Here is a 57671-nt window from a genome sequence, read left to right on the forward strand (position 1 = left end):
CAAATAGAATGGATTGCCAGGGTCTTGTTGCAGCAGTTTTTTCAGAAGTGGCTCAGCTTCACTCAAACGTTTGTTGTCTAGGTGAACGAGCGCTCGACCGTAATCAAAAGACGGGATGATTTCAGGAGAGGCTTTCTTTTGAGTTCGATTAAACCAACTCATTGCCGCTTGTCCATCGATACCCGCATAACGTGCAACGATTCGAGCACGAGTCAAATGGTAATCAATCGAAGGCATGATACGCATTGGCGGGTAAGCTCGTGCACGCGCTCGGCTATCGGTAATACGGTCTTCAGGTAATGGGTGAGTCAGCAACATTGGTGGCGGCTTACTCGCGTAACGGTATTCATCCGCTAGGCGGCCAAAGAAGCGCGGCATTGCTTGTACGTCAAAGCCTGCTTTCGCCAAGGTTGCAATACCAAAGCGGTCGGCTTCTTTCTCGTTTGAACGAGTGTAGTTGATTTGGCTCTGCATGTTACCGGCTGTTGCTGCCGTCACGGCTGCCATCCCGGCTTCTGGAGATGCAATGGCGAGTAGCAATGCACCAGCGAGTGCTGCCATAGTCGCTGGCGAGCGACGAGCTTGTTCTTCCATGCTTCGTGCAAGGTGGCGCTGTGTTACGTGGGCAATTTCGTGCGCTACAACAGAGGCAAGCTCACTTTCAGTACGAGCGTGCAAAAACAGACCCGAGTGCAATGCAACGTAACCGCCAAAGAAGGCGAATGCGTTGATGTTGCGGTCACGGATCATAAAGAAGTGGAACGGAGTTTTTACGTCATTCGCATTGGCAACCAAGCGGTGTCCAAGTGTGTCAATATATTCATTGATGACGGGATCGCTAACAATAGGGCTGCTGGCTCTGAGCATACGCATGTAAGCGTCGCCATAAATCAACTCCTGATCTATCGTCAGAGTACCTCCAGCTGCAGTACCAATATCAGGGAGATCAAGGCTATTGGCGTAAATAGGTGTTGGTGTACTCAATGCAGCAGCAAGGCATAAACAAACTAGCGAGCGAGTGCGTTTTAACATACGGTTTAAAGATTCTCCAAAATACCGAAACATGGGTTGGGTGCCGAGTTCCTCTCAGCATGACCACCATGCATTATGGTCATCCTTATGGGATGAATATGCTAGCTATAAGACCGAAAATAAACGGATTGGTTTCGTAGATACTTCTTACAAGATGTTAAAATTTTGAATTATAAAGTCTTTGTCGTCTACGCTTAAATCACTAGCACCAGCTCAAAAAGCCGTTACAATACAACCCTATCACAAGTGCAGAGCAATACAATGGAATCCATGTTACTCGATTTGCGCGAGCAACGCTGCCCTATGGCACTGTTACTTGCTAAGCGTCACGCTGCAGATGTGTTTCAGGGAGAAACGCGGAAATATCATCAGCTTGTCATTCAAGTGGTGGATAAAAGCTCTAAACACGATATCGTGAAGTATTTACTTAACCAAGGGTATGCGGTGGAATGCCAAACTTCGCCGGAACACTTCACGTTGACAGTATTCAATAAGGAATCTTCATAAGATGCTTGAAATGGTAAGTCGTTGGTATAAGCGACGCTTTTCAGACCCACATGCAGTAAGCCTAGTGGCGATCTTGCTGTTCGGCTTTATCACAATTTACTTTTTCGGGCATTTGATTGCGCCATTGCTGGTGGCGATCGTTCTTGCATACTTACTTGAATGGCCAGTGACACAAATGTGCCGTTTGGGTATTCCGCGTACTTTCTCCGTCATTACCGTCATTCTAATCTTTATCGGTTTGATGCTGATTGCCGTCTTTGGTCTCGTGCCAACGATTTGGACGCAGGTGGGGAATTTAATAAACGATATTCCGAACATGTATGCAGGGTTGCAAAAGTTCATTGCTACACTGCCACAGCGTTATCCTGAGCTGGCAAATCTAGAGATCGTAGAAACCGTGGTTACCAACGCGAAAAACCAAGCCATTGGTTTGGGTGAGAGTGTGGTAAAAGGCTCTTTGGCATCTTTGGTAAGCTTAGCGACACTGGCGGTTTATCTGATTCTTGTTCCGCTGTTGGTGTTCTTCTTGCTCAAAGACAAAGAAGAAATGCTGCGCATGGCGAGTGGCATTTTGCCGAAAAACCGTAAGCTAGCGAACAAAGTTTGGCACGAGATGAACGAGCAAATCTCGAACTACATTCGCGGTAAAGTTTTAGAAATCCTTATCGTGGGTGGCGTAAGTTACGTGACGTTCGCGATTCTTGACCTGCGCTATTCTGCATTGCTCGCTGTAGCGGTGGGTTTGTCAGTGCTTATCCCGTACATCGGTGCGGCTGCAGTGACTGTGCCTGTCGCGATTGTTGGTTTGTTCCAATGGGGCTTAACACCACAGTTCTACTGGTTATTGGTCGCTTACGGCATCATTCAGGCACTAGACGGCAATGTATTAGTCCCTGTGCTTTTCTCTGAAGCGGTAAACCTTCACCCCGTGGCGATTATCGTTGCCGTGTTGGTCTTCGGTGGTTTGTGGGGCTTCTGGGGCGTCTTCTTCGCAATTCCGTTGGCGACACTAGTAAAAGCGGTATGGAACGCACTGCCAAGTACTGAAGAAAACGAACCGATACAAGAATAGAAATCGAATCCAATAAAAAGCCCAGCGATTGCTGCAATGTAGATCAGATAAGGATCGGTTGACCGATCCTTCTGCTGAGAGATAATCGGAAGCCTGTTTCTAGGCTTCCGATTTTTTATGTCTATCCAAAACTGTTTTGCCGATTTCCTCGAAGAAAATCCTGTTGATGTAGCTCAACTCACCACTTTCTCTGAACATATCCCAGATGAATGGGTTGTTAAGGCAGCTAGTCTTTCTGATAAGGCGACTATTCGCCGACGTCGGCTACCAAGTGACATGGTCTTGTGGTTAATTGTCGGCATGGCCTTCTTCCGTAATGAACCTATTGCCGAAGTTGCACGAAGAATGAATGTCTGTGCGGATGGCTTAGCCGATGAAGAGTTATTAGCAAAAAGTGCTTTAACTCAGGCAAGACAACGTTTAGGTAGAGCTGCACCAGAGTGTTTGTTTAAACAATGTGGGCGGACGTGGGGTCTTGAACGATACCGTGATGATACGTGGCAAGGATTACAAGTTTTTGCTGTAGACGGTGCTCTTTTTCGAACCGCAGATACCCCCGAACTTAGAGAGCACTTTGGCTCGGGTAATACCTCCAGCAACAGACAGACACCGCATCCAGTGCTAAGAGTTGTGACTATCATGAATGTCCGCTCTCATGTCATCGTTGACGCCGCTATAAGCCCCTATCGGCGTGGTGAAATCCCGCTTGCTATGCCCTTCATCGACTCCTTGCCAGATAACTCTGTGACGTTACTGGATAAAGGGTTTTACGGTGCAGACTTACTTCTCTCTCTTCAAAATAGCGGTATCAATAGGCATTGGTTGATACCAGCAAGGAAGGGGCTGAAATACACACTTCTAGATGAAGAAGAAAGTAATGACATGCTCATAGAAATGAAAGTCTCTCCGCAAGCTCGCAAAAAGAACCCTAGCTTACCTGAGAAATGGCAAGTCAGAGCGGTGACCTACGAAGTACAAGGTAAGCAGAAAACCGTTTTTACCTCCCTTCCTAGAACAAACTACGACGCGAAGGCAGTAGCCAAACTCTACCACGAGCGTTGGGAAATCGAATTGGGTTATCGTGATATCAAAAGCTCAATGCAACACAATACCTTAGTATTACGCAGCAAAACAGTAGACCTTGTTTATCAAGAACTCTGGGGGCTGTTGCTTGGTTATAACTTAGTAAGACGTGAAGCGAGTCAGGCCGCGGTTGAGCATGGAAGAATGCCGAATGAAATTAGCTTTAAATATGCTTGTCAGTTTATAGCGAGCCAACTGAAGGTGATGAGTAAAGCGATATCGCCAGGCAATACACCTAAGCGTTTAAAGAGTCTCAGGGGAGATCTATCCATCCTCTTTATAGACAAACGCCCTAAGCCTAATCGGCCTAGGGCGGTAAAAATATCAAAGACCCGATATCCTGTTAATCGCAAAGCAACTCCGCTTAAGTGAACTACATTGCAGCGATTGCTGGGCTTTTTGGTATTTGGATGAAAGCTAAGCTTACGCGTTTTCTTTCAAGTAGTTCACAACCACTTCGTGGTGATCTTTGGTTTTGAACTTGTTGAACACGTGCTCAATCACGCCTTCTTCGTTGATCAGGAAGCTAATACGGTGAAGACCATCGTACACTTTACCCATGAACTTCTTCTCGCCCCATACACCGAACTGGTCAGCAACCGCATGGTCTTCGTCTGAAAGTAGTGTGAAGTTTAGCTCATCACGTTCGATGAATTTACCAAGGCGTTTCACTGGATCGATACTTACGCCCAATACCACAACATTGTGTGCATCTAGCTCTGCTTTTACATCACGCAGGCCTTTTGCTTGGGTGGTACAACCCGGAGTCATTGCTTTCGGGTAGAAGTAAAACAGAACTTTTTTACCTTTGAAGTCACCGAGAGAAACGGTGTTGCCATCTTGGTCGAGCAAAGAGAAGGCTGGCGCTGGCGAGCCTGCTGTCAGCGTATTCATTGTTATATCCTTTACTTTATAGATTGTTTTTAATGAAATTCAGAGAACCTTGTACGTTGAGCGTATTACAAAGTTCATCGAAATCTTCTTGTAATTGCATCAGATTACAGTCAGAACTCACTGAGGCGGTGATCGCGATGTGGAACTGATCGGCATCTAATTGGATTTTCGATTTACTGATTGTTTGCGCACTAAGGGAATCTAGACCAATCTGTTTATCGGCGAAGAATTGTGTGAACTTCTCAGTGAGGCCGATACGGTCTTCTGATTCAATGAACACTTCCATGGTGTAGCTGTTGTCGAGCAACTCATGTGCTGACGTGCGTTTCATGATAGTGATAAGGTCGTGTTCTTGACCTAGTAGTGGCAACTGCGTTTCGACGCGGGTGACATTACTGGCGTTACCAGTAAGCAGCATGATAAGAGTGAATTCATTACCAAAGATAGCAATACGGCTATCGACAATGTTACAGCCAGCTTGTGTGACGAGCTTAACCACTTGGTTACATATGCCCGGACGATCCGTTCCAACCGCTGTAAGTACCAGATGTTGCTTCATAAATGAGCTTCTTGTCCTTTCTTCAATAGAGAGATGTTAGCACAGATACGGCACAGAAATGTCGAGTCAGTTCTTTTTTTAAACTTGTTAAAACGCTTTGTTGATTAAGTGAACAGTTTGATTGTTGAGTACTCTATTAATTCACTCAACGCTGACTTGAGCCTCATGACGAGAGAGTATATTCCGCGCCTAATTAAAAGCGGCGGCCTAGGCTTATTCACGGCATGTCGCCACCAAACACAATTATCAGAATGGCTAGGATTGAGAACAAAATTCACATTTTAGTTGCGAGACCTCTAACAACTGATAATTATTCATTCATTTGTACTTTGTAAGCGAGTTTACGCTCTTGTGTTTTTCAATCGCATTACAGTACCATGCAGAAAGAGTAAAATGAGGGAGATAAACATGTTTTCAGGAAGTATCGTAGCGCTGATTACACCACTAAAATCAGATGGTGAAGTAGATTTTGATAGTCTACAAAAGCTTGTTGAGTACCATGTTGAAGCAGGTACAGACGGTATTGTTGCGGTTGGCACCACTGGTGAGTCAGCGACTCTAACCATTGAAGAGCATGTAAAGGTCGTAAATAAAACCGTTGAGTTTGCAAACGGTCGTATCCCAGTGATTGCTGGTACGGGTGCAAACGCAACCCACGAAGCAGTGACATTTAGCAAATTATTGGCTGATTCTGGTATTACGGGTTTCCTGAGCGTAACGCCTTACTACAACAAACCAACTCAAGAAGGTTTGTACCAACACTACAAAGCAATTGCTGAAGCGAGTGACGTACCTCTAATTTTGTACAATGTACCGGGTCGTACTGCGGTAGATATGTTGCCTGAGACAGTGGCACGCTTGTCAAAGCTTGATAATATCGTGGCTCTAAAAGACGCGACAGGCGATTTAAGCCGAATTGCACTTCACCGTGAACTTTGTGGCGAAGATTTTATCTTACTAAGTGGTGATGATGCGACTGGCCTAGAATTTGTTAAACTTGGCGGTCATGGCGTTATCTCGGTAACGAACAATATCGCGGCTAAGGACATGGCAGACATGTTCCATTTGGCAAGTGAAGGAAAATACGACGAAGCAGAAGCGATCAATGAACGTTTGATGACTCTGCACAAGAACCTATTCGTTGAATCAAGCCCTATCCCAGTAAAATGGGCTGCACATAAGCTTGGTTTGATTGAAGAAGGTGAACTGCGTCTTCCTTTGACCCCACTTTCTGAAAAATCGCAGCCAGTCGTTGAACAGGCGCTAACCGACGCCGGTATTTATTAAGATTGAGTTGCTAGGATTGAAGTTCATGCTGGGGGCAAATTAGCCCTCAGTGTTTTAGGAGTATAAATGAAGCTTTCAAGCCAGTTAGTGTTAAGTTCACTAGCTGTATTCGTATTGACTGCCTGTTCAGGTGGTGCAAACCAGCGTCGTCAAGCAAAAGACGACTTCGAGTACTTGAACACCCCACCTCTTGAAGAGTGGAGTGTTCCCGCAGGTGCTGTTCCTCAGTTTTACCCTAACTACCGCATCCCACAAGGTGAGTACGCTGGTGGTATTGGTAAAGAAGTGGATATTCGTCCGCCGCAGCAAGTATTGGAATTGATCCCTGGTGCTCGCCTAGATCGCAGCAATGACGGTGAAGTAACACTGTGGCTGCTTCGCAAGGATGAATTGGATAAAGTTTGGCAAACCGTTCAAGACATGGTTGCTGAAAACAAGATCCCAGTAGAAAACCAAACCGACAATCGTATCGAAACGGGTTGGGTAACTTGGAACTCACCAGATGAAGACATGGAAATCGGCAGCCGCTACGAAATTACTCGTGGTGAGATGAACGGTCGCCATGGCTTTAAAGTGAGCTTGATTGATTGGCGTGAAGGCAATCAAGTTAAAGAGGTAACACGTACTAACCGTGAGCGTTACAACGTGTTTATGACTAACTTGGTTACTGCTCGTTATGACCAGCACGTTCGTGAAGAAGCACAGCGTAAAGCACAAGAGTTAGTGAAGCACATCCCTATTACCATGGGTAAAGACCGCAGCGGTCTACCAGTGATCATCGCTCGTGCTCAATACAACGTAGTGTGGAACCGCCTACCAGACATCATGCCGAAGATGGGCTTCACTATCGAAGAGCGCAGCCAATCTCAAGGTACGGTGACAGCGAAATACGCATCACCTGATGATGCTTTCTGGAATGACATCGGTGTGAAACCAGTAGACCTAGCAGCAGGTAAATACACTTTCCTATTGGGTGATCTGGGTAACCGTACTTCTATCAACATTACCGACTCTTCTGGTAAGCCAGTAGAAGAAGAATTCTTGAAGTCACTTGCGCCAGTATTGGCTGCGGTAGTGAAAGATTAATTGCTTAAGACAGCTAAGTAGTTAGACACAGATAAACAAAAGGGACCTTCTTGGCTGTCTCTTGATCACAAGTCTAGTGATCAAGAGACATTGCGAGCTCGTAGCCTTCAAGGATGGTTTGCAGTTTAAACCATCCTTCCCATAGTGCCTTTATTGAAGCTCTGCCCGTCCTCTTGGTATCTTTCCAACCGCCTAATTTAGCAAGATTTCTGTACGCCCAGCTCATATCGGGTACTTCTTTAGGTAATGTCTTGCTTTCTAGTTTCAACCACAGCAGCTTCCAAGCTTTTGTGCCCAAGGCCTTTTCACAACTTTCTGTTGATAGCTCATCAACTTCTTTAATGAAACGTAACGCCAATAAACGAGTCGCAACAAAGGCATAGATGACACTTAACCTCTCTAAGTTACCTTTACTTTGGAGTCTTAGTGACTCCACATCCGTACCTTCACTTTTCCAGACTTTATGGAAGTCTTCAATCAGCCATCGACGCTCGTAATAACCGATAATTCTCATGGCGTCTTCAGCGTTGTTTATTGGCTCCGACGTCAAGAGGTGCCATGCTAACTTGTCTTTTGATGCCCCTTGCTCAAGGCAACCAACATAATAAACAGGTATGCCTGCGTGCTCTTTTTTGTTTGCCGGAGCCTTTAATGTCACCTGACCATATTTAACGTCAAGCTTTACATCTCTCGCTTTTCTCCCTCCTTTTTGGGGGATGGTAAGCTCCTTTGTCTCGACACTTGGTAACGCTTGCGCATAGTCGTAAAGCTTTTGAGCGTGTTCTTCTAGACAACGACTTTGCATTGAGCGAACGACAAAGCGCTGCTGATGTTGACGTTTATAAGTTAAGTATTCGAATAGGTCTGCTTCTCGGTCACAGACCGAGATAACATCTAACATCTTATCCCCTAGGCGCTCAACGACACGGCGAGAAGCTTGCTCCCATTTGTAACTCTCTTTCTCCTCGTAAGGACGAGTCGCGTGTTGGTGCTTTTGCCCACGCTTAGTAATATCTCGGCTCCATCGTTGTTGCTCGATAAGACCAACAATGGTCTGACTTTGTGGTGCAAAAAGTAACGTCGAATGTACATGGAGAGCTCGGGTTCTATTGCCTTGATTCGTGTGCCCGAGCTCTTCTTTTATACTTCGATGAGGAAAACTGAGCGTTGTTGTATCTTCAAGCGCAAGTAATTCTTCATGCTCTTTAGCTCGGGATACGGTTGATTGAAAGCCAGCTTCAGCGATGTCTTTTGCATCGATGTTTTCATTACGGATAAAGCGATATGCGCCTTCCATATCGGCGGGAGAAAAAGGAAGTTTAGCCACGGAGACTCCTGGTTGATTAGCAATGGAAGTCGCTAAACTGATGAGGCGTTGTGTTCTTCGAGGATCTTTAAGTTGTGCTTGTCCAAATTGTTCTTGCGCCCAAAGTTTAGCGTCTGAGTGTGTCATCTTAGTGTTTCAGTAAGGATTCTTAAGTGATCAGATCGCACACACTTGAAAGAGTTCAAAAAAAAATCCCTAAGCTACAAGCTTAGGGATTTGTGTATAAGAGACAGCCTTCTTGGTCCCTTTTTAGTATTTGTTTTAATGGAAAGTACTCAGTACCTTGGTTTGAGTTCGGAGTAAGCTCAAATGAGATATTAACGAGAGTCGTCTTTCTTCTCACCATTTTCGCCGTAGCGTTCTTTATCCAGCTCGTTCAGCTTATCTAAATCGTTCTTACGACCTTTATCCATCTGACCAAACTTCATTTTTGCGGTGTACTTGAGCGCAGCAATATTTCCCACCACGATACTGACCACTATGATGATAATGACCCAAGGGTTGGTTAAGAGTTCGATCATAGAGCCTCCGGCGGCGTGATATTGTGAATGAATTTGGTAACGACCTTATCCAAATTATTCAATATGACGTCAATCCCTGCAATGTTATCGATCTGATTTTGCTCAATGAGCTGATTTCTCAGAACTTCGGGCGTCAAATGGGTTAGGCATTGCTGCCCTATAAAGCGATGGCTGATGTGCCAGGGTTCAATGGCAACGCCACCCAGATCTTGCTGATAAGGGAAGAAGAAACCAAAGCGCTCTAAATTGGCTGCTAACCATTGATAGAAAGGTAACTGGTGACCTTCTAAGTATTCCCACGGCTCTAACTGCAATTGTGTGTCTGACGGTAGCAAGTTACGCGCGTAGACATCAAAATCACAACCCCAATGATGTCGGCTTCCGCCCGGTAAGGCAGACCAACGAAGAATGGCCATCAGCTTTTCTTCATCACTGAGTTTCGCCTTGTCTAGAGGCTGGGAGTGAGAATCTAAGATCGTTAAGTCACCAGCAAACTTACCGTTCCAGATCGCTTTTTGGCGGTTGAAATCGCGAAAGCCGCTGGCGATTTCCATCTTAAAGCCCGCTTTGTTTGCCGCATCAATCATCTGCAACAAATCATCTGCGACCTCTGGATGAAGCATAAAGGCTTTTTGACCCACTAAAGTGGATTGCAGATGCGAGTCAGTGATTCCGGTAAGTTGCTCTGGTGTCATGGTGTTCTCGTTAAATACTACTTGCTACACACGTAGGCGCTATTTTGCTAACAGATGCTTTAACGTGTTCTCGTACATGTCAGTCAACTTTTCTAGATCGTCCACTTTCACGCACTCGTTCACTTTATGAATCGTCGCATTAACAGGGCCAAGTTCAACTACCTGACCACCCATGCGGGCGATAAAGCGACCATCAGATGTACCGCCTGTTGTCAGAAGCGCTGGTTTAGTGCTGTTTACTTCATCAACTGCTGCTACCACTGCGTCTAGCAATGCGCCAGTGTCAGTTAAGAACGGGTCGCCGTTGAAGGTCCATTTTAGATCGTAGTCTAGCTCGTGTTTATCCAGCGTCTCAGTGATGCGTTGAACGATCACTTCATTGCTCAGCTCAGTGCTAAAGCGCAGGTTGAATTGAACGTTGAACTCGCCAGGAATGACGTTAGATGCGCCAGTCCCTGCTGAAACATTCGGGATCTGGAAACTAGTCGGAGGGAAGTAGTCGTTACCTTGGTCCCACTCTGTGGTGGCAAGCTCATGGATAGCCATTAGAGACTGGTGAACTGGGTTGTTTGCAAGGTGAGGGTAGGCCACGTGACCTTGTGTACCTTTTACGGTTAGGTCACCAGTGATTGAGCCGCGACGGCCATTTTTCACTACATCACCAACCACTTCTGTACTTGAAGGTTCGCCAACGATGCACATGTCGATGTTCTCGCCGCGTTCCATTAGCGTTTCAACAACGCGAACGGTACCGTTGATGAATGGGCCTTCTTCGTCTGAAGTGATCAAGAAGCCGATCGAGCCTTTGTGGTCTGGGTTTTCAGCAATAAAGCGTTCAACCGCAACCACCATACAAGCCAGTGAGCCCTTCATATCAGCCGCACCGCGACCGTGAAGGTAACCATCAATAATGGTCGGCTCAAATGGTGGTGTATCCCACTGTTCTAACTTACCCGCTGGCACAACGTCTGTGTGGCCGGCAAAAGCAAACAGTGGCGCTTCTGTACCACGGCGAGCCCAGAAGTTAGTGGTGTCTTCAAATACCATGACTTCGATTTCAAAACCAAGCGCTTTCAATCGCTCGATCATTACTTCCTGGCAGCCTGCATCTTCAGGCGTTACGGACTGGCGGCTAATCAGGTCTTTAGCAAGTGCCAGTACTGGACTGTCTGTCATCCTTGAGTGTTCCTTAAATTAAGAGTTAAAAATGGTCGCGTATTGGTCTGCTTTGAAACCGATATGAAGTTGGTCTTCAACTTTCAAGATTGGGCGCTTAATCATCGCTGGGTTTTCTACCAACAGCGCTATTGCGTTTTCTTCGTTAAGAGAATCTTTTTGCTCTTGAGTCAGTTGACGGAAAGTCGTGCCACGCTTGTTCAGAACTTGCTCCCAACCTAGTGCGTTACAAAATTCAGTTACCATTGCCGCATCGATACCTTGTTTGCGGTAGTCGTGAAAATCAAAAGCAACGTTTTCCGCTTCTAGCCATTTCTTGGCTTTTTTAATCGTGTCGCAGTTTGGGATGCCGAACATAGTGATCGTCATATTATTTCCTTTTCTCTTTGTACTTTACTTATCGGTTTGCGCTATGGAACGCCCGATTTTGCATTGTTTTTGGCTGTTCAAGCATCCTATCAAGAAGCAACCAATGTGACAAAATCATGCGGCGAATATTTCACAGGTCAGTGCTCTATTCAGGCTTATTTTGTAGCTCATTCCTCCACCAAATGGTGATCAGATTGATAAAAAACTCGGCTAAATAGCACGGAAAAGTCGAGTTATTGATCAAACGCAACATCTCGCCGAGCAAAAAAGAAATAATGAATCAGCACAATTTTAGGAGGTGTCAATGGAATTGAGTCCTGTTTTTGCAAGGCGGCTATATTTGGCCTTGTTGGTGGAAAACCTAGAAAGGCCAAATGTACCAAAATTGATCGAAAGAACGGGGTGGCCTCGTCGTACTATTCAAGATGTACTCAAGGCATTACCGGGGATCGGCATCGAACTCATCTTCGTTCAAGATGGTCGACGTCATAACGACGGCTATTACCAACTTTCGGATTGGGGACCTTTTGACAGTCAATGGGTTCTTGAGCGAGAGGGAGATATCGCTAGCAGTCTTGGATTTCGTGCATAAGCCAGCAATTGCTGGCTTTTTTTACGTCTGGAAAACGCTTATTGGCAGCGGTAGGCAGTACCTAGCACGCTGAAAGAAGTCACAAAGTCTTGAGGTGAGACCATGTAAACGGTGTCGGCCTCGAGCAAAGCGGCGTTGTTTTTCAAATCGGCCATCGCACCATGCATCATGGCATCGTTGGTGTAGAACAAGTAATTATACCAATGTCCTTCGCTGCCAGTGACTTCACCTAGGTACTCGCATTGCTCTGGATTGAACTGACTATCAATGCGGATCTGCACATCACTACCTAGTTCAGTTGGCAGTATGGATGGTGATGAACACCCCATCAAAGCCAATGCGATGCTTCCTATCATCACATAACGTTGCATGCTATTTCCCCATTATGATGTAAGCCGCAAAACCTGCCCAACTCAAAACCAATAGCGCCCAAGGTAAGACGGCAGGTTTGCTCGTTGGTGCTTCAACGTTTGCTGAATCTTGTTCAACTACGTCATCGACTTGGCGTTGTTTTTCTCTCTGCTGTTTTTTCTTCGCTTTATCGGCTTGTCGATTGCGCTCTTTCTGCTGCTTCTTGTACTGAGCAATGCCTTTCTCAATACCTTGAGCGATCAGTTTAGTCTGTTCTTTGGTTTGCCCTGGCTTTTGCGTGGATTTAGCAATCTTCATCGCTTCTGTTTGGGTTTCTTGGGAAGGAACGGGTGCTGCTGTGTTTTTCTTCTTCATGTTTCCATCGACGTCACTGTAAATCTAAACCTAGTTTACCTGCGTAAGATGATGAAATGAACTTTAGTTCTCAGCTTTGCTGGGTTGCAACTCTGAAGCGATCAGTTAAAGTGGCGTTTTTATGAAACTAAGAAGACGATATTGTGCGTTACTCATTTGATCAGTACGACGCTCATGGATTTTTGAAAGCGCCAATTATGTTATGGCTAGGGTGGATGTTCCTAGCGCGCTCTTGGGTGGTGTTTGCCATGGCAGGAGTGAGTAGAGACAGCGGTAGCAAGATATTATCGATTGTTTATCCCGACTCAAATACGCTATATCTCGGACTATCGATGGGTATTCCAAGTTTATTATTGATGTGGTTGATGGGCTTACGTCATCCAGACAGAGGTTGGGTGAATCAAATTACCCAGCGTGGTCGTGCCATGACTTTGATCTTGTGCGGTATTCAATTGGTTCAGACCATGTATCATGTCTACTTAGAACATGGTGTATTCAACTGGGCAAACGCGCTCACTATTACCCTGTTAGCTTGGTTTATGATCTATCTTTTTAATGGAAGATGGGTGAAAGACTGTTTCAACGTGCCACAAGCTGAGCACAAAGAAGAACAGCCATCGAAGAATTAAGAACAAAAAATTCCCGCATGGGGCAATGTATAGAGGATTTCTCAATGTCACAAGCTCAAACGGCGATTGTGCCTGAAGCAGGACCATTTGCACTTTACACTCAGTTAAAAGTGAACCAAAACCGTGAAAACGTACTGGCGAAACTAAAAGCGCTACCTGAGCTAGTAAAAGAGCTCAATGCGAACCAACCAGGTGCAGACCTAACGATTTCTATCGCATTCACTAAGTCTTTCTGGCAGCACCTAAACATGCAAATGCCAGAAGAGTTGATTGATTTCCCACAACTGGGTGAAGGTGACGTGATTGCTCCGGCATCAGACGTTGATGTGCTGATCCACTGTCATTCAACGCGCCACGATTTGCACTTCTACGTTCTGCGTAAGTTCCTAGTGGACACAGCAGAAGACGTAACAATTGTTGACGAAACATACGGCTACCGTTACCTAGATGCTCGTGACATGACAGAATTTGTTGATGGCACAGAGAACCCGAAAGGCGACGCACGTGCTGACGTAGCATTGATCAAAGACGGTGCTTTCGCTGGTGGTAGTTACGTGATGGTTCAACGCTTTGAACACAACCTTCCTGCATGGAGCCGTTTGAACGTATCTGCACAAGAGAAAGTGATTGGCCGTACTAAGCCAGATTCTATCGAGCTAGAAGATGTTCCAGCCGCTTCTCACGTAGGTCGTGTGGACATCAAAGAAGAAGGCAAAGGCCTTAAGATCGTTCGTCACAGCTTGCCATATGGCACAGTAACGGGCGCACACGGTCTGCTGTTCATCTCTTACTGCAATACTATCCACAACATCAAAGTGATGCTTGAGAGTATGTACGGTGTGACAGATGGTAAGACTGACCAACTGCTTCGCTTCACTAAAGCGGTGACAGGTGCGTACTTCTTCGCTCCTTCACAAGAAATGCTAGCGGAATTGGCGATTAAGTAATTCTTCGCTAACCCTCCAATGATTAAAAGGCAGAGTGATCTGCCTTTTTTGTTTCCTCTTATTCTTGCCTGATAAGACTAACTGACTGTCAGTGGTCTTTTGCCATCAATGGCGCCTTTCTCTAGTTCGTAAAGTGGGCTGGTAGTGTGACTGCTCCAGCGATGATCTTCGCGTGACTTCTTGCGATATTGCGTTGGCGTTACACCAATATAATTCTGAAAAGTCTCATAAAATCGGCTGCTAGAATTAAAACCTACCGTTAACGCGATATCTAAAATTGTCCGGTCGGTATCACTCAACAGTGCTCTGGCGTGGTTAATCCGCATTGCCGTGATGTATTGCTTGATGGTCATCTGCATGGTTCGTTGGAACACGTTCATCGCGTAGTTAGTGTGCAGCCCAATGTGCTCTGCGATATCTTTTATCGTGATCGGCTGGTTATGATGGGTGGCAATGTATTCCAGCATTTGACTGACGTAAAACTGCGAGTGTTTGGAGACGCCTTTTTTGGTCGATTTCTCTTGTCGATTGATACTCAGTTGTTGCCATCCATCTAAACACATTCTTTTTAACATCAAGCCAATTTCATCAATCGCTAATTGCTGGCGACTTTCCGAACAGTGGTTTATTTCTTTTGCCCAGCGTGCTAACTCAAACTCGCTGACTAATGAACTGGCGTTTGATTGCAGCACACAACCATGAGTGATCTGATTGACGAAGTCTCGATTTAGCGTCCAAGACATAAAGTGGTGAATCGGAATATTGATGATCCCCATATTATGACTCTTGCCCGGATTGGTGAGCCGATGAGGAACTGACGCCCAAAACAATCCTATCGAGCCTGCTTTTACCTCGACTGGGCTGCCGTTAATGATGTACTCGACATCGTCGCCAAAAGGAATGTTCACCTCTACTTGCCCGTGCCAGTGATAACCCGGCATAGAGTGGGGCGGCCTAAGCTCGATATCGATTTTTTCATAGGATGAGTACAGCGAAAGTGGGCTTACAGAAACCGTTTCGGAAGAATACTTATCTTGAATCACGACTTTCAATGGATCTAACTCTGCCTTGGACTCTACTTTCGCCATCGCCCACCTCTTAGGAAACTGTATAAGTTCTTTGTACTAAATCTGTTGAAACAAAACTCAGAACAGCTTCAAAAACACCGATTACTCTGTTTTATAAGATTTTGGTTATGTGACTTAAATCGCCGTGCTAGCAAGCCTCAGTGTATCTTCCCTCCTTCTTTATCCGTGATTTACACAAAAATATCCCATTTCCTAAGATTTTTTGGGTATTCGAAATAGTGTGAGTATCGATTAATAAACATACAGAATTGATACCCACACTTCACAAACCCTATTCGTGTGTATTTGGTTGTTTTTCAAGCAAAGTAACCATGTCTCTAAACAGAGCTTTAAAGGCTCTATGTCTTAAGCCATGCATTGTTACTTTTGGATCGTCTTTCTTCAACAATTCGAACAGTGGATCATGGGTTGGTTTGTTCAAGGACTTCATTGACACTTCCAAGCCGCCTTTGTTGTAAAGCAGCTTCGCTCTAAGCACTTCAAAGCTATAACCACGACCATTCCTAAACACACCCTTGATTGTGTTGTTCAGACTCTCCGTAACTGCGTTGGTGTAAGGATAGTCCCACCAATTAAAGATAGGCTCATGCCAGTTATCAACGGCTCGTATGGCGTCTTTGAAGTATTTTCTGACAGGTGGTGTAGATACTGCTTTCCAGTTCTCCCAGTAGTCCTCAGCTTCTTTTCTGGTAGGCATATCCCACATATCGAGAAAAGCCTCTTTAGCGTTATACACTTCCATCAACGTTGGGTATTCCTCTGTCCAGAAATGGAATGACGCCAGCTCGTTTAAGCCCTTGATGTTTGCTCTACGCTTAAGCAGTATCTTTCGGTCATTCTTGAGCTTCTTACGCTCCTTGTCTGATAGTTCGGCTCGTATCGCCTTACGTGCTTTCTCCATAGCTTCACCAGCCATCTTGGCAACGTGAAAGCGGTCGATAACTACAACTGAATTAGGCAATAGCTGTTTCACAGCGCGGTAATACGGTCGCCACATATCGATACAGACGATCTCAATATCTTTCCATCCATTCAGCCTCATAATGGCTTTCTGAGTGGCATCCTGAGATCTATCTTTACGCATATCGAGTAGGGTTCTACGCTCAATATCCGTCATGACAAGGTGCATCTTCTTGCTGAAATGAGTCTCATCGATACCAAGAACGCGAGGAGCAAGCCAATCGTGCTTACCTTCGATAATATCCACGTAGTTGGCGAATACGTTACGTATAGTGCCTTCGGTGATACCCATTTCAGTGGCTACATGTGTAAACGACACTTTCCCACACATTCGCATGATGTAGTCTTCTGCTCGTTTAGTCATACGAAAATCATTAGAGAGCCAGTCCAATTGTTCAAAGCGAGTCTTGCTACAATCCTTGCAGCGAAGTCGCTTTCTATCGAATTGAATCTTGATGGTTTTGCCGTACATACGAGTGTCGTTGTAAGGTTGGTTTACCTTGCCGACGATTACTGTATTGATTGATCCGCACTCGGAACAAGTGCGGTTAGGGGATATAGATTGAGCGTGGAATATACAGTGATCGTCATATTCTTCACGCTCAATCACTTTTAGGTTTTCGAGATTTAACATGGTTATCGAGAGACGCGAGGGATAGGTTTTTGAGATACGGCTAAGTCCTCAAGCCCTTTAATCATTTGTTCCATTTTATTCGGGAACTCAAGTTCATGAACCTTCGCCTCTAACTCCTTTACTTTCTTTTCAAGTCGTTGATTATATCGAAAAACATCGTTTAACTGTTCAAAGTTCCCCGATTTTGCAAGAAGTAGAGAAGCCATCCCAAGCTCTGCATCACGATTGCATTCAAACTTCCAATCAGAACTTTTACCTAACCTATGACCACGAACAACGGTTATCTTTCCTCTCAAACCAACATATAAAAGACCCCATTTATTCGGAAGTTCTGATTCAGATATTAACCCCTCTGGGCAGATGTAGTATCGAAAATTACCCATACCTAATTCTGGGTTAGCCCTAAACGGCTTGTTTCTATCTGCTAAAAAATCACTACGACTAACTTTTGCCTCTATGACTATGGTTTCAGTTCCATAAGCGGTTCTTAATCCGATCGCGTCAACAATTTCACCACCATTAGAACCAGATTGCACCTCTGAAAACGCATTAGGGCATCCACAACCGCCAGCACTATGCGAGCGCTTTAGCCAGCCAACTGCTTTTTTACATAAGTCGTTATGGGTAATTTCTTTTGCCATCAATACACACTCTTTTACGAATTAAACACCTTTAAACTGTATCAGCGTTATCGACTTGCGTACACATCATTTTACGAATACCCGATTTTTTATTGGTTGATTTTAAATGTTAGGAAACGGGAGAGTGATTGGTTTATCTGAGACGAATTCGGCCTTGCGACAGGTGTAACTTAAATGCATCGAAACAAAAGTATGAAAGCAAAAAGGATTCAACTATGAAAAGCCCAAAAATCACATTCATCGGTGCGGGTTCTACGATTTTTGTGAAGAACATTCTTGGCGATGTGTTCCATAAGCCGGCCTTTAAAGGGGCGCAAATTGCCTTGATGGATATTGATGAAATCCGCTTGGAGGAATCACACCTAGTCGTAAGCAAGTTGATGGAATCATCCGGTGCGACGGGGACGATTACTTGCCACCTAAACCAAAAAGAAGCATTGCAAGGTGCAGACTTTGTCGTCATCGCATTCCAAATCGGTGGGTATGAACCATGCACTGTAACGGACTTTGAGGTTTGTAAGCGTCACGGTTTGGAGCAAACCATCGCCGACACATTAGGCCCTGGCGGCATCATGCGCTCACTGCGCACGATTCCTCACCTTTGGAGCGTGTGTGAAGACATGACTGAAGTGTGTCCAAATGCCACCATGCTCAACTACGTTAACCCAATGGCGATGAACACTTGGGCGATGTATGAGAAATACCCTCACATCAAACAAGTGGGCTTGTGCCATTCCGTGCAAGGGACGGCGGAAGAGCTGGCTCGCGACCTTGATATCGAATATTCAGACCTTCGTTACACCTGTGCTGGCATAAACCACATGGCTTATTACCTGACGTTCGAAAAGAAAAACGAGCAGGGGGAGTATGTCGACATTTATCCTGATTTGCTTGAGGCATTTGAATCAGGCAAAGCGCCGAAGCTGGGTTTGCATCACAACGGTCGTTGCACCAACTTAGTCCGCTACGAGATGTTTAAGAAGCTGGGCTACTTCGTAACGGAATCATCAGAACATTTTTCTGAATACACCCCATATTTCATCAAACCAAATCGCCCAGATCTGATTGAACGTTATAAAGTGCCACTTGATGAATATCCTAAACGTTGTGTAGAACAAATTGCTGATTGGAAAAAAGACCTCGAAGACTTCAAAAACGCGGATCAAATCACCGTCAAAGAGTCGCATGAATACGCGAGCACCATCATGAACTCAATTTGGACAGGCACGCCAAGTGTTATTTACGGCAACGTGAAGAATGAAGCGTTAATTGACAACTTGCCACAAGGTTGTTGTGTGGAAGTGGCTTGTCTGGTGGACGCAAACGGCATTCAACCTATCAAAGCTGGCCGATTACCAAATCACTTAGCGGCATTAATGCAGACCAACATCAATGTTCAGACTCTGCTGACGGAAGCCATCCTCACTGAGAACCGAGATCGTATCTATCATGCTGCCATGCTTGATCCTCATACCGCAGCAGTGCTTGGACTCGAAGAGATTTATGCCCTTGTTGACGATTTGATTGAAGCACATGAAGGTTGGTTGCCTGCGTGGGTGCATCAGTAAATACAGAATCACAAAACCAATATCAATAAAAACGACAATAACGTGAATATACTGCGCCTTCTCGATGAGGGGGCGTAAGGAGTAACAAATGAGTATCTCTATGAATACCAAGCTAAGCTACGGCTTTGGCGCATTTGGTAAAGACTTCGCTATCACCATCGTTTACATGTACCTGATGTTCTACTACACCGATGTTGTTGGTATTTCGGCTGCCGTGGTGGGAACCATTTTCTTAATTGCGCGTATTTGGGATGCAGTGAATGACCCGATAATGGGCTGGATCGTGAACAACACCCGCACACGTTGGGGTAAATTTAAACCTTGGATTTTAATTGGCACCATCACCAACTCAGTGGTGTTGCTCATGTTGTTTAGTGCGCATCACATCGAGGGGCCATGGCTTATTGCTTATGCAGCAGTGACTTACATTTTGTGGGGCATGACCTACACCTTAATGGATATTCCTTTCTGGTCACTGGTTCCGACACTCACTCTGGACAAACGTGAGCGTGAAGAGCTTGTGCCATACCCACGATTCTTCGCCAGTCTTGCATGGATTGTTACCGCCGCTATCGCAATGCCGTTCGTCAATTATGTCGGTGGCGATGACAAAGGATTTGGCTTCCAAGTGTTTGCGATTTTGCTTGTCGGTTGTTTCCTCGTCTCAACATATATCACGCTACGTAACGTGAAAGAGCGCTACTCAACCAGCAACCTTGACGTAACGAAACCTGAAGAAAAAGTCTCACTGAAGAAGCTTCTCTCGCTTATCTATAAAAATGATCAACTGACCAGCGTGCTTTGTATGGCACTTTCATACAACCTCGCAACCAACATCATCACAGCCTTTGCGGTTTACTACTTCACCTATGTGGTCGGTAATGAGGAACTTTTCCCTTACTACATGGCTTACGCTGGTATCGCGAACCTAATTACATTGGTGTTGTTCCCTAAATTGGCGCAAATGTTCTCACGTCGAGTGCTGTGGGCGTGTGCATCGAGCTTCCCAATCCTAGGTAGTGCAGTCCTTATCTACGTGGGCATGTACGACAAGCAAAGCATTCTGCTGATTTCTACAGCGGGTGTGTTATTGCAAATCGGTACGGCGCTATTTTGGGTGCTGAACGTCATTATGGTGGCGGATACAGTGGATTACGGTGAGTACAAGCTAGGTTCACGCTGCGAGAGTATCGCGTACTCAGTACAAACGCTGGTGGTTAAAGCTGGTTCAGCTTTTGCGGCTTTCTTCATTGGTATCGCACTGACCGCAGTGGATTATGTACCGAACATGGAACAAAGCCCTGAAACCGTCTTTGGCATGCAATGCATCATGGTTGGTCTGCCAGCATTCTTCTTTGCTATCGCTTTGGTTGTGTACTTCCGCTTCTACAAACTCAACGGTGCTTACCACCAAAAAATTCAGGATCATCTGACTGAGAAATACGACCATATCGTAGCCAAGGATTCTGATGAGAAAACGAAAGTTTCTCCAGAATCCATTCAAGCGGTTTAACGCTCCTTATAGTTATTAAAAATTAACAATAAACATGCCGGCGTCTTCATTTCATGTCGCCGGCAGCATCCCGAATAAACGTTATCCAATAATCACGCTATCCCTACGAACGAGAAAAAAATGAAACTGAAAATACTTGCTTCAGCGATTCTTGTCGCCCTTGCTTTGCCCGGTTGTAATAGCTCGTCTGATGATGATTCTTCGAAAGGCGATAACCTTGTCTCAAATTCTACCTTTGAAAATGACGGTTTAGGATGGAGCTACTGGTTTGCCAATGTGAAGTATGAAGACGCTTATGTTGGTGAGTCGATGGCGAGGATTGCCACCGGAACTAACCATCATGTAAGCCAAACAGTCACTATTCCTGAGACGGGCTTTTATGATTTATCCGCGTTCATCAGCAGCCCAAGTGATGACGCCATTCTTGGCTTGAGTAATCTGGCCGATGAGGTTCTAGTCAGCCAGACGATTGAAAAAACCAAAGACGAAAATACAGAGGGTGAAATATATAAGCCAAATACTCTGCCAGCTATTCCACTAGAGAAAGGCGAGCAAATTAAAGTCTGGTTTACGGGATCTGATGCCGGAGGGGTGAGCGTCGACAGTGTGTCTTTGGTAAGAGTGAACAAGAGCCAGCCTGTTAGTTTTAATCAAATCATTCAATTTAAAGCCGAGCAACAGGTCGGTGTGACGGGCATTGATAAAACTCAGCGAACCGTCGAGTTCCAAGTCCCTTATGGTACCGATTTAAGTGCCATAACGGTGAGTACCCTTTTGGTTTCTGAACAAAGTCGACCAAGCTTGGATGTAGGTGAAGTCGTGGACTTTACTCAACCAGTGCAAGCGGTAGTGACAGATGCAAATGGTAAAGAAGAAAAATGGACATTAACGGCGATTGAAAAAGAGAAGCTGGTTGTCGTCACGTCGTCCAATCAGAAGCTTCAAGATTCGTTTGAATGGGCAATTGATAAAACACGTCGCTTCGTTATGACGGGGCAGCATGATCTGGTTAATCGTGATGAGAACAATAATGACGGTGATGGCACGGCTGATTACATCCCATCTTATTGGGCTGGTTATTTTGACCGAACGGCTTTCTACTCTCGCGACTTCTTACATCAAGTCAGCGGAGCCAAAATCGCAGGTCTAGATGCCGAAAACTTTTCGATGTTTAAGACCTTCGCTAAGCATTCTACGGAATCGAGAAAATGGTATACCTTGTGGGCGGTTAACTTTGATGGCACGCCACATACCATTGACTACAAAGATGACAGCTGGTTTGTACGTGAAGTGCCTGCGCAATTTGAGTTTGTGGAAAAAGCATGGAAGCAATATCAATGGACAGGTGACAAGCGTTACATCGAGGACCCAGATTTATGGCGTTTTTACACCAAGGTACTGACGGATTATATCGCGCTTCACGACGATCAAGATCCTAACGGTATTGCCGAAGGTTATGGTGGTATTTTTGAAGGATCCGCAACTTACAACGAGCGTGGCGAATTCCCAATTGAAGCCGGTGATGGCATTGGCTCTCAGTACCAAGCGACGGTCGCGTATGCTGCAATGCTTGGAGCTCGTGAAGAGTACAGCGAGGCGGCGCTTTGGCAAGAGAAAGCACAGCAACTTAAAGACTTCTTTAATGAAGAGTGGAGTATCGCGGATCCAAATAAACCGCAGGACAATTACGTGAATATCGTTCAGCGTGATGGCTTCCGAATGAATGACTTCGGCAAAGAAAACAGCTGGTTTATGCCAATGAAGTTAATTACCGAGCCCGGAGAGCGTAACGACCGCTACTTAGACTTTATTGCAGAAAATCTGGGTGATGGAATTGGAAGTACGCCTGAAGCGCCATACAACATTGAGGCTTACACTTATATCCCTGAAACCTATTTCCCTTACAATCGCAATGCGGAAGCATGGAAGTGGATGCAGTACATCATGGATATCAAAGACGAGCCCCATGAGCGTCCAACTCAAGGTACTAACGGTGACTATCCTGAAATCTCTTTTACCTTTATTTCGAATACCATTGAGGGGTTGATGGGCATCAAGCCTGATGCGGAAAACCATCGAGTTGTAACCGCGTCTCATCTAACAACCGATATTGACTGGCTTCAAGTTGAGCAACTTCCGATGGGAGAGCACGAGCTAACTTTGCGTCATGATGGCTTAGAACGGTCGACGCTAACCAATACCTCCGAGCAAAACTTAGAGTGGGAAGCTTGGTTCTATGGCGATTACCCGACGCTTATTGTAGATGGGCAGTCTGTTTCTGCTGAGCACAAGCTCGTTAACGGACAACAAGTGAGTTATGTGACAGTTACTCTTGCGGCCAACTCAAGCAGCGAAGTCAGAAAATAACCTGAGTCGCCATTGCTCATAAATGCAAAGCCTAGTGTGTCATCACTAGGCTTTTTGCTATTTGTTGTCTCGTCCTGAAATATCTAGCCAAATCTCTTTCTCAAAAAACACTAAACCTTTCTGAAATTTGGTCGATAAGTATCCAAAGCCTTAATTTCAGGATCAATATTTGTGGCGATCACCGTTAATACCAATGTGGCAGCACTTGTCGCACAGCGTCATTTGACCAGTGCAACTGACATGCTGAACCAATCCATGGAGCGTTTGTCTTCAGGGAAGCGTATTAACAGCGCAAAGGATGACGCTGCGGGTCTGCAAATCTCCAACCGTCTGCAATCGCAAATGCGTGGTTTAGATGTTGCCGTGCGTAATGCGAACGACGGCATTTCCATTATGCAAACTGCGGAAGGCGCGATGAATGAGGTGACCAATATCATGCAGCGCATGCGTGATTTGTCGCTACAGTCTGCTAACGGTTCAAACAGCAAAGCGGAACGCACTGCGTTGCAAGAGGAAGTCTCTGCACTCAACGATGAGCTAAACCGCATTGCGGAAACTACTTCTTTTGGTGGGCGTAAACTGCTCAATGGCAGCTTTGGTAAGTCGGCATTTCAAATCGGTGCAGCGTCAGGTGAAGCCGTGCAAGTTGAATTAAAGTCGATGCGCAGTGATGGCATTGATATGGGCGGTTTTAGTTACATTGCAAACGGACGTGCAAGTTCTGATTGGAAAGTAAAAGACGGTGCGAATGATCTTAGCATGTCATTTACTAATCGTTTTGGTGAAACGGAAACCATTCAAATTAATGCCAAAGCTGGCGATGATATCGAAGAGCTTGCGACTTATATCAATGGTCAAACTGACAAAGTCACGGCATCTGTGAATGAAGAAGGTCAGTTACAGCTATTTATGGCTGGAGAAGAAACTTCAGGCACTTTATCGTTTTCAGGTGATTTAGCGAGTGAACTGGGGTTACAGCTAAAAGGTTACGATGCGGTTGATAACATCGACATTACGTCTGTCGGTGGTGCGCAACAAGCCGTGGCCGTCCTAGATACTGCGATGAAGTACGTTGATAGCCATCGTGCTGAGTTAGGTGCGTATCAAAACCGCTTTAATCATGCGATCAATAATCTGGATAATATCCACGAAAACCTAGCGGCTTCGAACAGCCGCATTCAAGATACTGATTACGCCAAAGAAACCACGCAAATGGTGAAGCAGCAGATTTTGCAACAGGTCAGTACTTCTATTCTGGCACAAGCAAAACAAGCGCCAAACCTTGCTTTGACGCTGCTTGGTTAATGATTCGTACCACACGAATTTAACGCAAAATCAGCCTGTATCGACAATTCGAAAAGAAGCTTTAGCGAAAAATGAAAGTTTTTTTGCTTTTTTATCCGCTTCGTCACGATTACCCCTCCAAACGAATTATTTTCAAAAAAATCTAAAATTTTTTCTAAAGAAAACAGGGCATGCGCCGTTAATAAAAGTAACTTTGAGAGAACTACTTGGTTTTCCGAGACGTCGGAAACCGCTACATCGGAAAATCAATTGGAGAAATCACCATGGCAGTGAATGTAAACACAAACGTATCAGCGATGACCGCTCAGCGTTACCTAAACAACGCAAACTCAGCACAACAAACTTCTATGGAGCGTTTGTCTTCAGGTTTCAAAATCAACAGCGCGAAAGACGATGCTGCGGGTCTTCAAATCTCGAACCGCTTGAACGTACAAAGCCGTGGCCTGGATGTGGCTGTTCGTAACGCGAACGACGGTATCTCTATTGCACAAACTGCTGAAGGTGCAATGAACGAGACAACTAACATCCTGCAACGTATGCGTGACCTATCTCTTCAATCTGCGAACGGCTCTAACTCAAAATCTGAGCGTGTTGCGATTCAAGAAGAAGTAACGGCACTAAACGACGAACTAAACCGTATCGCTGAAACGACGTCTTTCGGTGGTAACCGCCTACTTAATGGTACTTACGGCACTCAGTCTTTCCAAATCGGTGCGGACAACGGTGAAGCAGTAATGCTTAACCTAAAAGACATGCGCTCAGACAACAAAATGATGGGCGGTGTGAGCTACCAAGCTGAAAACGGTAAAGACAAAAACTGGAACGTTGAAGCTGGCAAAAACGACATGAAAATCAGCCTGACTGACAGCTTTGGTCAAGAGCAAGAAATCAACATCAGCGCGAAAGCGGGTGACGATATCGAAGAGCTAGCGACGTACATCAACGGTCAAACTGACCTAGTAAAAGCGTCAGTAGACCAAGACGGTAAGCTGCAAGTTTTCGCTGGTAACAACAAAGTAGAAGGCGACGTGGAATTCTCTGGCGGCCTATCTGGTGAGCTAGGTCTAAGCGACGGTAAAAAAGTAACGGTTGATACTATCGACGTAACATCAGTAGGTGGTGCACAAGAATCTGTGGCTATCATTGATGCGGCATTGAAATACGTAGACAGCCACCGTGCAGAGCTAGGTGCTTTCCAAAACCGTTTCAACCACGCAATCAGCAACTTGGATAACATCAACGAGAACGTGAACGCGTCGAAGAGCCGTATCAAAGATACAGACTTCGCGAAAGAAACGACTCAAATGACCAAGTCACAAATTCTATCGCAAGCGTCAAGCTCAATCCTTGCGCAAGCGAAACAAGCGCCAAACTCAGCGCTAAGTCTTCTAGGTTAATTTCTAACCTAAGACAAGAACCTCATTGGCTCGTGGTGAGAGATGAGCGAGTAAACCCAGCTTTGGCTGGGTTTTTTTATGTCTGTTTTTTAGGTTTAGATAAGCTTGAGTTACCTTCAGTTACAATATTAGAGATTCATCACACTTCAGTAAGCCAAAGAAAATAATCGCAAAAAATTGAAAATTTCTCCTAAAGGATATTTATAGGCCGCCGTTAAAGGGACTGAGAGAAATGAGATGTACCTAAGTGAGGTGAGAGACACGACGGTGCATCAACTAAAGCCTTAAGGAGATCAACTATGGCGATTAACGTTAATACTAACGTTTCTGCGATGACCGCACAGCGTTACCTAAACCAAGCGGCTGAAGGTCAACAAAAATCAATGGAGCGTTTGTCTTCGGGTTATAAAATCAATAGCGCGAAAGACGATGCTGCCGGTCTACAGATTTCTAACCGTTTGAACGCACAGAGCCGTGGTCTAGACATGGCTGTGAAAAACGCGAACGACGGTATTTCTATTGCACAGGTTGCTGAAGGTGCAATGAATGAATCTACCAACATCCTACAACGTATGCGTGACCTATCGCTTCAATCTGCGAACGGTTCGAACTCAAAATCAGAACGTGTAGCGATCCAAGAAGAAGTTACAGCACTTAACGACGAACTAAACCGTATCGCTGAAACAACTTCATTTGGTGGTAACAAGCTTCTTAACGGTACTTACGGTACTCAATCTTTCCAAATCGGTGCGGACTCTGGTGAAGCAGTAATGCTTTCTATGGGTAACCTACGTTCTGATACTTCTGCAATGGGCGGTAAGAGCTACGCAGCAGAAGACGGTAAAGACGCGTCTTGGACAGTAAGTGACAAAACTGAACTTAAGATGAGCTACACCAACAAGCAAGGTGAAGAGAAAGAGCTGACTATCAACGCGAAACAAGGCGATGATATCGAGCAGCTAGCAACTTACATCAACGGTCAGAGCGACGATGTGAAAGCATCAGTAGGCGAAGACGGTAAGCTACAAGTATTTGCTGCTTCTCAAAAAGTAACTGGCGATGTTGAGTTCTCTGGCAACCTAGCGGGTGAAATTGGTTTCGGCGATGCAAAAGACGTAACAGTTAAAGATATCGACGTAACATCAGTTGCAGGTTCTCAAGAAGCGGTAGCTATCATCGATGGCGCACTAAAATCAGTAGATAGCCAACGTGCGTCTCTTGGTGCATTCCAAAACCGTTTCAACCACGCTATCAGCAACCTAGACAACATTAACGAGAACGTTAACGCGTCTAACAGCCGTATTAAAGATACTGACTACGCGAAGGAAACGACAGCAATGACTAAGTCGCAAATCCTTCAACAAGCAAGTACTTCAATCTTGGCACAAGCGAAGCAGTCACCATCTGCAGCGCTGAGCTTGTTGGGCTAATTGGGTCGACTCAGCCTAGTGATACCATCACCAAAGCGATAGACCTAATCGTTAGCTCATAAGGTGGAAGGGAGATTGTAATGGAAATATCCTCCTACGCATCGAACATCCAGCCTTACGGCACACCGAGTGGCACAAAAGTTGCTAAAGAAAATGGCATAGGCACGCCTAGCACAGCAAGTTCTAACGGCACCGTTCCCGTTGAAAAACCGAACGATGCCGAGCGTGAACTCTCTGTTCAAGCTGCGATTGAAATGGCGGAATCTCGCCAAGAGCTGAACAAAGAAGAACGCGAAAAAATGGTCGAGCAAATGAATGAATTTGTGAGCGCCATGAATAAAGGGGTAGCGTTTCGAGTCGATGAAGAATCGGGCCGAGACGTCGTGACGATTTACGAAGCCACAACCGGTGATGTAATTCGTCAGATCCCTGATGAAGAAATGCTCGTGGTATTGCGTCGCCTAGCTGAGCACACAGCTAACCGCGGTTTGTTAGTTGAAAAGGTGTAAGTCGTTTTTGAGGTGATTTGATGAGTTTAGGCCCTTTGGGGATGTCTGGCGGCATGGATATCAATTCCATGGTCAGCAAAATTGTAGATGCCGAGCGTGTGCCAAAGCAGCAACGCATCGACAACGAGCGTATGACAATTGACGCCAGCATCAGTGCCTATGGGCGACTCAGAGAATCGTTGGATACGATGAAAAATCTCATGGCGAATTTTCGTCAGGAGAAGGCTTTTGCCGTTCGTACGGTAGAAACCACCGATGATAAAATCGTATCCGCAACCGCAACTACTGACGCTATAGCCGGTAAGTATGCTATCGATGTGTTGCAGCTTGCACAGAGCCATAAAGTGGCTTCTGACGTTTTGCCAGAAGACGCCAAGTTTGGGGCTGGTAAGCTGCAGATTTCTCTTGGTGATGACACCTTCGACGTTAATGTCCGTTCTAGCTCTAAGCTAGTTGATGTCGTTCGTGGAATTAACGGCGCTAAGGATAACCCGGGCGTACGTGCTTCCGTAATTAACGACGTAGAAGGGCCGCGTTTGATCCTTGCCTCAAACCTTTCAGGCAAGGACCATCAAATTAAAGTTAGTGTGGATGCCGAAGCCGGTAACCCTCTGAAACATTTCGAATACAAAACTCTGGAAGACCGAGTGAACGCGCTTGAAGAAGCTCGTGAAGCGGCAGAAGCCGTACTTGGACCTTTGAAAGAACTAGAGTCAAAGACCGATGCAGACCAGCCTGAACAGGTGGATGCAGACGGCAATCCTATACCTCCTGAAGAACAAAAAGCGGCAGAGAATGCGCAAGATGGCGCAGCGGATGAACCGATCTCTGCAGCTGGTGCCGCTGCGGCGAAAGCAGGGCAAGAAGCAATTGATGCTGCCAATAAACGAGCGGGTATGCGCCCGCAAGACAGTATCCCAGGTTGGACTGAAACCGCTTCAGGTACACTTCTCGACTCTTACCGTCCGCCAGAATTAGAGCTGGACGAAGAAGCCATTGCTAAAGCTCCAGACGTACCGGGTTGGAACAATGCTGCCTCTGGTACGCTGACCGATTCGTACGTGACGACCAAAGAAGCCAAGCAACAGCTCGAACAAGAGAAAGCTGAAATTGAGCAAAAGATTGCCGATGAAAAGCAAGAGCTTGACCAAAAAGTTGAGCGGGGCGAGTTGACGGAAGAGCAAGCGAAACAAATCCATCGTGCCAAGCTCGATCCTGAAGAGCGTGAGCGTCTTGAGAAAATTGATGTCGCAGAGGCAAAGATCGCAGAGGCGCAAAAAGCCTTTGAAGTGTATTCAGGCATGACTGAAGTGCAAGCGGGTCAGGATTCGCAAGTGATGCTTGATGGCGTTGCACAACTGTCGAGCCATAACAACGTGATTGAAGACGCCATTGAAGGTGTAAACCTCACGTTGAAAGGCAAATCCGAACTGGGTAAACCGCCAGCTGAAATTGGCGTAGAGTACGATCGCCAAAGCGTTCGTGCAGACATCGAAAATTTTGTTTCAGCATACAACTCGTTCTACCAAACCTCAAAAGCGCTCGCTAGCGTCGATCCGACAGCAGGCCAGAAAGGGCCGCTCGCGGGCGATAGCACAGTACGTAACGCTGATGCGCGCCTGAAATCGGTGTTCTCAACATCCATTGAAAAAGCCCCAGAAGACCTGAAATCTTTAACTGAGTTCGGTATTACCACCACACGCCAAGGTTCGTTGGAAATCAATTACGACATGTTGGATCGCCAACTGAACAACAACTTTAACGAGTTAGAGAAGTTCTTCGGCGGCAACACCGGCTTTGCCAAACGTGTGGAAGATGCGATTCAAGGCATCACGGGCTTCACGGGCAGCATCCGTACTCGTGAAAAGAGCCTGACAGAACAGAACTATAGATTGGGCGACGACCAAGCGGCATTAGATCGCCGCATGGACAGTTTAGAAAAACGTACCCACGCAAAATTCGCTGCAATGCAAGATGCCACAGGCAAGATGCAAGGACAGTTGGGGGCGTTGATGAACGCGTTGGGTCAATAGATGAAAAACGAACTCATTGAAATTAGTGATATTGATCAACTAATTACGCAAGAACTGGAAAAAGTCGACTTTAACGCTGAAGAAATTCAACGTTTGGTCGATATCAGGGAACAGTTATTGCAAAACCTGTTAACCATTGTTGAAAGCAATCCATCGGTTAAGCAGGAAGCAGAGTGGCAAGACTTGCTCATTCGTACCAAAAGAATTGTAGAGCTGATGCAAAACGAGACCACTAATGTTGGTAAAGAGCTTCATAAGTTCCGTTATGGTCAACGTTCGCTTCAGCAGTACAAAAAATTTATATAAAAGAGGAATACTATGCGCGGTTCTTTGCAAGCATACAAAAAGGTATCAGTCGACAGCCAATTGAGCGCGGCTTCTCCGCACAAAGTCATTCAAATGCTAATGGCGGGTGCAATTGAGCGTCTGATCCAAGGTAAAGCAGCAATGCAAGCAGGCAACATTCCTGCAAAAGGTGAGCGTCTGGGTAAAGCGTTGGACATCATCATCGCACTGCGCAGCTGTCTGTCTATGGACGACGGTGGTGATATTGCATCAAACTTAGATTCACTTTACGAGTTCATGATCACTCAGATCTCGGCAGCGAACCACCAAAACGATCCTCAACCGATCGACGACGTTATCGACATTATTCGTGAGATCAAATCAGCTTGGGACCAGATCCCAACAGAGTTTCACAACTTAACGGCTGCTGAAGTAGGCATTTAATAGATAAAACAATACCTTACTTATTTGGTAGGGTATTGTGTCTGATTGCACAGAAAGTCGTTCAGTAAAGTTTCAATCAAGCTCACACCTCTTTATTGCTTGGTTGCCTTATTTTTTTATTCAAATAAAATAGAAGTCATTAGTGGCCCCTAATGGCTTTTTTTTGTTGCTGATTTTCCTATTTTGTCTATCGTTAATTGAGAGTGGTCCCACCTTTCTGACACTCAATTGCGCAAATCAAGGTCTGGCCGCAACACACCCATAATAAAGGCAATCATTCTTACTTATGCAAGGTTTGGCAAAGCTGCTTGTAATCGATGACGATGCACCAAGTCGTTTGAATATAAGCAATATATTGGAATTTGTTGGAGAAAGTTGCGAAGCTGTCAGTTCTGATCAGCTAGGCGATGTAGACTGGTCTAGTGTTTGGTCAGGTTGCATTGTTGGTAACATCTCTGCAGGTCGTGCTGCGACAGCGGTGATGACCCACCTCAACGAAGCGTACCATATCCCCCTTCTGGTTCTGGGTTCTTTCCCATTGCCTGTTGATGACTTGCCAAATTTTGTCGGTGAATTAGAACAACCTTTAAACTACCCACAACTTAGCGAAGCGTTACGTCACTGCAAAGACTTCCTTGGTCGCAAGGGCGTTAATGTAGTCGCAAGCGCGCGTAAAAATACCCTTTTCCGTAGCCTTGTTGGCCAAAGCCGAGGCATTCAAGAAGTTCGTCATTTGATCGAACAAGTATCGGGCACAGAAGCAAATGTGCTGATCTTGGGTGAGTCTGGCACGGGTAAAGAAGTCGTCGCACGTAACATTCACTACCATTCTGCCTATCGTAATGGCCCGTTTGTGCCAATTAACTGTGGCGCTATCCCACCAGAGCTTCTTGAAAGTGAGCTGTTTGGTCATGAAAAAGGAGCGTTCACTGGCGCGCTGACCTCACGTAAAGGCCGTTTTGAACTAGCCGAGGGGGGGACGATCTTCCTTGATGAGATTGGTGATATGCCAATGTCGATGCAAGTGAAGTTGCTGCGTGTTCTGCAAGAGCGTTGTTTTGAGCGCGTCGGTGGCAACACCACAATCAAAGTAAACGTTCGTGTTGTAGCCGCAACGCACCGCGATCTAGAAACTATGATCGACGACGGCACGTTCCGTGAAGACCTTTTCTACCGCTTGAATGTTTTCCCAATTGAGATGCCTGCACTAAAAGCACGTAAGCAAGACATCCCTTTGTTGCTACAAGAGCTAATGACGCGTTTGGAAGCAGAAGGCGGACAACCAATTTGCTTCACTCCTCGTGCGATTAACTCGCTGATGGAACACAACTGGCCGGGTAACGTTCGTGAACTTGCCAACCTTGTTGAGCGCATGATCATTCTCTACCCAAACAGTTTGGTCGACGTAAACCATCTGCCGACAAAGTACCGTTACAGTGATATTCCTGAGTTCCAACCAGAAGGTAACCCGTTTACTTCGGTTGAAGAACAAGAGCGTGACGTGTTCCAAGACATCTTCTCTGAGAACTTCAGTTTTGAAGATCAAAGCGATCTGGACCACAACATGAATGCCCCTCAAGCTTTACCGCCAGAAGGCGTGAACTTGAAAGAGCTTCTAGCCGATATGGAAGTCAACATGATCAGCCAAGCGTTAGAAGCACAAGGTGGTGTCGTAGCAAGAGCAGCTGACATGCTGGGTATGCGACGCACGACTTTGGTGGAGAAGATGCGCAAATACAACCTACAACGCTAGGTTTTATCTGACATCAAAAGTAAGCACTTTCCATTGCGCTTGTTGTCTTTTCCGACAAGAAAAGCGCACTCTTCTTGGTGTCAACTTCTTGTCGTTAGTATAACGCTATGATAAATATAGAAAATAGCTTGGTACGCTAATTGCTTACCAAGCTATTTTAGTTTTTAAATGGCGATATTTCGACAGGCAGTGAATGGACAATAATACCAACCAATCCCATTTAGACTCGGTAGAGAATCAGGTCGAGCGTTACAAGCAGGTTTTGGATGTGATGCCCGCAGGTGTGATCTTATTGGATACACACGGTGTGGTACGCGAAGCCAACCCGGAAGCGCACCGTATCCTTGAAATCCCACTGGTCAACGAGAAATGGTTCAACATCATCCAAGTGGTATTTGATCCGCGCGAAGATGATGGTCATGAAGTCTCACTGCGTAATGGCCGTAAGGTTCGTTTGGCGATCTCGGCCTCTGCGACGGGTCAACTTATCCTGATCACCGACCTAACAGAAACGCGTTTGCTGCAATCTCGCGTGAGTGACTTGCAGCGTCTGTCATCGCTTGGTCGCATGGTGGCTTCTTTGGCTCACCAAGTGAGAACGCCGTTATCGAGCGCCATGCTATATGCATCCAATTTAGGTGCGCCAAATCTCCCTCCGGCGACAAGAGAGCGATTCCAAAGCAAATTAATGGATCGACTGCACGATTTGGAGAAACAGGTTAATGATATGCTGCTTTTTGCCAAAGGTGGTGATAATAAAGTCATTAAGCCTTTTAACATTGCTCAGCTTGTTGTCGAATATCAGCCGATGGTGGAAACCGCGCTGAAGAACAACAGCATCGACTACTTCCTAGAAGTCGAAGAAGAGAACACTGAGCTGTTAGGCAACGCTAACGCCATTGCTTCAGCACTGAGTAACTTAGTGATGAACGCGATTCAGATGTCTGGAAAGGAATCGCAAATAGATGTCTTTTTCCGCCCGGTGAACGGTGAACTGCGCATTTCTGTGCAAGATAGTGGTCCGGGTGTACCAAAAGAACTGCAAGCAAAAATTATGGAGCCATTCTTTACCACGCGTTCTCAAGGAACCGGGTTAGGGCTCGCTGTAGTTCAAATGGTTTGCCGTGCCCATGACGGTCGATTGGAACTTATTTCAGAGCAGGGTGATGGAGCCTGCTTTACCATGTGCATTCCGCTAGAGCGAGTGCAAGCAGAAGCGCAATAAGCGGCTTTTGTCGATAACAATTACTGGAGAATCATAATGGCGCAAAGCAAAGTGCTGATCGTAGAAGACGATGAAGGTCTTCGTGAAGCCTTAGTGGATACTCTGGCTCTGGCAGGGTACGAGTGGTTAGAAGCCGATTGTGCAGAAGACGCTTTAGTGAAGCTGAAGTCGAACGCGGTGGACATCGTGGTTTCTGATGTACAAATGGCAGGCATGGGCGGTTTGGCTCTGCTACGTAATATCAAACAGAATTGGCCAAACTTGCCAGTTCTTCTTATGACGGCTTATGCAAACATTGAAGACGCAGTGTCGGCAATGAAAGAAGGTGCGATTGATTACATGGCGAAGCCATTTGCACCAGAAGTTCTGCTGAACATGGTGAGCCGTTACGCACCAATCAAAAGTGATGACAACGGTGATGCAGTCGTTGCGGACGAGAAAAGTCTGCGCCTACTTGCGTTAGCTGACAAAGTGGCACGCACTGATGCTAACGTCATGATCTTGGGCCCAAGCGGCTCAGGCAAAGAAGTCATGTCTCGCTACATCCACAATGCTTCAAACCGTAAAGACGGTCCTTTTGTTGCGATTAACTGTGCGGCGATTCCAGACAATATGCTGGAAGCGACACTATTTGGTTACGAGAAAGGCGCGTTTACTGGCGCAGTTCAAGCGTGTCCGGGTAAGTTCGAACAAGCCCAAGGCGGCACGATTTTGCTGGATGAAATCAGTGAAATGGATTTGAGCCTACAAGCGAAACTGCTGCGCGTTCTTCAAGAGCGTGAAGTGGAGCGTTTGGGTAGCCGTAAGAGCATCAAGCTGGATGTTCGTGTATTAGCGACCAGTAACCGTGACCTTAAGCAGTACGTGTCAGAAGGCAACTTCCGTGAAGACTTGTACTACCGCTTGAACGTCTTCCCAATCTCATGGCCAGCACTTTGTGAACGTAAAGGTGATATCTCGCCACTTGCGCAGCACCTTGCTGAACGTCATTGCAGCAAAATGGGCATGCCAGTACCTAAGTTCTCTCAAGTCGCATTAGATAAGCTGCTTCAATACCCATGGCCGGGTAACGTTCGTGAGTTGGATAACGTGGTTCAACGTGCTCTGATTTTGAGTGAAAACGGTGACATTGATGCAGAACACATTTTGCTGGAAGGTGTAGATTGGCAAGATGCCAGCAGTCTGCAACATGTTGTACAAAATGCAGAAGTGGTGGTGCCAGATGTTAAGCCAGTCGCGCAAGCAGAATCTATCAACCGTGTTGCCGCTGGTGGTGAAGGACTCGGTGGTGAACTGCGTGACCAAGAATACGCGATCATTTTGGAAACGCTGATCGAATGTAACGGTCGTCGTAAAGAAATGGCAGAGAAATTGGGCATCAGTCCACGTACTTTGCGCTACAAACTCGCCAAAATGCGTGACGCTGGTATCGATATTCCGGCTTAGTATTCACATAAATAGCCATAGGACAAAAGTGTGGGTACACTACGACACTATTGTCTTATGGCACAGTAATTGCTGTGTCAATAATCAGTTTTATTTAATAGTCAAACTTTTGGCTTAGAGGTGACAATGAAAGTTGATGGTATTCAGGCAGAAATGCGCGCCATGATGGTGGAAGCGACCAACACCGCTCCCGTTGCAACAGGTGCGAAAGTTGGGGCAGATTTTGGTGATCTCCTAACGAAAGCCATCAATAACGTAAACTCACTTCAAAAAGCATCGGGCGATCTGCAAACGCGTTTCGACCGTGGTGATGCCGATGTTTCCCTTTCTGACGTTATGATTGCTCGTAACAAGTCCAGTGTTGCATTTGATGCCACTGTACAAATCCGCAATAAGCTCGTTGAGTCCTACAAGGACCTCATGAACATGCCAGTGTAATTTTAGGTAATAAGTGTGGCAGACAAGTCTACAGATTTAACCGTCACTGATGGCGGCGCAGATGGTGCACTGATCGCTGGCTCAGATTTGGATGTGGATAGCCAAAACCCAGATCTAGAAGAGCGCAGTGCGTCAAAATTCGATATGGCAGTAGGGGACCTCGATTTACTTCGTCAGGTCGTATTAGTGCTGTCCATCTCTATCTGTGTTGCGTTGATCGTGATGCTTTTCTTCTGGGTGAAAGAACCGGAAATGCGCCCACTTGGTGCATATGAAACCGAAGAACTGATCCCAGTGCTGGATTACCTCGACCAGCAAAAAATCAATTACAAGCTAGATGGCAACACCATTTCTGTGGAATCGAGCGATTACAACTCGATCAAGCTGGGTATGGTGCGTGCGGGCGTGAACCAAGCAACAGCGGCAGGCGATGACATTCTGCTGCAAGACATGGGCTTTGGTGTATCACAACGTTTGGAACAAGAACGTTTAAAGCTCAGCCGCGAACGCCAACTTGCGCAAGCCATTGAAGAGATGAAGCAGGTACGCAAAGCGCGTGTGTTGCTCGCTCTGCCAAAACACAGTGTGTTTGTTCGTCATAACCAAGAAGCGTCTGCTTCAGTATTTCTGACGCTCTCTACAGGCGCAAACCTAAAACAACAAGAAGTGGATTCCATCGTTGATATGGTGGCGAGTGCTGTTCCGGGCATGAAGACCTCTCGTATTACGGTCACCGACCAACACGGTCGTCTGCTTAGCTCAGGTTCTCAAGATCCTGCGTCTGCGGCTCGCCGTAAAGAACAAGAGTTAGAGCGTAGCCAAGAGCAAGCGCTGCGCGAGAAGATCGATTCTGTTCTTCTACCAATCCTAGGTTTTGGTAACTACACCGCTCAGGTCGATATCCAAATGGATTTCAGCACTGTTGAGCAAACTCGTAAGAACTTCGATCCGAATACTCCAGCAACGCGCAGTGAATACGCGCTAGAAGATTACAACAACGGCAATATGGTTGCGGGCATTCCTGGCGCTCTAAGTAACCAACCGCCAGCCGATGCGTCGATTCCTCAAGATGTGGCGCAGATGAAAGACGGTTCGCTGACTGGGCAAGGTTCAGTCCGTAAAGAATCAACGCGTAACTTTGAACTCGACACCACTATCAGTCACGAGCGCAAGCAAACGGGCACATTGGCGCGTCAAACCGTTTCGGTGGCGATCAAAGACCGTCGCACCGTAAACCCAGATACGGGCGAAGTGACTTATACGCCGCTGTCAGAATCAGAAATTAACGCCATTCGCCAAGTGCTGATTGGTACCGTTGGTTTTGATCAAAACCGTGGTGACTTGCTAAACGTCCTTAGCGTGAAGTTTGCTGAGCCAGAGCTTGAGCAAATGGTTGATCCACCAATTTGGGAACATCCAAACTTCAACGATTGGGTTCGTTGGTTCGCGAGTGCGTTGGTGATCATCGTGGTTATCTTGGTTCTGGTTCGCCCAGCAATGAAGAAACTGCTTAACCCTGCGAGCACCGACGAAGACGAAATGTACGGACCAGATGGCTTGCCAATTGGTGCGGATGGTGAAACCAGCCTAATTGGTAGCGACATCGAAAGCGGTGAGCTGTTTGAGTTTGGTTCAAGCATTGATTTGCCTAACCTTCACAAAGATGAAGATGTACTCAAAGCAGTACGTGCTCTGGTGGCAAACGAACCAGAACTTGCTGCTCAAGTTGTGAAAAACTGGATGAACGAAAATGGCTAACGATATCGTACCTCAAGATGAAAACGGCGTAGGTGTTCCTGCGGAGTTTGATGTCTCTAGCATGACAGGTGAAGAAAAAGCGGCGATTTTGCTACTGAGCCTGAACGAAGGCGACGCCGCTGGCATCATCCGTCACTTAGAACCAAAGCAGGTTCAACGTGTTGGTAGTGCAATGGCGCGCGCTAAAGATCTGAGCCAAGACAAAGTGTCTGGTGTGCATCGTGCGTTTTTAGAAGACATCCAGAAATACACCAACATCGGTATGGGCAGCGAAGACTTCATGCGTAATGCGCTGGTGGCTGCTCTGGGTGAAGACAAAGCAAACAACTTGGTCGACCAAATCCTGTTGGGTACTGGCTCGAAAGGTCTGGATTCACTCAAGTGGATGGATCCTCGCCAAGTGGCAAGTATCATCGTCAACGAACACCCGCAGATTCAAACCATCGTACTTTCGTACTTAGAAGCGGATCAGTCAGCAGAAATTCTTTCTCAGTTCCCAGAGCGTGTGCGTCTGGATCTGATGATGCGTATTGCTAACCTAGAAGAAGTTCAGCCATCGGCACTGGCAGAGCTGAACGAAATCATGGAGAAACAGTTCGCAGGTCAAGCGGGTGCACAAGCAGCGAAGATTGGCGGCTTGAAGGCAGCAGCAGAAATCATGAACTACCTAGACAACAACGTCGAAGGTATCTTGATGGAGCAAATTCGCGACCAAGACGAAGACATGGCTACACAAATCCAAGACCTCATGTTCGTATTCGAGAACTTGGTGGAAGTGGACGACCAAGGTATTCAGAAATTGCTGCGTGACGTTCCTCAAGACGTTCTGCAACGTGCACTTAAAGGTGCCGATGACTCTCTACGTGAGAAAGTCTTCAAGAACATGTCTAAGCGTGCAGCTGAGATGATGCGTGACGATATCGAAGCAATGCCACCGGTTCGCGTTGCAGATGTAGAAGCGGCGCAAAAAGAAATCTTGGCGATTGCTCGCCGTATGGCCGACGCTGGCGAGATCATGCTGTCTGGCGGCGCGGACGAGTTCTTATAAACCTTTCTTATTCCTCCTGCTATAAGTGGGAGGAATGCACTTCCTTAGTCGCGCATTTTTCAAAGCACTTTATTTTTAAAATCAATTTCAACATAGACAGATTGTAGGTTAAGCATGGCTGGCGATAGAAAACGTGGATTTATCCGTCCTGATGAAGACGATGCGATGATCGAACCGCAGCGCTGGGGTTTGCCTGATTACGGTGAGCCGAAAGCAAAGCAAGCCAAGCAAACTGCGTTTAACTACGATCCAGGTTGGGTGCCAAATTTTGACGAACCAGAAGAAGAGCAAGCGCTTGAGCTGACAGAAGAACAGATCGAATTGATCAAGCAAGGTGCTTATCAAGAAGGTCTGTATCAAGGTCAAGAAGCGGGCTTTAAGCAAGGTTACGACAAAGGCAAAGAAGAAGGCATTCAAGCCGGTCATGCAGAAGGTCTTGAGCTGGGTAAAGCGGAAGGTGTGACCGCCGGGCAAGAGTACATCCAGCAGCAGGTGGAAACCTTCATGAATTTGGCTAACCAATTTGCTCAACCTTTAGAGCTGATGAATGCTCAGGTTGAAAAGCAGCTGGTGGACATGGTGCTGTGCCTAGTCAAAGAAGTTGTGCATGTGGAAGTGCAAACCAACCCTCAAATTATTCTCGATACCGTAAAACAATCTGTTGAAGCGCTGCCAATTTCTGGCCATCCAATTACCTTGCATCTGAACCCAGACGATGTGGCGATCATCCGCTCTGCATACGGCGAAGAAGAACTTGATTGTCGCAATTGGACATTGGTTGCAGAGCCAGCATTAAATCGCGGTGATGTACAAATTGCTGCTGGCGAATCGAGCATTAACTACCGCATGGAAGAGCGCGTGAAAAGCGTGCTGAACAGCTTCTGTGGCGCAAATCGTCATCAAGGGGGCGAGTAGTCCATGCAAGCCTTGGCTGACCGTTTAAAGAACTACAAAGTTGAAGGGCTGACCACGCGTCCGGTAGCGTCGGGCAAGCTTGTGCGTGTCGTAGGCTTAACCTTGGAAGCGACAGGTTGTCGTGCTCCGATTGGCAGCTTGTGTTTGGTCGAAACCATGTCCGGTCATATGGAAGCGGAAGTGGTGGGCTTTTCTGGTGATAACCTTTTCTTAATGCCGAGTGAGCAAATCACGGGCATCTTACCGGGCGCGAAAGTGACGCCCTTGACCAGTGAAGCGGGTTTGCCCGTTGGTATGGAACTGCTTGGGCGTGTGATTGATGGTGTGGGTAACCCACTTGATGGCCTCGGCCCGCTTTATACCGATCATCGCGCTTCTTTCAACGCTGAGCCAATCAACCCATTAGCGCGTAAGCCGATTTCTGAGCCACTTGATGTGGGTTTAAAAGCCATCAACGGCTTATTGACGGTCGGTAAAGGTCAACGTATCGGTCTGTTTGCGGGTTCTGGTGTGGGTAAATCGGTCACCCTTGGCATGATGACGCGAGGCACGACGGCACAAGTTGTTGTCGTTGGCCTGATTGGTGAACGTGGACGCGAAGTAAAAGAATTCATTGAAGAGATTTTGGGTGAAGACGGACGTCGTCGTTCTGTGGTGGTGGCAGCTCCTGCTGATGCTTCGCCTTTGATGCGCTTGAAGGGCTGTCAAACTGCACTGACGATTGCCGAATACTTCCGTGACCAAGGATTAGATGTTCTTCTACTGATGGACTCTCTGACGCGTTTTGCTCAAGCGCAGCGTGAGATTGCGTTGTCTGTGGGTGAACCGCCTGCAACCAAAGGTTATCCGCCTTCGGTGTTTGCTAAGCTGCCAGCACTGGTGGAACGTGCAGGTAACGGTGGTGATGATCAAGGTTCGATCACCGCATTCTTTACCGTTCTGACCGAAGGTGACGATCTGCAAGATCCGATCGCCGATGCGTCACGTGCGATCCTCGATGGTCACATTGTTTTGTCTCGTGAAATGGCGGACGCAGGTCACTACCCAGCCATCGATGTCGAGAAATCGGTGAGCCGTGTTATGCCACAAATCACCACAGAAGAGCACGTGTTGATGTCGAAAGCGGTGCGTCAGGTGTTGTCGATTTGTCGTAAGAACCAAGATTTGGTGTCGATTGGCGCTTATAAACCGGGGACTGACCCGGCTATCGATGGCGCATTTACCCTCAAGCCAAAACTGGATGAATACTTGCAGCAGCGTATGAAAGAGTCTGTGCCTTATGACATGTGCGTCAACATGTTGAAGAGCATCTTGGGTGGGTAATAGCGTATGAATAACGCGATGGAATTCCTACTTGAGCAAGCAAAAGAACGCGAAGACCAAGCCGTATTAGCGCTCAATAAAGCCCGCTCGGAGCTTGAAGATTACTACCGCCAAGTAGAGCAAATTGAAAAGTACCGCTTAGATTACTGTCAGCAGTTGGTAGACCGTGGTATGGCAGGACTCACCGCAAGCCAATATGGCCACTTAAACCGCTTCTTAACCCAGCTCGATGAAACGCTTTCCAAGCAAAAACAGGCAGAAAACCACTTTAAAGAGCAGGTGGTGAACTGCCAAGATTACTGGTTAAACATGCGTAAAGAACGGATGTCTTACGAGTGGATGATTGAAAAGCGCGAGAAAGAAAAGCAAATTGCGGAAGCTAAGCGTGAGCAAAAGCAGATGGATGAGTTTTCTACCTTGCTGTATAGCCGGAAACCGCAACGTTTCTAAGCGTTTCTCATCGTTATATTGCGTTAGCGCTGTTTGCTACATCTCTACTGATTCAAGCAAGGTTACTTTGACGGAGTCTTGCTCTATCAACTCAAAAACCTTTGGTCGAATTTCACGAATCCACCATTCATTGTAAGTCTCTGCATATATCGCTTGTCGCGCTTGTTCACTGTCGAACTCACGTAACCAGACAAAGTAATCGTGCCCATCTTCACCCGTGTGAACATAGGTGTTTAAGACACGCATGCCTTTGGAGCGTTGGTAGGGCAGCAACTCGTCTTTCATCCACGTTAACCATTGCTCTGTTTTGCCAGTCTTAATTTTATATTGGCGAAGTTCTGTGACTTTCAAAGTGATTCCTTATTGATTGAGCAAGGCTTCTGTTTACGCTCCCACCAATGAATAGTCAAATTATGATGATGGTTTACGCATCTTTGATGCTGCTTAGGGATATCGCAAAGTTGATCTCTGTTCCACTGATGTCGTCTCACTTAACCGTCAGAAATTCCACACTATGCGTTGGCGTGATTTTTGCAATTTAGCCGTCAGTATCGGGTCTTTTGACCTAAGTTTGCCGCCTATGTGCAATCCGACAGCGAGTTGCTCAACGCTGCCGATGACGAGAGTTTCTATATGAATGTGAATTTATCCAATGTTTCTGCAACCAATAAGACGTCGGTTTCCGATTCTTCAAATAAAGTTGATGCAGAAAGCCCTGAAAGCAAAGGTTTTTTTGAAACCTTAGCCGGGGTATTTACTGATTCACAAAAAGCCGAAAAAGCGGTCGCAAAATCTGATGCGTCAGAAGTATCGGCAAAAAACACAGATGAGGCGACAAAAGTCGCATCGGCAAACTCAGAAGGTGAGAGCCAAGAAAAAGTCGTTGATACTGTGGATGGCGAGAAAGTGGCATCTGCAGAATCAACCGATGAGCTACTTGCTCAAGGCGACGGTAAACAAGTTGCGAACAGCAAAGCGGGTGAGCTTTCAGATAGCGAATTGGCTTCTAGCGGTGTTAAACAAACAAATTCACCAGAAGGCGATGCAACCCAGTCAGCAGCAAATGGTGCTTCAAGCCAAGTTGCACAAGGTACGATAGCAAAACAAACGCAACCTAATGATGCAGACGCTTCTGAACAGGCGCCTAATGCTCAAGTGAAAAGTGCGATGGGTGAAGGTCAACAATTGTTGGGTCGTATTGAGCAAGCAAACCAAACGCTTAAGCCTAATGAGCAATTAGTTGATAGCGGCAAAGCATTGCCACCTGAGGCAGTATTGGCGCAAAGCGTTACTCAACGGGAAAAAGACACCCCGCTGACTCCAGAACAACAAGCGATGCTTTCTGCTAAGCAATCCGGCCTGCAAAGCAACGCGGCGCAACCTGTTGGCAGTGACAAAGTAACGTTGGATGCCAATGGTAAACCTGTTGTATTGACGACGGAATCAGCCGCGAACGTACAAGCAGCAAACACAAATCAAGCGGCTCCAGTTGCCGCGAAAATTGATTGGAACTCGCCAAGTACTCAAGCTGTTCACGCAGAAGCAACGGTGAATGCGACAACTCAAGCCGCGGTTAACGGTCAAGTTGTGGCTCAAGGTGCTCAGTCGACGGTTGGTGGAGAAGTATTGCAAACGGCATTGCCAGTCGAGGCTGAAATCTCTGAAGTAAAACGTATTTCTCTTGATGAGCTGCACATCATCGATACCAAGTTGGCGCAGGGTAAGCCGCTTTCTCAACAAGAACTTGATGTGATTGAGGGGCTAAAAACGGGTGATATGGTTGCGGATATTCCTGTGCAAGAATTAGCGCAATTCGCGGCTTTGCCAAGCGATGTAAAAGTGGCGATGGCAGAGCATCAAGCATCTCATAACCAAACTCGTGTTGCGGCGTCTTCAGTGGCGGCTCAACAAGCTCATCAACTAGCCGCGCAGGACATGAAGCACGCTGCAGCTCAAGCGAGTGCGCAGACAGCCGTATCCCCAAATGCTGACAAAGCAGCGTTATCTGCAATGCCAGACGCGCTAGTGGCAGCAAATCTAAACCCCGCGGCACAGGCTGCTTCTAGTGCAGAGCTAAGCAAGAAAGTGATGAATGCTAGTCTTGCTGCAGGCGCGTTGAAGGGTGCTTCAAGTAAGCAAGATAAACCGGAACCACAACATGGTTTAGCGGGACAAATTCAAGCGGCAGCAGGTCAACAAGGCGTGACAGCTCAGCAACAAGCACGAGTGGATGCTGCGCAGCAGGCACAACTACCGTTGCAACTAACCAAAGAATTGGCCAATGACCAAGTGGCAGAGAAAGTACAAATGATGATGTCGAAGAACTTAAAGAACCTCGATATCCGTCTTGATCCGCCAGAACTTGGTCGTATGCAGATCCGCATGACAATGAACAACGATCTTGCCAACGTTCATTTTACGGTGGCAAACCCGCAAGCTCGTGACTTGATTGAGCAAACCTTACCTCGCCTGAGAGAGATGTTGGCTCAGCAAGGTGTGCAATTGGCGGATTCGTCGGTCCAGCAACAGAGCAGTGGTCAGCAACAAAGTGGCTACGCCAATGCGGAACAAAACGGTCAAGGCTCTCAAGGTCGTGGATTTTCTGGTCAGTCAGATGAAAACTTTGATGCCGACACGAATCTTGATTTGAATGTGGTTTCAAAGCGTGATGGAATTAGTTTTTACGCATAAAATAGCGGCCTAAAAAAGCAAAACAATAAGAGACAGTAATGGCAGAAGAACAGCTACAGGGTGCGGATGCACCAAAAGGAAAAAGGGGTATTCGTAAAATGATGTGTACGCAAGTCGATAACGCTGATACAGTTTAAAGGTGTTTAATTCGTAAAAGAGTGTGTATTGATGGCAAAAGAAATTACCCATAACGACTTATGTAAAAAAGCAGTTGGCTGGCTAAAGCGCTCGCATAGTGCTGGCGGTTGTGGATGCCCTAATGCGTTTTCAGAGGTGCAATCTGGTTCTAATGGTGGTGAAATTGTTGACGCGATCGGATTAAGAACCGCTTATGGAACTGAAACCATAGTCATAGAGGCAAAAGTTAGTCGTAGTGATTTTTTAGCAGATAGAAACAAGCCGTTTAGGGCTAACCCAGAATTAGGTATGGGTAATTTTCGATACTACATCTGCCCAGAGGGGTTAATATCTGAATCAGAACTTCCGAATAAATGGGGTCTTTTATATGTTGGTTTGAGAGGAAAGATAACCGTTGTTCGTGGTCATAGGTTAGGTAAAAGTTCTGATTGGAAGTTTGAATGCAATCGTGATGCAGAGCTTGGGATGGCTTCTCTACTTCTTGCAAAATCGGGGAACTTTGAACAGTTAAACGATGTTTTTCGATATAATCAACGACTTGAAAAGAAAGTAAAGGAGTTAGAGGCGAAGGTTCATGAACTTGAGTTCCCGAATAAAATGGAACAAATGATTAAAGGGCTTGAGGACTTAGCCGTATCTCAAAAACCTATCCCTCGCGTCTCTCGATAACCATGTTAAATCTCGAAAACCTAAAAGTGATTGAGCGTGAAGAATATGACGATCACTGTATATTCCACGCTCAATCTATATCCCCTAACCGCACTTGTTCCGAGTGCGGATCAATCAATACAGTAATCGTCGGCAAGGTAAACCAACCTTACAACGACACTCGTATGTACGGCAAAACCATCAAGATTCAATTCGATAGAAAGCGACTTCGCTGCAAGGATTGTAGCAAGACTCGCTTTGAACAATTGGACTGGCTCTCTAATGATTTTCGTATGACTAAACGAGCAGAAGACTACATCATGCGAATGTGTGGGAAAGTGTCGTTTACACATGTAGCCACTGAAATGGGTATCACCGAAGGCACTATACGTAACGTATTCGCCAACTACGTGGATATTATCGAAGGTAAGCACGATTGGCTTGCTCCTCGCGTTCTTGGTATCGATGAGACTCATTTCAGCAAGAAGATGCACCTTGTCATGACGGATATTGAGCGTAGAACCCTACTCGATATGCGTAAAGATAGATCTCAGGATGCCACTCAGAAAGCCATTATGAGGCTGAATGGATGGAAAGATATTGAGATCGTCTGTATCGATATGTGGCGACCGTATTACCGCGCTGTGAAACAGCTATTGCCTAATTCAGTTGTAGTTATCGACCGCTTTCACGTTGCCAAGATGGCTGGTGAAGCTATGGAGAAAGCACGTAAGGCGATACGAGCCGAACTATCAGACAAGGAGCGTAAGAAGCTCAAGAATGACCGAAAGATACTGCTTAAGCGTAGAGCAAACATCAAGGGCTTAAACGAGCTGGCGTCATTCCATTTCTGGACAGAGGAATACCCAACGTTGATGGAAGTGTATAACGCTAAAGAGGCTTTTCTCGATATGTGGGATATGCCTACCAGAAAAGAAGCTGAGGACTACTGGGAGAACTGGAAAGCAGTATCTACACCACCTGTCAGAAAATACTTCAAAGACGCCATACGAGCCGTTGATAACTGGCATGAGCCTATCTTTAATTGGTGGGACTATCCTTACACCAACGCAGTTACGGAGAGTCTGAACAACACAATCAAGGGTGTGTTTAGGAATGGTCGTGGTTATAGCTTTGAAGTGCTTAGAGCGAAGCTGCTTTACAACAAAGGCGGCTTGGAAGTGTCAATGAAGTCCTTGAACAAACCAACCCATGATCCACTGTTCGAATTGTTGAAGAAAGACGATCCAAAAGTAACAATGCATGGCTTAAGACATAGAGCCTTTAAAGCTCTGTTTAGAGACATGGTTACTTTGCTTGAAAAACAACCAAATACACACGAATAGGGTTTGTGAAGTGTGGGTATCAATTCTGTATGTTTATTAATCGATACTCACACTATTTCGAATACCCGGAAAAAGTAAGTTACTGATCATCATTATCGCAGTGGTGGTTTTGCTTATCGGTGGTGGTGCGGCAGCTTTCTTTTTAATGGGTTCTGATGAACCTGCGCAAGCAGCACAAACCGAGCAAGCACAAGCGCAAACGGCAGCAGCGCCAATTGCGTACGTGAACATTGCACAACCGTTTATTTTTAACGTGACGGGAGACCGCCGCGATAGACTGGTACAAATCAAAGCGCAACTGATGGTGCGTGGCAGCGAGAATGAGCAATTAGCTCGTTACCATTCCCCACTGATAGAGAGTTCACTACTATCGACATTTGCGTCAGCGACCGTGGAGCAACTTCGTTCTCCAACAGGACGAACTGAACTGCGTGATCGCGCTTCTGATGATATCAAAGCTGCATTGAATGCCGCTGTTGGTAAGCCAGTGATTGAGAAAGTACTGTTTACAGATTTTGTAATTCAATAGGTATAACGTGACCGATCTATTAAGCCAAGACGAGATTGATGCGCTTCTGCATGGGGTTGACGATGTTGATGACGTCGATGAACCCATAGATAACGACACCGAGGGTGCCGTCAGTTTCGATTTCTCGTCTCAAGACAGGATTGTCCGTGGTCGAATGCCGACGCTCGAACTTATCAATGAGCGTTTTGCCCGACACATGCGAATCAGCCTGTTTAACATGTTGCGTAAAACCGCTGAAGTGTCGATCAACGGCGTGCAGATGATGAAGTTTGGTGAATACCAAAATACCCTGTACGTTCCGACAAGTTTGAACATGGTGCGCTTCCGTCCACTAAAAGGTACGGCATTGATCACCATGGAAGCGCGTTTAGTCTTCATCTTGGTAGAAAACTTCTTTGGCGGTGATGGTCGCTTCCACGCCAAAATTGAAGGTCGTGAATTTACCCCAACTGAACGTCGCATCATCCAGCTTCTATTGAAGATTGTTTTCGAGGACTACAAAGAAGCGTGGTCGCCGGTCATGGGGGTGGAATTTGAGTACCTTGATTCAGAAGTAAACCCAAGCATGGCGAACATTGTCAGCCCGACTGAAGTGATTGTCGTAAGCTCATTCCATATTGAAGTGGATGGCGGCGGTGGTGACTTCCACGTGGTCATGCCTTATTCGATGGTGGAACCAATCCGCGAACTACTTGATGCGGGTGTTCAATCCGACAAGATGGAAACTGACGTGCGTTGGAGCTCGGCACTACGTGAAGAGATCATGGATTGCCCAGTCAACTTCCGCGTGAATCTGCTTGAGAAGGACATCTCTCTGCGTGATTTGATGGAGCTGCAACCGGGCGACGTGATCCCGATTGAAATGCCAGAACACGCCACCATGTTCATCGAAGACTTACCAACTTACCGTGTGAAAATGGGTCGCTCCGAAGACAAGATGGCAGTGCAGATCTCTGAAGAGATCGAACGCCCACACGTAGTAAAAACAGATTTAGCGTTCTTGGGTAAAGACATCATGTCTGAACTTGAAAACGACGACGATACAGACGATTAAAACCCTTACTCATTACAATCGCCTCGCTTTGTTCTCTGTTATCGACAACAAAGAATGAAGCCAGAAGTATGGCGCAGTAAGGTTTAACACAGGACAGAAAAATGGAACCAAGTGACGATCAAAAGCTAGCAGACGAATGGGCAGCCGCTCTTGGCGAAGACCCGTCTGCACCTTCAATTGATGTTGATGAAATATTGGCAGCGCCACTGGAAGAGTTAAAAGACACCTCGGCTCCAATTACGGAAGATGAGCGTCGCAAACTCGACACCATCATGGATATTCCAGTGACTATTTCGATGGAAGTAGGGCGCTCACAAATCAGTATCCGTAACCTACTGCAATTGAACCAAGGTTCGGTTGTAGAGCTTGATCGCCTCGCAGGTGAATCGCTCGATGTACTGGTTAACGGTACTTTGATTGCGCACGGCGAAGTCGTTGTCGTCAACGATAAGTTTGGTATTCGTCTAACTGACGTGATCAGCCAAACTGAACGCATCAAAAAGCTGCGTTAATATGAGCAGTTCAATCAAAACGCGATTGAAGCAAATTACAGGAGCACTCGGCTTAATGCTGAGTGCTCCTTATGCATTTGCTGCCGCGCCAACGAGTTTGGATCTTGCGACCACGTTAGGTTCTTTAGTGCTGGTTATTGGTGTGATTTTATTCCTGGCTTGGTTGCTAAAGCGCATGCAAGTACCAGCAATGGGTCAACAAAAAGGGCTACGAATTGTTAGCCAGTTACCAGTCGGTACCAAAGAGCGCATTGCGGTTGTGCAAGTCGGTGAAGAACAGTTTTTGGTAGGCATTACCAGCCAATCTATCCAAACCCTAGCCAAGCTTGAAAAGCCATTGAAAGAGGAAGAGTTGGCGACCAGCGCCTTCGCGAGTCAATTTAGCCAACTAATAAAAAAACATGACAAAGGATAATTCAATCCGCCTAATGCTGAGCACTTTTATGCTGCTCGTTGGCGTGCTGTTTTCTTCACTTTCGTTTGCGCAGGCAGAGGAATCGCCATTGCCTTCTAATCTTGCACAAGGTGATAGTGTGACGGTTCAGGCGATGGAAAACGAGTCGGGCTCAAGCCGAAGTATGTCAGTGGGCAATGGTGGAGGGATTCCTGCCTTTACCATGACGACCAATGCCGATGGCAGCGAAGACTACTCGGTTACTCTACAAATTCTTGCGTTGATGACCATGCTTGGCTTCTTGCCAGCCATGGTGATTTTGATGACGTCGTTTACCCGTATCGTGGTGGTGATGTCCATCTTGCGACAGGCAATGGGTCTACAACAAACGCCGTCTAACCAAGTCATTATTGGTATCGCGCTATTTTTGACGTTCTTTATCATGTCGCCTGTTTTGAATGAAATTAACGATCAAGCGGTACAACCTTATTTGAACGAGCAAGTGACAGCACGTGAAGCCTTTGATGCGGCGCAAGCGCCAATGAAAGCGTTCATGCTTAAACAGACTCGAATTAAAGATTTGGAAACGTTCGTCAATATGTCTGGTGAAGAGGTGACAAACCCAGAAGACGTTTCAATGGCGGTGTTGATTCCTGCTTTCATTACCTCAGAGCTTAAGACTGCGTTCCAAATCGGTTTCATGTTATTCCTGCCGTTTTTGATCATCGACTTGGTTGTCGCATCGGTATTGATGGCCATGGGTATGATGATGCTCTCGCCAATGATCGTATCGCTACCATTTAAGCTGATGCTGTTTGTGCTGGTGGATGGTTGGAACTTGATATTGTCGACACTCGCCGGCAGTTTTGCCCTTTAGATTGGCACAGAGAGAAGAGGGTAAGACATGACTCCTGAAATGTTTGTCGAGCTTTTCCGTGATGCACTGTGGATGGTGCTGATCATGGTCTGTGCCATCATTATCCCAAGTTTGCTTATTGGTCTTGTCGTCGCTATTTTCCAAGCGGCAACCTCTATCAACGAACAAACGTTGAGTTTCTTACCGCGTTTGATTGTTACCTTGTTGGCGTTAATGTTGTTCGGCCATTGGATGACCCAAATGTTGATGGAATACTTCTTCGGCCTGATTGAACGCCTACCACAGGTGCTTTACTAGAGTCGCGTATGGAGTATCCGACCCATATCGTCCTCGACTGGATCGCAAACTACTTTTGGCCCTATACTCGTATTTCTGCCATGTTGATGGTGATGACGGTAACTGGGGCTCGCTTTGTCTCACCTCGAATTCGTCTCTACCTCGGTTTAGCCATTACCTTTGCGGTTGCCCCTGCGATTCCTGCGGTGCCTCAAGATATTGAGCTGCTTTCTTTCCGTGGTTTTATGACCATTGCCGAGCAAATTATTATTGGTGTTGCGATGGGCATGGTGACTCAGTTTATGATCCAGACCTTTGTACTTTTAGGTCAGATCTTAGGTATGCAATCGAGCTTGGGTTTCGCATCCATGGTCGACCCTGCTAACGGCCAAAATACCCCTTTGCTTGGTCAGCTATTTATGTTCTTGGCGACCATGTTCTTCTTGGCTACCGATGGGCATTTAAAAATGCTGCAATTGGTGGTGTTTAGTTTCAAAACCTTGCCGATTGGGTCTGGCTCGCTCAATGCGGTCGATTTCCGTGAAATGGCGAGTTGGCTTGGCATCATGTTTAAGACGGCATTGAGTATGTCGTTGTCGGGCATTATCGCGCTGCTCACGATTAACTTGTCATTCGGTGTAATGACACGTGCCGCACCACAGCTGAATATCTTCTCACTCGGTTTTGCCTTTGCCTTGATGGTGGGCTTGTTACTTTGTTGGTACATTCTGGCTGGTTTGTACAGTCATTATGAATTGTTCTGGGCAGTGGGTGAGGAGCAGATTTGTAACCTCATTCGCTTGGATTGCTAGGAGGCTGGATTGGCAGAGTCAGACGGTCAGGAACGCACCGAAGAAGCCACGCCCCGACGGTTACAACAAGCCAGAGAGAAGGGGCAGGTTGCTCGGTCTAAAGAGCTCGCATCAGCGTCAGTACTGATCGTAGGGGCTATCGCCTTAATGTGGTTTGGCGAGTCTTTGGCGCGCTCGCTGTTTTCCATCATGAGTCGTTTGTTTGATCTCAAACGCGATGAAATCTTCGATACCGCTAAGTTATTCGACATTGCTTTTGGTGCGATGACGGATCTGCTGTTCCCACTGTTCCTTATCCTCATAACCTTATTTGTCGCCGCCATGATTGGAGCCGCAGGGGTGGGGGGCATCAGCTTTTCTGCCGAAGCGGCAATGCCAAAGCTCTCCAAGATGAACCCGCTTAGTGGTCTAAAGCGCATGGTTGGCATGCAAAGTTGGGTTGAGCTGATCAAATCGATTTTAAAAGTTGCGTTGGTAACGGGGATGGCGATTTACCTTATCCAAGCCTCGCAAGCGGATTTGATTCAGCTAAGCATGGATGTGTATCCGCAAAATATCTTTCACGCTTTGGACATCTTGCTCAACTTCATCCTGCTGATCAGTTGTTCTTTGCTCATCGTTGTGGCGATTGATATTCCGTTCCAGATTTGGCAACACGCTGATCAGCTTAAAATGACCAAACAAGAGATCAAAGACGAATACAAAGAGACCGAAGGTAAGCCTGAAGTTAAAGGTCGTATTCGTATGTTGCAACGTGAAGCAGCTCAGCGTCGAATGATGGCCGATGTGCCTCAAGCGGACGTTATCATTACCAACCCAGAGCACTTCTCTGTCGCGTTGCGTTATAAGCAGAAAACTGACCGTGCGCCAGTGGTGATCGCCAAAGGTACCGATCATATGGCGATGAAGATTCGAGAAGTCGCGCGGGAACACGACATTACCATCGTACCTGCTCCGCCATTGGCGCGTGCGCTCTACCACACCACAGAGTTGGAGCAGGAAATTCCAGACGGCTTGTTTACCGCTGTAGCGCAAGTTCTGGCGTTCGTTTTCCAACTTAAGCAGTATCGTAAACGTGGCGGTCAACGACCGAAAATTCAGGACTACGACCTACCAATCCCACCTGAACATCGTCACTAATGAAAATAATTGCATGGTGTGATTAGACAAAAATTCACATTAGATCAAAGGATTGTGATTTCTTTGAGCAACTAGTCATTATTTTGGCGTTAATCATGGTACACACATTGCTTAAATCGCGTTAATCAACAACAATACCTAAACTTTTAGGCGAAAGCTGTCGCGTAATACTAGTTACATGTGTGTACTTACATGCCTCTGTTACGTGATGCTCCAGACCGATTGAGACACCTCGCAGTATGAAGTTAAGCCTGCCATTTGCAGATAAATTACCCAAAATCCCACAGCGTTCCATGCCCGCCATTGGTGCGCCTGTTATGGTATTGGCCACCCTTGCAATGGTGGTGCTACCTATACCTGCATTCCTGCTGGATTTATTCTTCACCTTTAACATCGCCTTAGCTATGGTGGTGTTGTTAGTGACCGTTTACACACGTCGTCCACTCGACTTTGCGGCTTTTCCTACGGTACTGCTAATCGCGACGCTATTGCGTTTGGCGTTGAACGTTGCTTCAACCCGTGTGGTACTTTTGTACGGTCACGAAGGGGGCAATGCGGCCGGTAACGTAATCGAAGCCTTCGGTAACGTTGTTATCGGTGGTAACTACGCCGTCGGTCTGGTGGTCTTCCTTATCTTGATGATCATTAACTTCATGGTTGTGACCAAAGGTGCGGGTCGTATTTCTGAGGTAAGTGCTCGCTTCACCTTGGATGCTTTGCCGGGTAAACAAATGGCGATCGATGCGGACTTGAACGCCGGTTTGATTGACCAAGACCAAGCGCGTTTACGCCGTTTTGAAGTGACCAAAGAAGCCGACTTCTACGGCTCGATGGACGGTGCGTCTAAATTCGTAAAAGGTGATGCGATTGCGGGTATTTTGATCCTGTTTATCAACATCATCGGTGGTCTATCGATTGGTATGGCGCAATACGGTTTGGGCTTCTCCGAAGCAATGCAAATCTACACCTTGCTGACTATCGGTGACGGCTTGGTGGCACAAATTCCATCGCTATTATTGTCTATCGCAGCTGCGATGATGGTAACGCGTCAAAATACTGATGAAGACATGGGCGAGCAGCTGATTTTCCAGATGTTCGACAACCCGAAAGCCCTCATGATCACCGCCGCGATTCTTGGGGTTATGGGTATCGTACCGGGTATGCCTCATTTCTCATTCTTGTCATTAGCGGTTATCGCTGGTGGTGCCGCTTACTGGCTCGACAAGAAGCAAAAACAAAAAGCCAAAGAACCCGCCTTACCCGCCAAAGCGGAAGATGGCAGTGAACCGATTTCTCAACGTGAGTTGTCGTGGGATGACGTACAACCCGTCGATATCATCGGTCTAGAAGTAGGCTATCGCTTGATCCCGTTGGTGGATCGTGACCAAGGTGGTGAGTTGCTTGAGCGCGTGAAAGGGGTGCGTAAGAAGCTTTCTCAAGATTTCGGCTTCCTTATTCCTGCGGTTCATATCCGTGACAACCTAGAACTGACGCCAAACAGCTACCGCATCACCTTGATGGGGGTTGCTGTTGGTGAGGCCGAGATTCGTCCAGACCAAGAGCTGGCGATAAACCCAGGTCAGGTTTACGGCATGATTGAAGGCGAACCAACCATGGACCCTGCATTCGGTCTAGAAGCGGTTTGGATTCGTGAAGAGCAGCGTGAACACGCCCAAGCATTAGGCTACACCGTAGTGGACTCATCCACGGTACTCGCTACCCATTTGAGCCAACTGCTGACCAACAACGCGTCACAACTGATTGGTCATGAAGAAGTACAGAACCTGTTGGAAATGCTCGGTCGTAGCGCGCCTAAATTGGTGGAGAACTTTGTTCCTGATCAGTTGCAACTTGGCGTGGTGGTGAAAGTGCTGCAAAACCTGCTTAACGAAGCTATCCCAATTCGCGATATTCGAACCATCGTGCAAACCTTGGCGGAGTACTCGAGTAAGAGTCAAGAACCTGACATTTTGACTGCCGCAGTTCGTATCAGTTTGAAACGTCTAATTGTTCAGGAAATCAATGGTATAGAGCCTGAATTACCAGTGATAACACTCATTCCTGAACTGGAACAAATCTTGCATCAAACCATGCAGGCTTCAGGCGGCGAATCCGCTGGTATTGAACCGGGATTAGCTGAGCGACTTCAGTCCTCTCTGAGCCAAGCGACACAAGAGCAAGAACTGAAAGGCGAGCCTGCGGTTCTGCTGACATCTGGCGTATTGCGTTCCACATTAGCGAAGTTCGTTAAGAACACAATACCGAACCTCCGCGTACTGTCTTACCAAGAAATACCGGACGAAAAGCAGATCAGAATTGTGCAAGCCGTGGGCAACTAAGCCTGCGCATCATTAATGGATTTATAGTTTGAAAATTAAACGATTTTTTGCCAAAGACATGCGAACAGCGCTGCTCCAAGTGAAAGAAGAGCTTGGTGCAGAAGCGGTGATCATGTCGAACAAGAAAGTGGCAGGCGGTGTAGAGATCGTAGCGGCAATCGACGGCGAGTCCAATGCAGCTCCGACTTCACAGGCGCACTCTCTTCCTAACCGTGGCGCAGCTCAACCAAATCGTTATAGCGAACAACGTCAATTGCCGTCATCTGCAGCAGAGCGTTATCAAGATCGCCGTTTGGATGAAGACAGAATTAGCCTAAACGCGAACAATGAAAAATCAGGCTCAATGACGCAACGTTTCGCGAACATGCTCAAGCAATACAGCAATGGTGCTGCTGAGTCAGATGACCATGTAGCAGAGAACGAAGATTCTTTGTCGGCATTACTGCAGCGCCAAAACAAGCATCGTGAAAGCTATAACCAAGAAAAGCCAGCACCATATCAACCCGATTCGCCATTGGCGAAGTTGATTGCACAAGACAACCGATTTGAGCGCCCAACACCTAAGTTGGATCCAACACGCTATGACCGTCGTCGTCCGTCGGATGAGCGAGAAGAATCTAGTAGTGAATTAGAGAACATGCGCGAAGAGATGACATCAATTCGTCGTTTGTTGGAGCACCAAGTTTCCGGTTTGATGTGGCAAGAGGTAGAACGCCGTGAACCATTGCGCGCGATGCTGATTAAGCGTCTAGAGCGAATGGGCGTTTCACCGGAGTTGGCAGATCAAATGGCTTGCTACATTCCAGAAGACACTAAGCCGGCGCGAGCGTGGAAGGCACTGCTTTCTCTCGTGGCGGATCAAATCAGCATTCCAAAACAAGACATCTTGAAGCGTGGTGGTGTGGTTGCACTGCTTGGGCCGACAGGTGTTGGTAAAACCACCACGGTTGCAAAGCTTGCAGCGCGTGCGGCAATGGAGTTTGGTGCCGACAATGTTGCCCTTGTGACAACAGATACATATCGCATAGGTGCACATGAGCAGCTCTCAATTTACGGAAGAATTATGGGTTGTCCTGAAAGAGTTGCTAAAGATTCTAACGAGTTAGCCGATGTTATATATCAGCTAAGAAACAGAAGACTGATTTTGGTCGATACGGCAGGGATGGGGCAGCGAGACGTAAGACTCTCTGAACAGCTCGATACCTTGATGCAAGAGAGCGGAGAAGTGATTCACAGCTACCTTGTTTTGCCAGCTACCGCACAACGTCGTGTTCTACAAGAAACACTGGATCATTTCCGACGCATTCCGCTGTCGGGCTGTATTTTGACTAAGCTTGATGAATCATTAAGTCTTGGCGAATTCATCAGCGTGGTGATTCAGAACGCGATGCCAGTGGCTTACATTGCCAATGGTCAGCGCGTACCAGAAGACATTGTGATAGCACAACCAAAATACATGATTGCGAAAGCAAATGAACTGTTAGAGAAGTCGACAGAGAACGAACCTCACTTTTGGAACAGTGACAGCGAAGGACTCTAGGGCGGCGGACTACTATGACTGAGAATATGATACACGATCAAGCAAGCGGCCTCCGTCGCTTAACACAACCATCATTGACTAAAGTAATTGCTGTTACTGGCGGTAAAGGTGGTGTGGGTAAATCAAACGTAACACTGGGTCTGGCGATTTGTATGGCGCGCCAAGGCAAAAAGGTGATGGTTCTCGACGCGGACTTAGGTCTGGCGAATGTGGACGTTATGCTCGGAATCCGTTCAAAACGTAACCTAGGCCATGTCCTTGCGGGTGAATGTGAGCTAAAAGATGCGATTGTTGAAGGCCCTTATGGTATAAAGATAGTCCCTGCAACTTCTGGCACACAAAGCATGACCGAGCTGTCTCACGCTCAACATGCTGGACTCATCCGTGCATTTGGTAGTCTTGAAGAAGAAATGGACGTACTGCTGATTGATACAGCAGCGGGCATTTCTGACATGGTAATTAGCTTTTCACGTGCAGCTCAAGATGTTGTGGTTGTGGTTTGCGATGAGCCGACTTCAATCACCGATGCCTACGCATTAATCAAGCTGTTGAGTAAAGAACACCAGGTTCAGCGCTTCAAAGTTGTTGCAAATATGGTCAGAAGCTACCGTGAAGGCAGAGAATTATTCGCAAAGTTGACTCTAGTCACAGAGCGCTTCTTGAATGTCAGCCTCGAACTCGTAGCATGTATTCCATTGGATGACAAAGTACGTCAAGCCGTGAAAAGACAGAAGATTGTTGTGGATGCATTCCCTCGTTCTCCTGCGGCTTTAGCGATCAGCTCATTAGCGAACAAAGCACTGACGTGGCCACTGCCTAAGACACCAAGTGGACACCTAGAATTTTTCGTTGAAAGGTTGCTAAATCGTACTGAATTGGCAGAGGACCCTTTTGGTGAATAAAGCGATTACCTATGACCAACATGGCAAATTTAATAGCCAGCAGGCGTTCATTGAACGTTACTCGGTGTTGGTTAAGCGTATTGCTCATCACCTGTTAGGCCGTTTACCGCCGAGTGTTCAGGTAGAAGATTTAATTCAGGCCGGCATGATTGGCCTTATCGAAGCTCAGCAGAATTATGATGGTTCTAAAGGTGCGAGCTTTGAAACTTATGCAGGTATCCGAATTCGCGGTGCGATGTTAGATGACATTCGCAAAGGCGACTGGGTACCTCGTTCTGTTCATAAGAACAACCGCGAAATTAACCAAGCGATCGCAGAGCTGGAAGGTGTACTAAATCGTGACCCATCGGACTCAGAAGTAGCAGCACATCTCGGCATGACACTAGACCAATATCATAGTGCGCTTACCGACATAAACTGTTCAAAACTGGTGGGAATTGAAGATTTAGGCGTCTCTGATGATGTGATTTCACCGGCTGATGAAACCGATGACAGCAATCCATTTAAGGGTGTTGCTGATGAATCGTTCAAAAAAGCACTGGTTGAATCAATAAAACAGCTTCCAGAGCGTGAAGCGCTAGTACTTTCGCTTTATTATGACGAAGAACTCAATTTGAAAGAGATTGGCGATGTGTTGGGCGTAAGCGAATCTCGCGTAAGTCAAATACTGAGTCAATCGATGCAACGTTTACGCACCAAGCTCAGTGCGTGGACACAAAATGACTAAACACACTGATTTTACGATTCAGTGGAGGCAATTTTGAATAAAAACATGAAGATCCTTATTGTTGATGATTTCTCAACAATGCGCCGTATTGTTAAAAACCTGCTTCGTGACTTGGGTTTCAATAACACTCAAGAAGCGGACGATGGTTTAACTGCATTACCTATGCTGAAAAAAGGTGACTTCGACTTTGTTGTAACTGACTGGAACATGCCAGGTATGCAAGGCATCGACCTGCTTAAACACATCCGTGCGGATGCAGAACTTAAGCACCTACCTGTTCTAATGATCACAGCTGAAGCAAAGCGTGAGCAGATCATCGAAGCAGCTCAAGCAGGCGTTAACGGTTACATCGTTAAGCCGTTTACCGCTGCAACACTAAAAGAAAAATTAGATAAAATTTTCGAACGTTTATAACTCTCTCTTTCTCTTTGTTAATCGAGTCATCACTCCTAATACCTAATACTAAAGGGTGGCTCGTTTGACGCTAAAAAAGCGAAAAGAAAGAACTAAACGTAAAAAAGGGTCTATTCAGGATGATCTCACTAGAGCAGGCGAAGTCGCTCGTTCAGATGCTAGAAAACGGGGAACAGGACCAAGCTAATGCGCTTGTTGCCTCGATATATGAAAGCGATGGGAATCCGATGCTAAAAGAAATCGGAACATTAACCCGCGACCTTCATGATTCACTTAAGCACTTCAACATCGATCAACGCA

At 46.4% G+C, this 57671-nt stretch carries 58 protein-coding genes (2 of these 58 running past the window's edge); 44 read left to right on the forward strand and 14 right to left on the reverse strand.

Translation table 11 applies throughout. The annotated features are described in order from the left end of the window. Window positions 1–1032, reverse strand: the 5' portion of a protein-coding gene (locus KJB05_RS04805; RefSeq protein ID WP_033005399.1) for a M48 family metallopeptidase. The gene continues 423 nt to the left of window position 1, outside the view; only the first 1032 of its 1455 coding nucleotides appear in the window; it begins with the start codon at window positions 1030–1032; its stop codon lies off the left edge, out of view. 270 nt (window positions 1033–1302) lie between these two features. On the opposite strand from KJB05_RS04805, the gene KJB05_RS04810 reads away from it, so the two are divergent. The 3 genes from KJB05_RS04810 to KJB05_RS04820 all read left to right on the forward strand — a co-directional run bounded on the left by KJB05_RS04810 (window position 1303) and on the right by KJB05_RS04820 (window position 4066). Next, a complete protein-coding gene (locus KJB05_RS04810; RefSeq protein WP_208445281.1) occupies window positions 1303–1539 on the forward strand; it encodes a sulfurtransferase TusA family protein in 237 nt (78 codons plus the stop codon). Between the two features lies 1 nt (window position 1540). Next, window positions 1541–2611, forward strand: coding sequence for an AI-2E family transporter (locus KJB05_RS04815; RefSeq protein WP_005436858.1), 1071 nt, complete (start codon window positions 1541–1543; stop codon window positions 2609–2611). A 117-nt stretch (window positions 2612–2728) separates the two neighbouring features. Continuing rightward, the gene (locus KJB05_RS04820; protein WP_213053103.1) at window positions 2729–4066 is read left to right on the forward strand and encodes an IS4 family transposase; all 1338 of its coding nucleotides are present in this window, start codon (window positions 2729–2731) and stop codon (window positions 4064–4066) included. Between the two features lie 51 nt (window positions 4067–4117). On the opposite strand, the gene bcp is transcribed toward KJB05_RS04820, so the two are convergent. Both bcp and KJB05_RS04830 read right to left on the reverse strand, forming a co-directional pair. Beyond that, window positions 4118–4588 (reverse strand): thioredoxin-dependent thiol peroxidase, encoded by a 471-nt coding sequence (gene bcp, locus KJB05_RS04825; RefSeq protein WP_005433058.1) that lies wholly within the window; start codon window positions 4586–4588, stop codon window positions 4118–4120. Window positions 4589–4604: 16 nt separating this feature from the next. After that, window positions 4605–5147, reverse strand: coding sequence for a glycine cleavage system protein R (locus KJB05_RS04830; RefSeq protein ID WP_005436861.1), 543 nt, complete (start codon window positions 5145–5147; stop codon window positions 4605–4607). A gap of 408 nt (window positions 5148–5555) precedes the next feature. On the opposite strand from KJB05_RS04830, the gene dapA reads away from it, so the two are divergent. Both dapA and bamC read left to right on the forward strand, forming a co-directional pair. Next, a complete protein-coding gene (gene dapA / locus KJB05_RS04835; protein ID WP_009707394.1) occupies window positions 5556–6434 on the forward strand; it encodes a 4-hydroxy-tetrahydrodipicolinate synthase in 879 nt (292 codons plus the stop codon). Between the two features lie 66 nt (window positions 6435–6500). Continuing rightward, the gene (gene bamC, locus KJB05_RS04840; protein WP_005436864.1) at window positions 6501–7520 is read left to right on the forward strand and encodes an outer membrane protein assembly factor BamC; all 1020 of its coding nucleotides are present in this window, start codon (window positions 6501–6503) and stop codon (window positions 7518–7520) included. Window positions 7521–7593: 73 nt separating this feature from the next. On the opposite strand, the gene KJB05_RS04845 is transcribed toward bamC, so the two are convergent. The 5 genes from KJB05_RS04845 to KJB05_RS04865 form a co-directional block, all read right to left on the reverse strand. Further along, window positions 7594–8973 (reverse strand): IS4 family transposase, encoded by a 1380-nt coding sequence (locus tag KJB05_RS04845; RefSeq protein WP_213053077.1) that lies wholly within the window; start codon window positions 8971–8973, stop codon window positions 7594–7596. Window positions 8974–9164: 191 nt separating this feature from the next. Beyond that, entirely contained in the window at window positions 9165–9368 is a 204-nt protein-coding gene (locus tag KJB05_RS04850; protein ID WP_033005406.1) for a DUF2897 family protein, read from the reverse strand. Next, on the reverse strand, window positions 9365–10063 hold the full coding sequence (locus KJB05_RS04855) for a M15 family metallopeptidase (protein WP_208446438.1): 699 nt from the start codon (window positions 10061–10063) through the stop codon (window positions 9365–9367). Before KJB05_RS04855 ends, KJB05_RS04850 begins: the two co-directional genes overlap by 4 nt. Window positions 10064–10102: 39 nt before the next feature. Then, entirely contained in the window at window positions 10103–11239 is a 1137-nt protein-coding gene (gene dapE, locus KJB05_RS04860; RefSeq protein WP_005436869.1) for a succinyl-diaminopimelate desuccinylase, read from the reverse strand. An 18-nt stretch (window positions 11240–11257) separates the two neighbouring features. Further along, a complete protein-coding gene (locus KJB05_RS04865; RefSeq protein ID WP_005436871.1) occupies window positions 11258–11608 on the reverse strand; it encodes an ArsC family reductase in 351 nt (116 codons plus the stop codon). Between the two features lie 304 nt (window positions 11609–11912). Between KJB05_RS04865 and KJB05_RS04870 the strand changes: the two genes are divergently transcribed. Continuing rightward, window positions 11913–12200 carry a helix-turn-helix domain-containing protein gene (locus tag KJB05_RS04870; RefSeq protein ID WP_005445349.1) on the forward strand — a complete coding sequence of 96 codons (288 nt, stop codon included), beginning with the start codon at window positions 11913–11915 and terminating at the stop codon, window positions 12198–12200. A gap of 38 nt (window positions 12201–12238) precedes the next feature. Here KJB05_RS04870 and KJB05_RS04875 read toward each other — a convergent pair whose 3' ends face one another. Then, a complete protein-coding gene (locus KJB05_RS04875) occupies window positions 12239–12571 on the reverse strand; it encodes a DUF4156 domain-containing protein (protein ID WP_005436874.1) in 333 nt (110 codons plus the stop codon). A 1-nt stretch (window position 12572) separates the two neighbouring features. Then, window positions 12573–12926, reverse strand: a complete 354-nt coding sequence (locus KJB05_RS04880; RefSeq protein WP_039986318.1) for a DUF2956 domain-containing protein — start codon at window positions 12924–12926, stop codon at window positions 12573–12575. A gap of 143 nt (window positions 12927–13069) precedes the next feature. Between KJB05_RS04880 and KJB05_RS04885 the strand changes: the two genes are divergently transcribed. After that, on the forward strand, window positions 13070–13555 hold the full coding sequence (locus tag KJB05_RS04885) for a DUF2919 domain-containing protein (protein ID WP_208446439.1): 486 nt from the start codon (window positions 13070–13072) through the stop codon (window positions 13553–13555). A gap of 44 nt (window positions 13556–13599) precedes the next feature. After that, window positions 13600–14502: a Dyp-type peroxidase gene (locus KJB05_RS04890; protein WP_208446440.1), complete on the forward strand. Its 903-nt coding sequence runs from the start codon at window positions 13600–13602 to the stop codon at window positions 14500–14502. A 77-nt stretch (window positions 14503–14579) separates the two neighbouring features. Here the strand turns inward: KJB05_RS04890 and melR are convergent, their stop codons facing one another. The 3 genes from melR to KJB05_RS04905 form a co-directional block, all read right to left on the reverse strand. Next, window positions 14580–15590, reverse strand: a complete 1011-nt coding sequence (gene melR, locus KJB05_RS04895; protein ID WP_208446441.1) for a transcriptional regulator MelR — start codon at window positions 15588–15590, stop codon at window positions 14580–14582. Window positions 15591–15861: 271 nt separating this feature from the next. After that, window positions 15862–17184: an ISL3 family transposase gene (locus KJB05_RS04900; RefSeq protein ID WP_208446516.1), complete on the reverse strand. Its 1323-nt coding sequence runs from the start codon at window positions 17182–17184 to the stop codon at window positions 15862–15864. Window positions 17185–17186: 2 nt separating this feature from the next. Then, window positions 17187–17825 (reverse strand): adenylosuccinate synthase, encoded by a 639-nt coding sequence (locus tag KJB05_RS04905; RefSeq protein ID WP_208446517.1) that lies wholly within the window; start codon window positions 17823–17825, stop codon window positions 17187–17189. 215 nt (window positions 17826–18040) lie between these two features. On the opposite strand from KJB05_RS04905, the gene KJB05_RS04910 reads away from it, so the two are divergent. From KJB05_RS04910 to fliJ, 19 genes are all read left to right on the forward strand, one after another. Continuing rightward, window positions 18041–19393, forward strand: coding sequence for an alpha-glucosidase/alpha-galactosidase (locus tag KJB05_RS04910; RefSeq protein WP_208446136.1), 1353 nt, complete (start codon window positions 18041–18043; stop codon window positions 19391–19393). Window positions 19394–19481: 88 nt separating this feature from the next. Further along, complete coding sequence (gene melB, locus KJB05_RS04915) at window positions 19482–20906, forward strand: melibiose:sodium transporter MelB (RefSeq protein ID WP_122067139.1); 1425 nt, start codon at window positions 19482–19484, stop codon at window positions 20904–20906. Between the two features lie 120 nt (window positions 20907–21026). Next, window positions 21027–23273, forward strand: a complete 2247-nt coding sequence (locus KJB05_RS04920; protein ID WP_208446137.1) for a hypothetical protein — start codon at window positions 21027–21029, stop codon at window positions 23271–23273. A gap of 171 nt (window positions 23274–23444) precedes the next feature. Beyond that, window positions 23445–24578 (forward strand): flagellin, encoded by a 1134-nt coding sequence (locus KJB05_RS04925; RefSeq protein WP_039840105.1) that lies wholly within the window; start codon window positions 23445–23447, stop codon window positions 24576–24578. 263 nt (window positions 24579–24841) lie between these two features. Then, entirely contained in the window at window positions 24842–25975 is a 1134-nt protein-coding gene (locus KJB05_RS04930; RefSeq protein ID WP_208446138.1) for a flagellin, read from the forward strand. Between the two features lie 299 nt (window positions 25976–26274). Then, complete coding sequence (locus tag KJB05_RS04935; protein WP_038896146.1) at window positions 26275–27405, forward strand: flagellin; 1131 nt, start codon at window positions 26275–26277, stop codon at window positions 27403–27405. Window positions 27406–27485: 80 nt separating this feature from the next. Next, window positions 27486–27914, forward strand: a complete 429-nt coding sequence (flaG, locus tag KJB05_RS04940) for a flagellar protein FlaG (protein ID WP_009707380.1) — start codon at window positions 27486–27488, stop codon at window positions 27912–27914. A 20-nt stretch (window positions 27915–27934) separates the two neighbouring features. Continuing rightward, window positions 27935–29947 carry a flagellar filament capping protein FliD gene (gene fliD, locus KJB05_RS04945; RefSeq protein ID WP_208446139.1) on the forward strand — a complete coding sequence of 671 codons (2013 nt, stop codon included), beginning with the start codon at window positions 27935–27937 and terminating at the stop codon, window positions 29945–29947. Then, entirely contained in the window at window positions 29948–30253 is a 306-nt protein-coding gene (locus KJB05_RS04950; RefSeq protein ID WP_005438664.1) for a flagellar protein FliT, read from the forward strand. A 12-nt stretch (window positions 30254–30265) separates the two neighbouring features. Beyond that, a complete protein-coding gene (fliS, locus tag KJB05_RS04955) occupies window positions 30266–30676 on the forward strand; it encodes a flagellar export chaperone FliS (RefSeq protein WP_005438665.1) in 411 nt (136 codons plus the stop codon). Between the two features lie 286 nt (window positions 30677–30962). Continuing rightward, a complete protein-coding gene (locus KJB05_RS04960) occupies window positions 30963–32429 on the forward strand; it encodes a sigma-54 dependent transcriptional regulator (RefSeq protein ID WP_005438666.1) in 1467 nt (488 codons plus the stop codon). A gap of 193 nt (window positions 32430–32622) precedes the next feature. Further along, complete coding sequence (locus tag KJB05_RS04965) at window positions 32623–33654, forward strand: ATP-binding protein (RefSeq protein WP_208446140.1); 1032 nt, start codon at window positions 32623–32625, stop codon at window positions 33652–33654. Between the two features lie 36 nt (window positions 33655–33690). Then, complete coding sequence (locus KJB05_RS04970; protein WP_009707377.1) at window positions 33691–35100, forward strand: sigma-54 dependent transcriptional regulator; 1410 nt, start codon at window positions 33691–33693, stop codon at window positions 35098–35100. Window positions 35101–35226: 126 nt separating this feature from the next. Further along, window positions 35227–35538 carry a flagellar hook-basal body complex protein FliE gene (gene fliE, locus KJB05_RS04975; RefSeq protein ID WP_005438670.1) on the forward strand — a complete coding sequence of 104 codons (312 nt, stop codon included), beginning with the start codon at window positions 35227–35229 and terminating at the stop codon, window positions 35536–35538. Between the two features lie 15 nt (window positions 35539–35553). Then, window positions 35554–37296: a flagellar basal-body MS-ring/collar protein FliF gene (fliF, locus tag KJB05_RS04980; protein WP_005438677.1), complete on the forward strand. Its 1743-nt coding sequence runs from the start codon at window positions 35554–35556 to the stop codon at window positions 37294–37296. After that, window positions 37289–38344 (forward strand): flagellar motor switch protein FliG, encoded by a 1056-nt coding sequence (gene fliG / locus KJB05_RS04985; RefSeq protein WP_005438679.1) that lies wholly within the window; start codon window positions 37289–37291, stop codon window positions 38342–38344. Before fliF ends, fliG begins: the two co-directional genes overlap by 8 nt. A gap of 114 nt (window positions 38345–38458) precedes the next feature. Then, complete coding sequence (fliH, locus tag KJB05_RS04990; RefSeq protein ID WP_039842490.1) at window positions 38459–39259, forward strand: flagellar assembly protein FliH; 801 nt, start codon at window positions 38459–38461, stop codon at window positions 39257–39259. A gap of 3 nt (window positions 39260–39262) precedes the next feature. Further along, the gene (fliI, locus tag KJB05_RS04995) at window positions 39263–40582 is read left to right on the forward strand and encodes a flagellar protein export ATPase FliI (RefSeq protein ID WP_005433019.1); all 1320 of its coding nucleotides are present in this window, start codon (window positions 39263–39265) and stop codon (window positions 40580–40582) included. A 6-nt stretch (window positions 40583–40588) separates the two neighbouring features. Then, the gene (fliJ, locus tag KJB05_RS05000; protein ID WP_038896140.1) at window positions 40589–41032 is read left to right on the forward strand and encodes a flagellar export protein FliJ; all 444 of its coding nucleotides are present in this window, start codon (window positions 40589–40591) and stop codon (window positions 41030–41032) included. A 36-nt stretch (window positions 41033–41068) separates the two neighbouring features. Here the strand turns inward: fliJ and KJB05_RS05005 are convergent, their stop codons facing one another. Continuing rightward, window positions 41069–41383, reverse strand: coding sequence for an NIPSNAP family protein (locus KJB05_RS05005; RefSeq protein ID WP_033005848.1), 315 nt, complete (start codon window positions 41381–41383; stop codon window positions 41069–41071). A 282-nt stretch (window positions 41384–41665) separates the two neighbouring features. Here KJB05_RS05005 and KJB05_RS05010 point away from each other — a divergent pair, with 282 nt between their 5' ends. The 17 genes from KJB05_RS05010 to KJB05_RS05090 all read left to right on the forward strand — a co-directional run. Then, window positions 41666–43723: a flagellar hook-length control protein FliK gene (locus KJB05_RS05010; RefSeq protein WP_208446141.1), complete on the forward strand. Its 2058-nt coding sequence runs from the start codon at window positions 41666–41668 to the stop codon at window positions 43721–43723. A 168-nt stretch (window positions 43724–43891) separates the two neighbouring features. Next, a complete protein-coding gene (locus tag KJB05_RS05015) occupies window positions 43892–44530 on the forward strand; it encodes an adenylosuccinate synthase (protein ID WP_208446517.1) in 639 nt (212 codons plus the stop codon). Between the two features lie 2 nt (window positions 44531–44532). After that, a complete protein-coding gene (locus KJB05_RS05020; protein WP_208446516.1) occupies window positions 44533–45855 on the forward strand; it encodes an ISL3 family transposase in 1323 nt (440 codons plus the stop codon). Window positions 45856–45898: 43 nt separating this feature from the next. Then, a complete protein-coding gene (gene fliL, locus KJB05_RS05025; RefSeq protein ID WP_208446090.1) occupies window positions 45899–46384 on the forward strand; it encodes a flagellar basal body-associated protein FliL in 486 nt (161 codons plus the stop codon). Window positions 46385–46391: 7 nt separating this feature from the next. Continuing rightward, window positions 46392–47438: a flagellar motor switch protein FliM gene (fliM, locus tag KJB05_RS05030; RefSeq protein ID WP_005438695.1), complete on the forward strand. Its 1047-nt coding sequence runs from the start codon at window positions 46392–46394 to the stop codon at window positions 47436–47438. Window positions 47439–47539: 101 nt separating this feature from the next. Further along, complete coding sequence (fliN, locus tag KJB05_RS05035; RefSeq protein WP_005438697.1) at window positions 47540–47950, forward strand: flagellar motor switch protein FliN; 411 nt, start codon at window positions 47540–47542, stop codon at window positions 47948–47950. 1 nt (window position 47951) lies between these two features. Next, window positions 47952–48365, forward strand: a complete 414-nt coding sequence (gene fliO / locus KJB05_RS05040) for a flagellar biosynthetic protein FliO (RefSeq protein ID WP_005438699.1) — start codon at window positions 47952–47954, stop codon at window positions 48363–48365. Further along, window positions 48352–49221, forward strand: a complete 870-nt coding sequence (fliP, locus tag KJB05_RS05045; RefSeq protein ID WP_032802991.1) for a flagellar type III secretion system pore protein FliP — start codon at window positions 48352–48354, stop codon at window positions 49219–49221. Before fliO ends, fliP begins: the two co-directional genes overlap by 14 nt. A gap of 27 nt (window positions 49222–49248) precedes the next feature. Beyond that, complete coding sequence (fliQ, locus tag KJB05_RS05050) at window positions 49249–49518, forward strand: flagellar biosynthesis protein FliQ (protein ID WP_005433008.1); 270 nt, start codon at window positions 49249–49251, stop codon at window positions 49516–49518. 8 nt (window positions 49519–49526) lie between these two features. Continuing rightward, complete coding sequence (gene fliR, locus KJB05_RS05055) at window positions 49527–50309, forward strand: flagellar biosynthetic protein FliR (protein ID WP_005438703.1); 783 nt, start codon at window positions 49527–49529, stop codon at window positions 50307–50309. A 9-nt stretch (window positions 50310–50318) separates the two neighbouring features. After that, window positions 50319–51449: a flagellar biosynthesis protein FlhB gene (gene flhB, locus KJB05_RS05060; protein WP_038896138.1), complete on the forward strand. Its 1131-nt coding sequence runs from the start codon at window positions 50319–50321 to the stop codon at window positions 51447–51449. A gap of 239 nt (window positions 51450–51688) precedes the next feature. Then, window positions 51689–53788: a flagellar biosynthesis protein FlhA gene (flhA, locus tag KJB05_RS05065; RefSeq protein WP_005438706.1), complete on the forward strand. Its 2100-nt coding sequence runs from the start codon at window positions 51689–51691 to the stop codon at window positions 53786–53788. A gap of 28 nt (window positions 53789–53816) precedes the next feature. Next, window positions 53817–55328, forward strand: a complete 1512-nt coding sequence (gene flhF / locus KJB05_RS05070; RefSeq protein WP_208446089.1) for a flagellar biosynthesis protein FlhF — start codon at window positions 53817–53819, stop codon at window positions 55326–55328. A gap of 14 nt (window positions 55329–55342) precedes the next feature. After that, a complete protein-coding gene (locus KJB05_RS05075) occupies window positions 55343–56230 on the forward strand; it encodes a MinD/ParA family protein (RefSeq protein WP_005438708.1) in 888 nt (295 codons plus the stop codon). Beyond that, window positions 56223–56957 (forward strand): RNA polymerase sigma factor FliA, encoded by a 735-nt coding sequence (locus tag KJB05_RS05080; RefSeq protein ID WP_005438709.1) that lies wholly within the window; start codon window positions 56223–56225, stop codon window positions 56955–56957. The genes KJB05_RS05075 and KJB05_RS05080 overlap by 8 nt, the downstream gene beginning before the upstream one ends. Window positions 56958–57002: 45 nt before the next feature. After that, window positions 57003–57371 (forward strand): chemotaxis response regulator CheY, encoded by a 369-nt coding sequence (gene cheY / locus KJB05_RS05085; RefSeq protein WP_017635949.1) that lies wholly within the window; start codon window positions 57003–57005, stop codon window positions 57369–57371. A 119-nt stretch (window positions 57372–57490) separates the two neighbouring features. Further along, window positions 57491–57671: the beginning of a protein phosphatase CheZ gene (locus KJB05_RS05090; protein WP_208446088.1), read on the forward strand. Its footprint extends 560 nt past the window's final position; only the first 181 of its 741 coding nucleotides appear in the window; the start codon lies at window positions 57491–57493; the stop codon falls past the right edge of the window.

The sequence above is a fragment of the Vibrio sp. B1ASS3 genome, from assembly GCF_905175355.1.
GTDB lineage: Bacteria > Pseudomonadota > Gammaproteobacteria > Enterobacterales > Vibrionaceae > Vibrio > Vibrio owensii.

What these genes read in the sequence shown, in the direction of transcription:
- KJB05_RS04810 (WP_208445281.1), top strand. Translation starts at nt 1,303, where the DNA reads ATGTTACTCGATTTGCGCGAGCAACGCTGCCCTATGGCACTGTTACTT.
- KJB05_RS04815 (WP_005436858.1), top strand. Translation starts at nt 1,541, where the DNA reads ATGCTTGAAATGGTAAGTCGTTGGTATAAGCGACGCTTTTCAGACCCA.
- KJB05_RS04820 (WP_213053103.1), top strand. Translation starts at nt 2,729, where the DNA reads ATGTCTATCCAAAACTGTTTTGCCGATTTCCTCGAAGAAAATCCTGTT.
- bcp (WP_005433058.1), bottom strand. Translation starts at nt 4,588, where the DNA reads ATGAATACGCTGACAGCAGGCTCGCCAGCGCCAGCCTTCTCTTTGCTC.
- KJB05_RS04830 (WP_005436861.1), bottom strand. Translation starts at nt 5,147, where the DNA reads ATGAAGCAACATCTGGTACTTACAGCGGTTGGAACGGATCGTCCGGGC.
- dapA (WP_009707394.1), top strand. Translation starts at nt 5,556, where the DNA reads ATGTTTTCAGGAAGTATCGTAGCGCTGATTACACCACTAAAATCAGAT.
- bamC (WP_005436864.1), top strand. Translation starts at nt 6,501, where the DNA reads ATGAAGCTTTCAAGCCAGTTAGTGTTAAGTTCACTAGCTGTATTCGTA.
- KJB05_RS04845 (WP_213053077.1), bottom strand. Translation starts at nt 8,973, where the DNA reads ATGACACACTCAGACGCTAAACTTTGGGCGCAAGAACAATTTGGACAA.
- KJB05_RS04850 (WP_033005406.1), bottom strand. Translation starts at nt 9,368, where the DNA reads ATGATCGAACTCTTAACCAACCCTTGGGTCATTATCATCATAGTGGTC.
- KJB05_RS04855 (WP_208446438.1), bottom strand. Translation starts at nt 10,063, where the DNA reads ATGACACCAGAGCAACTTACCGGAATCACTGACTCGCATCTGCAATCC.
- dapE (WP_005436869.1), bottom strand. Translation starts at nt 11,239, where the DNA reads ATGACAGACAGTCCAGTACTGGCACTTGCTAAAGACCTGATTAGCCGC.
- KJB05_RS04865 (WP_005436871.1), bottom strand. Translation starts at nt 11,608, where the DNA reads ATGACGATCACTATGTTCGGCATCCCAAACTGCGACACGATTAAAAAA.
- KJB05_RS04870 (WP_005445349.1), top strand. Translation starts at nt 11,913, where the DNA reads ATGGAATTGAGTCCTGTTTTTGCAAGGCGGCTATATTTGGCCTTGTTG.
- KJB05_RS04875 (WP_005436874.1), bottom strand. Translation starts at nt 12,571, where the DNA reads ATGCAACGTTATGTGATGATAGGAAGCATCGCATTGGCTTTGATGGGG.
- KJB05_RS04880 (WP_039986318.1), bottom strand. Translation starts at nt 12,926, where the DNA reads ATGAAGAAGAAAAACACAGCAGCACCCGTTCCTTCCCAAGAAACCCAA.
- KJB05_RS04890 (WP_208446440.1), top strand. Translation starts at nt 13,600, where the DNA reads ATGTCACAAGCTCAAACGGCGATTGTGCCTGAAGCAGGACCATTTGCA.
- melR (WP_208446441.1), bottom strand. Translation starts at nt 15,590, where the DNA reads ATGGCGAAAGTAGAGTCCAAGGCAGAGTTAGATCCATTGAAAGTCGTG.
- KJB05_RS04900 (WP_208446516.1), bottom strand. Translation starts at nt 17,184, where the DNA reads ATGTTAAATCTCGAAAACCTAAAAGTGATTGAGCGTGAAGAATATGAC.
- KJB05_RS04905 (WP_208446517.1), bottom strand. Translation starts at nt 17,825, where the DNA reads ATGGCAAAAGAAATTACCCATAACGACTTATGTAAAAAAGCAGTTGGC.
- KJB05_RS04910 (WP_208446136.1), top strand. Translation starts at nt 18,041, where the DNA reads ATGAAAAGCCCAAAAATCACATTCATCGGTGCGGGTTCTACGATTTTT.
- melB (WP_122067139.1), top strand. Translation starts at nt 19,482, where the DNA reads ATGAGTATCTCTATGAATACCAAGCTAAGCTACGGCTTTGGCGCATTT.
- KJB05_RS04920 (WP_208446137.1), top strand. Translation starts at nt 21,027, where the DNA reads ATGAAACTGAAAATACTTGCTTCAGCGATTCTTGTCGCCCTTGCTTTG.
- KJB05_RS04930 (WP_208446138.1), top strand. Translation starts at nt 24,842, where the DNA reads ATGGCAGTGAATGTAAACACAAACGTATCAGCGATGACCGCTCAGCGT.
- KJB05_RS04935 (WP_038896146.1), top strand. Translation starts at nt 26,275, where the DNA reads ATGGCGATTAACGTTAATACTAACGTTTCTGCGATGACCGCACAGCGT.
- flaG (WP_009707380.1), top strand. Translation starts at nt 27,486, where the DNA reads ATGGAAATATCCTCCTACGCATCGAACATCCAGCCTTACGGCACACCG.
- fliD (WP_208446139.1), top strand. Translation starts at nt 27,935, where the DNA reads ATGAGTTTAGGCCCTTTGGGGATGTCTGGCGGCATGGATATCAATTCC.
- KJB05_RS04950 (WP_005438664.1), top strand. Translation starts at nt 29,948, where the DNA reads ATGAAAAACGAACTCATTGAAATTAGTGATATTGATCAACTAATTACG.
- fliS (WP_005438665.1), top strand. Translation starts at nt 30,266, where the DNA reads ATGCGCGGTTCTTTGCAAGCATACAAAAAGGTATCAGTCGACAGCCAA.
- KJB05_RS04960 (WP_005438666.1), top strand. Translation starts at nt 30,963, where the DNA reads ATGCAAGGTTTGGCAAAGCTGCTTGTAATCGATGACGATGCACCAAGT.
- KJB05_RS04965 (WP_208446140.1), top strand. Translation starts at nt 32,623, where the DNA reads ATGGACAATAATACCAACCAATCCCATTTAGACTCGGTAGAGAATCAG.
- KJB05_RS04970 (WP_009707377.1), top strand. Translation starts at nt 33,691, where the DNA reads ATGGCGCAAAGCAAAGTGCTGATCGTAGAAGACGATGAAGGTCTTCGT.
- fliE (WP_005438670.1), top strand. Translation starts at nt 35,227, where the DNA reads ATGAAAGTTGATGGTATTCAGGCAGAAATGCGCGCCATGATGGTGGAA.
- fliG (WP_005438679.1), top strand. Translation starts at nt 37,289, where the DNA reads ATGGCTAACGATATCGTACCTCAAGATGAAAACGGCGTAGGTGTTCCT.
- fliH (WP_039842490.1), top strand. Translation starts at nt 38,459, where the DNA reads ATGGCTGGCGATAGAAAACGTGGATTTATCCGTCCTGATGAAGACGAT.
- fliI (WP_005433019.1), top strand. Translation starts at nt 39,263, where the DNA reads ATGCAAGCCTTGGCTGACCGTTTAAAGAACTACAAAGTTGAAGGGCTG.
- fliJ (WP_038896140.1), top strand. Translation starts at nt 40,589, where the DNA reads ATGAATAACGCGATGGAATTCCTACTTGAGCAAGCAAAAGAACGCGAA.
- KJB05_RS05010 (WP_208446141.1), top strand. Translation starts at nt 41,666, where the DNA reads ATGAATGTGAATTTATCCAATGTTTCTGCAACCAATAAGACGTCGGTT.
- KJB05_RS05015 (WP_208446517.1), top strand. Translation starts at nt 43,892, where the DNA reads ATGGCAAAAGAAATTACCCATAACGACTTATGTAAAAAAGCAGTTGGC.
- KJB05_RS05020 (WP_208446516.1), top strand. Translation starts at nt 44,533, where the DNA reads ATGTTAAATCTCGAAAACCTAAAAGTGATTGAGCGTGAAGAATATGAC.
- fliN (WP_005438697.1), top strand. Translation starts at nt 47,540, where the DNA reads ATGGAACCAAGTGACGATCAAAAGCTAGCAGACGAATGGGCAGCCGCT.
- fliO (WP_005438699.1), top strand. Translation starts at nt 47,952, where the DNA reads ATGAGCAGTTCAATCAAAACGCGATTGAAGCAAATTACAGGAGCACTC.
- fliP (WP_032802991.1), top strand. Translation starts at nt 48,352, where the DNA reads ATGACAAAGGATAATTCAATCCGCCTAATGCTGAGCACTTTTATGCTG.
- fliQ (WP_005433008.1), top strand. Translation starts at nt 49,249, where the DNA reads ATGACTCCTGAAATGTTTGTCGAGCTTTTCCGTGATGCACTGTGGATG.
- fliR (WP_005438703.1), top strand. Translation starts at nt 49,527, where the DNA reads ATGGAGTATCCGACCCATATCGTCCTCGACTGGATCGCAAACTACTTT.
- flhA (WP_005438706.1), top strand. Translation starts at nt 51,689, where the DNA reads ATGAAGTTAAGCCTGCCATTTGCAGATAAATTACCCAAAATCCCACAG.
- KJB05_RS05075 (WP_005438708.1), top strand. Translation starts at nt 55,343, where the DNA reads ATGACTGAGAATATGATACACGATCAAGCAAGCGGCCTCCGTCGCTTA.
- cheY (WP_017635949.1), top strand. Translation starts at nt 57,003, where the DNA reads ATGAAGATCCTTATTGTTGATGATTTCTCAACAATGCGCCGTATTGTT.